Origin of the sequence: Pseudoalteromonas sp. T1lg88, assembly GCF_002964765.1 — a bacterium.
Classification (GTDB): domain Bacteria; phylum Pseudomonadota; class Gammaproteobacteria; order Enterobacterales; family Alteromonadaceae; genus Pseudoalteromonas.
On record NZ_PQCF01000006.1, the window covers coordinates 1 to 57,671 of the forward strand.

51 protein-coding genes, 1 tRNA gene and 1 pseudogene (1 of these 53 running past the window's edge) are annotated in these 57,671 nt (G+C 49.4%); 26 read left to right on the top strand and 27 right to left on the bottom strand.

The window, feature by feature from the left end; all coding sequences use genetic code 11:
• Nucleotides 1-108 precede the first annotated feature (108 nt).
• Both C2M34_RS01705 and C2M34_RS01710 read left to right on the top strand, forming a co-directional pair.
• Nucleotides 109-483 carry a hypothetical protein gene (locus C2M34_RS01705; protein WP_105257905.1) on the top strand — a complete coding sequence of 125 codons (375 nt, stop codon included), beginning with the start codon at nucleotides 109-111 and terminating at the stop codon, nucleotides 481-483.
• A 128-nt stretch (nucleotides 484-611) separates the two neighbouring features.
• Nucleotides 612-1,187, top strand: a complete 576-nt coding sequence (locus C2M34_RS01710; RefSeq protein ID WP_105257906.1) for a GNAT family N-acetyltransferase — start codon at nucleotides 612-614, stop codon at nucleotides 1,185-1,187.
• 214 nt (nucleotides 1,188-1,401) lie between these two features.
• Here C2M34_RS01710 and C2M34_RS01715 read toward each other — a convergent pair whose 3' ends face one another.
• Nucleotides 1,402-2,331: a DUF5655 domain-containing protein gene (locus C2M34_RS01715; protein WP_105257907.1), complete on the bottom strand. Its 930-nt coding sequence runs from the start codon at nucleotides 2,329-2,331 to the stop codon at nucleotides 1,402-1,404.
• Between the two features lie 368 nt (nucleotides 2,332-2,699).
• Here C2M34_RS01715 and C2M34_RS01720 point away from each other — a divergent pair, with 368 nt between their 5' ends.
• Genes C2M34_RS01720 through C2M34_RS01730 form a run of 3 tightly spaced genes read left to right on the top strand, consistent with a single transcriptional unit; the run spans nucleotide 2,700 to nucleotide 5,289 of the window.
• Nucleotides 2,700-2,972 carry a helix-turn-helix transcriptional regulator gene (locus C2M34_RS01720; RefSeq protein ID WP_105257908.1) on the top strand — a complete coding sequence of 91 codons (273 nt, stop codon included), beginning with the start codon at nucleotides 2,700-2,702 and terminating at the stop codon, nucleotides 2,970-2,972.
• Nucleotides 2,969-3,988 carry a hypothetical protein gene (locus tag C2M34_RS01725; RefSeq protein WP_105257909.1) on the top strand — a complete coding sequence of 340 codons (1,020 nt, stop codon included), beginning with the start codon at nucleotides 2,969-2,971 and terminating at the stop codon, nucleotides 3,986-3,988. The genes C2M34_RS01720 and C2M34_RS01725 overlap by 4 nt, the downstream gene beginning before the upstream one ends.
• Nucleotides 3,989-3,990: 2 nt before the next feature.
• On the top strand, nucleotides 3,991-5,289 hold the full coding sequence (locus tag C2M34_RS01730; RefSeq protein WP_199878763.1) for a VapE domain-containing protein: 1,299 nt from the start codon (nucleotides 3,991-3,993) through the stop codon (nucleotides 5,287-5,289).
• 451 nt (nucleotides 5,290-5,740) lie between these two features.
• On the opposite strand, the gene C2M34_RS01735 is transcribed toward C2M34_RS01730, so the two are convergent.
• The 3 genes from C2M34_RS01735 to C2M34_RS01745 form a co-directional block, all read right to left on the bottom strand.
• Nucleotides 5,741-6,088: a hypothetical protein gene (locus C2M34_RS01735; RefSeq protein WP_105257910.1), complete on the bottom strand. Its 348-nt coding sequence runs from the start codon at nucleotides 6,086-6,088 to the stop codon at nucleotides 5,741-5,743.
• Between the two features lie 155 nt (nucleotides 6,089-6,243).
• Nucleotides 6,244-7,446, bottom strand: coding sequence for an integrase domain-containing protein (locus C2M34_RS01740; RefSeq protein ID WP_105257911.1), 1,203 nt, complete (start codon nucleotides 7,444-7,446; stop codon nucleotides 6,244-6,246).
• A gap of 167 nt (nucleotides 7,447-7,613) precedes the next feature.
• Nucleotides 7,614-7,698, bottom strand: a tRNA-Leu gene (locus C2M34_RS01745).
• Between the two features lie 293 nt (nucleotides 7,699-7,991).
• Here C2M34_RS01745 and C2M34_RS01750 point away from each other — a divergent pair.
• Nucleotides 7,992-8,492: an RDD family protein gene (locus C2M34_RS01750; RefSeq protein ID WP_105199637.1), complete on the top strand. Its 501-nt coding sequence runs from the start codon at nucleotides 7,992-7,994 to the stop codon at nucleotides 8,490-8,492.
• A 725-nt stretch (nucleotides 8,493-9,217) separates the two neighbouring features.
• On the opposite strand, the gene lptG is transcribed toward C2M34_RS01750, so the two are convergent.
• Both lptG and lptF read right to left on the bottom strand, forming a co-directional pair.
• The gene (lptG, locus tag C2M34_RS01755; RefSeq protein ID WP_105257912.1) at nucleotides 9,218-10,282 is read right to left on the bottom strand and encodes an LPS export ABC transporter permease LptG; all 1,065 of its coding nucleotides are present in this window, start codon (nucleotides 10,280-10,282) and stop codon (nucleotides 9,218-9,220) included.
• The gene (lptF, locus tag C2M34_RS01760) at nucleotides 10,279-11,391 is read right to left on the bottom strand and encodes an LPS export ABC transporter permease LptF (RefSeq protein WP_105213256.1); all 1,113 of its coding nucleotides are present in this window, start codon (nucleotides 11,389-11,391) and stop codon (nucleotides 10,279-10,281) included. The genes lptG and lptF overlap by 4 nt, the downstream gene beginning before the upstream one ends.
• A 247-nt stretch (nucleotides 11,392-11,638) precedes the next feature.
• Here lptF and pepA point away from each other — a divergent pair, with 247 nt between their 5' ends.
• The 4 genes from pepA to C2M34_RS01780 all read left to right on the top strand — a co-directional run bounded on the left by pepA (nucleotide 11,639) and on the right by C2M34_RS01780 (nucleotide 18,108).
• The gene (pepA, locus tag C2M34_RS01765) at nucleotides 11,639-13,153 is read left to right on the top strand and encodes a leucyl aminopeptidase (RefSeq protein ID WP_105199635.1); all 1,515 of its coding nucleotides are present in this window, start codon (nucleotides 11,639-11,641) and stop codon (nucleotides 13,151-13,153) included.
• A gap of 116 nt (nucleotides 13,154-13,269) precedes the next feature.
• Nucleotides 13,270-13,704, top strand: coding sequence for a DNA polymerase III subunit chi (locus tag C2M34_RS01770; protein WP_105258119.1), 435 nt, complete (start codon nucleotides 13,270-13,272; stop codon nucleotides 13,702-13,704).
• Between the two features lie 23 nt (nucleotides 13,705-13,727).
• The gene (locus tag C2M34_RS01775) at nucleotides 13,728-16,574 is read left to right on the top strand and encodes a valine--tRNA ligase (protein ID WP_105257913.1); all 2,847 of its coding nucleotides are present in this window, start codon (nucleotides 13,728-13,730) and stop codon (nucleotides 16,572-16,574) included.
• Nucleotides 16,575-16,779: 205 nt separating this feature from the next.
• Nucleotides 16,780-18,108 (top strand): mechanosensitive ion channel family protein, encoded by a 1,329-nt coding sequence (locus C2M34_RS01780; RefSeq protein WP_105199767.1) that lies wholly within the window; start codon nucleotides 16,780-16,782, stop codon nucleotides 18,106-18,108.
• Nucleotides 18,109-18,180: 72 nt separating this feature from the next.
• Here the strand turns inward: C2M34_RS01780 and C2M34_RS01785 are convergent, their stop codons facing one another.
• The 6 genes from C2M34_RS01785 to C2M34_RS01810 all read right to left on the bottom strand — a co-directional run bounded on the left by C2M34_RS01785 (nucleotide 18,181) and on the right by C2M34_RS01810 (nucleotide 21,694).
• Complete coding sequence (locus C2M34_RS01785) at nucleotides 18,181-18,501, bottom strand: hypothetical protein (protein WP_105199632.1); 321 nt, start codon at nucleotides 18,499-18,501, stop codon at nucleotides 18,181-18,183.
• Between the two features lie 90 nt (nucleotides 18,502-18,591).
• A complete protein-coding gene (locus C2M34_RS01790; protein WP_105257914.1) occupies nucleotides 18,592-19,794 on the bottom strand; it encodes a sensor histidine kinase in 1,203 nt (400 codons plus the stop codon).
• Nucleotides 19,795-19,796: 2 nt separating this feature from the next.
• Nucleotides 19,797-20,165, bottom strand: a complete 369-nt coding sequence (locus tag C2M34_RS01795; RefSeq protein ID WP_158681377.1) for a winged helix-turn-helix domain-containing protein — start codon at nucleotides 20,163-20,165, stop codon at nucleotides 19,797-19,799.
• On the bottom strand, nucleotides 20,131-20,496 hold the full coding sequence (locus C2M34_RS01800) for a response regulator transcription factor (RefSeq protein WP_105257916.1): 366 nt from the start codon (nucleotides 20,494-20,496) through the stop codon (nucleotides 20,131-20,133). The genes C2M34_RS01795 and C2M34_RS01800 overlap by 35 nt, the downstream gene beginning before the upstream one ends.
• A complete protein-coding gene (locus C2M34_RS01805; RefSeq protein ID WP_105257917.1) occupies nucleotides 20,496-20,897 on the bottom strand; it encodes a DUF3019 domain-containing protein in 402 nt (133 codons plus the stop codon). Before C2M34_RS01805 ends, C2M34_RS01800 begins: the two co-directional genes overlap by 1 nt.
• Nucleotides 20,885-21,694, bottom strand: a complete 810-nt coding sequence (locus tag C2M34_RS01810; protein ID WP_105257918.1) for a MipA/OmpV family protein — start codon at nucleotides 21,692-21,694, stop codon at nucleotides 20,885-20,887. Before C2M34_RS01810 ends, C2M34_RS01805 begins: the two co-directional genes overlap by 13 nt.
• Nucleotides 21,695-22,006: 312 nt before the next feature.
• Between C2M34_RS01810 and C2M34_RS01815 the strand changes: the two genes are divergently transcribed.
• Nucleotides 22,007-27,172, top strand: coding sequence for a S8 family serine peptidase (locus C2M34_RS01815; protein ID WP_105257919.1), 5,166 nt, complete (start codon nucleotides 22,007-22,009; stop codon nucleotides 27,170-27,172).
• A gap of 147 nt (nucleotides 27,173-27,319) precedes the next feature.
• On the opposite strand, the gene C2M34_RS01820 is transcribed toward C2M34_RS01815, so the two are convergent.
• The 3 genes from C2M34_RS01820 to C2M34_RS01835 form a co-directional block, all read right to left on the bottom strand.
• Nucleotides 27,320-28,579, bottom strand: coding sequence for an outer membrane protein transport protein (locus tag C2M34_RS01820; RefSeq protein WP_105257920.1), 1,260 nt, complete (start codon nucleotides 28,577-28,579; stop codon nucleotides 27,320-27,322).
• Between the two features lie 822 nt (nucleotides 28,580-29,401).
• Nucleotides 29,402-29,737 carry a ribonuclease E inhibitor RraB gene (gene rraB, locus C2M34_RS01830; protein WP_105213260.1) on the bottom strand — a complete coding sequence of 112 codons (336 nt, stop codon included), beginning with the start codon at nucleotides 29,735-29,737 and terminating at the stop codon, nucleotides 29,402-29,404.
• A complete protein-coding gene (locus C2M34_RS01835) occupies nucleotides 29,738-30,442 on the bottom strand; it encodes a 1-acylglycerol-3-phosphate O-acyltransferase (RefSeq protein WP_105199766.1) in 705 nt (234 codons plus the stop codon).
• Nucleotides 30,443-30,747: 305 nt separating this feature from the next.
• Between C2M34_RS01835 and katG the strand changes: the two are divergent.
• A pseudogene (gene katG, locus C2M34_RS01840) lies at nucleotides 30,748-32,909 on the top strand (catalase/peroxidase HPI).
• Between the two features lie 82 nt (nucleotides 32,910-32,991).
• Here the strand turns inward: katG and C2M34_RS15835 are convergent.
• From C2M34_RS15835 to nudF, 9 genes are all read right to left on the bottom strand, one after another.
• On the bottom strand, nucleotides 32,992-33,357 hold the full coding sequence (locus C2M34_RS15835; RefSeq protein ID WP_234398752.1) for an OST-HTH/LOTUS domain-containing protein: 366 nt from the start codon (nucleotides 33,355-33,357) through the stop codon (nucleotides 32,992-32,994).
• 9 nt (nucleotides 33,358-33,366) lie between these two features.
• Nucleotides 33,367-33,714, bottom strand: coding sequence for an NYN domain-containing protein (locus C2M34_RS15840; RefSeq protein WP_234398753.1), 348 nt, complete (start codon nucleotides 33,712-33,714; stop codon nucleotides 33,367-33,369).
• Between the two features lie 198 nt (nucleotides 33,715-33,912).
• Nucleotides 33,913-36,210: a DNA topoisomerase IV subunit A gene (parC, locus tag C2M34_RS01850; protein ID WP_105257921.1), complete on the bottom strand. Its 2,298-nt coding sequence runs from the start codon at nucleotides 36,208-36,210 to the stop codon at nucleotides 33,913-33,915.
• 16 nt (nucleotides 36,211-36,226) lie between these two features.
• A complete protein-coding gene (locus tag C2M34_RS01855) occupies nucleotides 36,227-37,321 on the bottom strand; it encodes a PQQ-dependent sugar dehydrogenase (RefSeq protein ID WP_105257922.1) in 1,095 nt (364 codons plus the stop codon).
• Nucleotides 37,322-37,405: 84 nt separating this feature from the next.
• Nucleotides 37,406-39,301, bottom strand: coding sequence for a DNA topoisomerase IV subunit B (gene parE / locus C2M34_RS01860; protein WP_105199626.1), 1,896 nt, complete (start codon nucleotides 39,299-39,301; stop codon nucleotides 37,406-37,408).
• Between the two features lie 19 nt (nucleotides 39,302-39,320).
• Entirely contained in the window at nucleotides 39,321-39,890 is a 570-nt protein-coding gene (locus C2M34_RS01865) for a YqiA/YcfP family alpha/beta fold hydrolase (protein WP_105257923.1), read from the bottom strand.
• Nucleotides 39,875-40,651 (bottom strand): metallophosphoesterase, encoded by a 777-nt coding sequence (locus tag C2M34_RS01870; protein ID WP_105257924.1) that lies wholly within the window; start codon nucleotides 40,649-40,651, stop codon nucleotides 39,875-39,877. The genes C2M34_RS01865 and C2M34_RS01870 overlap by 16 nt, the downstream gene beginning before the upstream one ends.
• Entirely contained in the window at nucleotides 40,638-41,093 is a 456-nt protein-coding gene (locus C2M34_RS01875) for a DUF1249 domain-containing protein (RefSeq protein ID WP_105199623.1), read from the bottom strand. The genes C2M34_RS01870 and C2M34_RS01875 overlap by 14 nt, the downstream gene beginning before the upstream one ends.
• Entirely contained in the window at nucleotides 41,090-41,713 is a 624-nt protein-coding gene (gene nudF / locus C2M34_RS01880) for an ADP-ribose diphosphatase (RefSeq protein ID WP_105257925.1), read from the bottom strand. The genes C2M34_RS01875 and nudF overlap by 4 nt, the downstream gene beginning before the upstream one ends.
• 183 nt (nucleotides 41,714-41,896) lie before the next feature.
• On the opposite strand from nudF, the gene tolC reads away from it, so the two are divergent.
• A complete protein-coding gene (gene tolC / locus C2M34_RS01885; RefSeq protein WP_105199621.1) occupies nucleotides 41,897-43,258 on the top strand; it encodes an outer membrane channel protein TolC in 1,362 nt (453 codons plus the stop codon).
• Between the two features lie 90 nt (nucleotides 43,259-43,348).
• Nucleotides 43,349-44,275 (top strand): LpxL/LpxP family Kdo(2)-lipid IV(A) lauroyl/palmitoleoyl acyltransferase, encoded by a 927-nt coding sequence (gene lpxL, locus C2M34_RS01890; protein ID WP_105257926.1) that lies wholly within the window; start codon nucleotides 43,349-43,351, stop codon nucleotides 44,273-44,275.
• A gap of 128 nt (nucleotides 44,276-44,403) precedes the next feature.
• On the opposite strand, the gene glnE is transcribed toward lpxL, so the two are convergent.
• Nucleotides 44,404-47,247 carry a bifunctional [glutamate--ammonia ligase]-adenylyl-L-tyrosine phosphorylase/[glutamate--ammonia-ligase] adenylyltransferase gene (glnE, locus tag C2M34_RS01895; protein WP_105257927.1) on the bottom strand — a complete coding sequence of 948 codons (2,844 nt, stop codon included), beginning with the start codon at nucleotides 47,245-47,247 and terminating at the stop codon, nucleotides 44,404-44,406.
• A gap of 70 nt (nucleotides 47,248-47,317) precedes the next feature.
• On the opposite strand from glnE, the gene C2M34_RS01900 reads away from it, so the two are divergent.
• From C2M34_RS01900 to ruvX, 6 genes are read left to right on the top strand one after another with little or no spacing between them, the layout of a single operon-like run.
• Nucleotides 47,318-48,208 carry a DUF350 domain-containing protein gene (locus C2M34_RS01900; protein ID WP_105199618.1) on the top strand — a complete coding sequence of 297 codons (891 nt, stop codon included), beginning with the start codon at nucleotides 47,318-47,320 and terminating at the stop codon, nucleotides 48,206-48,208.
• 15 nt (nucleotides 48,209-48,223) lie between these two features.
• The gene (locus C2M34_RS01905; RefSeq protein WP_105257928.1) at nucleotides 48,224-48,646 is read left to right on the top strand and encodes a hypothetical protein; all 423 of its coding nucleotides are present in this window, start codon (nucleotides 48,224-48,226) and stop codon (nucleotides 48,644-48,646) included.
• A gap of 36 nt (nucleotides 48,647-48,682) precedes the next feature.
• Nucleotides 48,683-49,417, top strand: coding sequence for a 16S rRNA (uracil(1498)-N(3))-methyltransferase (rsmE, locus tag C2M34_RS01910; RefSeq protein WP_105257929.1), 735 nt, complete (start codon nucleotides 48,683-48,685; stop codon nucleotides 49,415-49,417).
• Between the two features lie 56 nt (nucleotides 49,418-49,473).
• Nucleotides 49,474-50,427, top strand: coding sequence for a glutathione synthase (gene gshB / locus C2M34_RS01915; protein ID WP_105199615.1), 954 nt, complete (start codon nucleotides 49,474-49,476; stop codon nucleotides 50,425-50,427).
• Nucleotides 50,428-50,440: 13 nt separating this feature from the next.
• Entirely contained in the window at nucleotides 50,441-50,998 is a 558-nt protein-coding gene (locus C2M34_RS01920; RefSeq protein ID WP_105199614.1) for a YqgE/AlgH family protein, read from the top strand.
• Complete coding sequence (gene ruvX / locus C2M34_RS01925; protein WP_105257930.1) at nucleotides 50,995-51,444, top strand: Holliday junction resolvase RuvX; 450 nt, start codon at nucleotides 50,995-50,997, stop codon at nucleotides 51,442-51,444. Before C2M34_RS01920 ends, ruvX begins: the two co-directional genes overlap by 4 nt.
• A 137-nt stretch (nucleotides 51,445-51,581) precedes the next feature.
• Here ruvX and C2M34_RS01930 read toward each other — a convergent pair whose 3' ends face one another.
• Nucleotides 51,582-52,718, bottom strand: a complete 1,137-nt coding sequence (locus C2M34_RS01930) for a PilT/PilU family type 4a pilus ATPase (RefSeq protein WP_105199612.1) — start codon at nucleotides 52,716-52,718, stop codon at nucleotides 51,582-51,584.
• Between the two features lie 14 nt (nucleotides 52,719-52,732).
• Nucleotides 52,733-53,785: a type IV pilus twitching motility protein PilT gene (locus C2M34_RS01935; protein ID WP_105257931.1), complete on the bottom strand. Its 1,053-nt coding sequence runs from the start codon at nucleotides 53,783-53,785 to the stop codon at nucleotides 52,733-52,735.
• Nucleotides 53,786-53,816: 31 nt separating this feature from the next.
• Here C2M34_RS01935 and C2M34_RS01940 point away from each other — a divergent pair, with 31 nt between their 5' ends.
• From C2M34_RS01940 to hemW, 6 genes are all read left to right on the top strand, one after another.
• Entirely contained in the window at nucleotides 53,817-54,506 is a 690-nt protein-coding gene (locus C2M34_RS01940; protein WP_105213273.1) for a YggS family pyridoxal phosphate-dependent enzyme, read from the top strand.
• 44 nt (nucleotides 54,507-54,550) lie between these two features.
• The gene (proC, locus tag C2M34_RS01945) at nucleotides 54,551-55,372 is read left to right on the top strand and encodes a pyrroline-5-carboxylate reductase (RefSeq protein WP_105257932.1); all 822 of its coding nucleotides are present in this window, start codon (nucleotides 54,551-54,553) and stop codon (nucleotides 55,370-55,372) included.
• A gap of 20 nt (nucleotides 55,373-55,392) precedes the next feature.
• Complete coding sequence (locus C2M34_RS01950; RefSeq protein WP_105199608.1) at nucleotides 55,393-55,926, top strand: YggT family protein; 534 nt, start codon at nucleotides 55,393-55,395, stop codon at nucleotides 55,924-55,926.
• A gap of 87 nt (nucleotides 55,927-56,013) precedes the next feature.
• Entirely contained in the window at nucleotides 56,014-56,451 is a 438-nt protein-coding gene (locus C2M34_RS01955) for a DUF4426 domain-containing protein (RefSeq protein WP_105257933.1), read from the top strand.
• A 10-nt stretch (nucleotides 56,452-56,461) separates the two neighbouring features.
• Nucleotides 56,462-57,046, top strand: coding sequence for an XTP/dITP diphosphatase (locus C2M34_RS01960; protein WP_105257934.1), 585 nt, complete (start codon nucleotides 56,462-56,464; stop codon nucleotides 57,044-57,046).
• Nucleotides 57,047-57,049: 3 nt separating this feature from the next.
• Nucleotides 57,050-57,671, top strand: partial view of a radical SAM family heme chaperone HemW gene (hemW, locus tag C2M34_RS01965; RefSeq protein ID WP_105257935.1) — the 5' portion only. The gene runs 515 nt beyond the window's last position; the window shows 622 of its 1,137 coding nt (coding positions 1-622); it begins with the start codon at nucleotides 57,050-57,052; its stop codon lies off the right edge, out of view.

Consider the following 57,671-nt stretch of genomic DNA (forward strand, 5'->3'; position numbering starts at 1 on the left):
CGACGTCACTCTGCGTTAGGCTATCTCAGCCCGCTGGAGTATGAGCAACGGTTTGCGTAATAACCTGTCTACTTTTGATGGGGAAGACCAGTGTATAGAAAGGTTTGGATGTTGAAGTCACTATTTTTATCATTAGCTTTTAGAGAAATTAATAAAGGCGGATCTCGCTTTTATTCTTCTATTTCGGCTTCAACGACATTGTCATTCTTTCTACTTCTTAACTTATGGTCAGTGCTATTGTTTAGTGAATATCTATTTGGCGGTATATTTACTAATTTGAATAACTTCTTGTTTAGTAAGCAACATTATATTGCTACTGTAATAATTACGTTTTTTGCTGTTATGGCAATTATCCATCAGCGGTTTCGAAAGCTGGACTTAGCTTTATTAGCCAAACAGTATCAAATTAGTATAGGTAAATTTGTTGCTTATAGTGTTATTAGCGGCATTGTATTTATATGTGCATTATTGGTGGGCGTGTAAATACACCTAACAAGAAAATAAAGCGGGACTGCTAACAGTTTGCTCGGTTCCGCTCCGCTTCACATTTTAGCAAACTATTAATCAGCCCCTTATTTGGGCGTTATATTCTTTCAAGAACGGAGCCATGAATGGAATACACTGCTGATTATTTTCTAAAGGAAATATATGACCTTGAGGCTTCGGGTATGCTTTCTGACTTGGCGCTAAGCCCAAGTCTTTTTACTCATTTCATTGCATTTGATGAAAGTGACAATAAAAGAGCAATAAAGTACATAATTTCGGTTCTTGATGAATGCTATAAGGCAGGGCATTTACGCATAGCAATTTCCCACAATGATCAAGAGCTATTCGGTTACGCTATGCTCTTTGTTCATCCGGACCCCAAGTTTCCAAAGTATCTTCATAAAATATATGTAAAAGAAGAACTTCGTGGTCATGGTATAGGCGGGCAAATACTTGGGTCACTATCAGAAAGTGAACCTAAGATTTGTCTCATTTGTCCGTCAGAAAAAGTGGAGTTTTACGAAAAATATGGATTTCACTATACACAGCCTTTTGAAGTTCCTAAAGACAATAACTTTCTTTTGTCTAAAGGCTTGTATTCTGGGCTGTGTGTCATGAACAACCATAATGACACACTGGGTGCGCCTATATTTTTCCTCAATGATAACGACATTAAAAATATTGTTGGCATACAAATATAACAAGGCGGTGTTGTCGCCTTCGGCTGGGACTGCCATTCCGCTGGCGCTCCATGTCAGCCCCAAACCGTGGCGTTACCGAATAAATACTCTAACGTGTTTTTGTCCAAAAACGCGCTAGAGTGGTCGTCCGTTCTTCGCTCTAAGCCGAACTTGATGTTCAATGAACAGCTAAGCATACGCTACCTAAAATGCTAATAAAGTCATTTTCTTATACTTAATTATTCTCAAAGCTCATTTGAATTAACGGCTTTGCTTTTTCAATGTCTTGCTCTGTGCGTATCAGCACTTCTAGGTCACCGGTACCCCAATGGCCCGTGTTGGTAACGTCTCGGGTAAAGCCTTCTTCCAGTTCAATACTAGCTGGCTGTACTTTCAGGTACATAACGATTCGCTCGTCTTTCTTCTGTGGCAGTACATGAAAGCTAACGAAGTTTTTAATGCGCTTAAATGCGGTGTAGAGCTTCAGCTCTTTACGCTGTGCATCATCACCTAAAGACTCGCAAAAATCACATAGTTCGTCGTAGAGCTTGAGCAGCTTATCGCTTGAAGTTTCAAGCATGGCCTTATGGCTTTTATCTTGGCTTGTTGCTTTTAAGCTTTTGGGCTGGTGGCTTACTTTAACGGTGCCGGTGGCCTTGGTCGTTTGGGTATTTACTAACTCCAGCATAAGCAGATCCGCGCCAAAATACTTGTAGCGCATTAGCTCTATGTTCTTATCTATCTGCTTGATGGCATGTTCGTCATACTTGGTAAAATCGCTGGCAATGCAGATAAGACGTGCACCTTCCCACTCTACCGCTTCGGCTACGTCATGGGTTAGCTCTTTCATTACCAGTAATTGAAACTCGGCTTTGTGATCCAACAGCCAATCATAATAAAACAGGCCTTGGTTTATCACATTTTCATTGGTATGGCGCTTGTATTCAATGATCACGGGGCAACCGTTTTCATCTAACCCCAGCGAGTCAATACGCCCACCGTTAGAGGTACTGAACTCCGTTGCCAGAAATCGGACTCCGAGAAAGGTGTCCATATGTTGCTCAACCAGTTGCTGAAGGTCTTTTTCGAGTTTTGCCGCTTGGCTTGGCAATTCCACTACCTGACTTTGGTTGCCACCAAGCTGAAATAATTTGATATCACTCAACGTTCTTCTTCCCTATGCCTTGGCGCTACTACCCACTTTATTTGACAAAAAGCTTTAGCCACCTTTGTCCACAAAGATGGTTGCCCACCAGCGAGTTTTTTTCTACTCAGCCAACTTGACCGCCTACTAATATTACGGGTTTGCAACCCATGCTACAAGCAACAGATTTCCGCCTAAAGGCCCTTACCTGATGCCCAGAGAGCTAGGCGAAAAAGCAAGCGGCTAATATATATTTGCAATACATATCAAACAGGTAGTGGCCGAAAAAAATTTGAAAAAAATTAAATTTTTGACGGAAGAACGCTTTTAGATGTAGATAATAGGTGTTGCCCAAATAAACCTAACTAACAATAAATCGGGGTAACGCCATGAAATTACACGCACCTGTAAAGGTAATCAGAAAACCAGAAGTGCTGGAAATATTTGGTTTCAGTAACTCAACAATCTATAACCGCATTAACGCCGGTATATTCCCTTCCCCAATATCACTAGGCGGCTCAGCCAAAGGCTGGTTGCAGCATGAAGTCAACACCGTGCTTGCTGCATACGCCGCCGGGAAATCCACTACAGAAGTACAAGAGCTAGTTAAGGAGCTAGTGGCGCAGCGCATTGAAATTTTGGATATGGGGGCTGCGAAATGAAATTTTTGTACGCCAAGAGCGTAAAAGTAACGGCCAATTTTTCATATATCGACTGGGATGACTTAGTGAAGTATGTTATATCGCCACCGAATATGGGAGCACTATCTCCTGATGATATAAAGAAGAAATCCCCCATCATTGTCGGTACAGATGCGCCGAACAAGAAACAAGCAACCATTTCCGCGCACAATAATCTTACCCTACTACGCCTAGATATTGACGATAGTGAGTTCGATATTGGCGGCGTAAAAGCCATATTGGCTCAGCTGGGAATCACTTCATATATCATTCACACCACGGTCAAGCACCAGTATGGCAACCATGGCAATCGCTACCGCGTCTATATACAAATAGCTGCTGGTATACCTTTAAGGTGGTGGGCGCCGATTCAAGCATACCTAGGTAATATATTCCGTGCCGATGACTGCTCTACTCGTCTTTATCAAGGGATGTATTTACCTGCAAGATACTCAGGTGACTGCTACGAATATGCTGTTGGTGAGGGTGCGCCGTTAACAATTGAAGGGTCAGAACTATTAAGGGATGCCTTGTTGTTCGAACAAGAGCAAAAAGAGCAGGAGCTCAATTTTAGCAGGAGTATCGCGCCTAAGCCTGCATATGTAGAAACCTTGGTAGGTAGCCAAGTCTCTATCATTGATCTTGTAAATAATTCCTACTCTTGGGATTACGTTCTAACCCAGCACGGCTACAAACGCCAAGGTAATGCCTACTTGCCACCTGAATCATCAAGCGGTAAAGCAGGCGCATATATTCTCACCAGCATGACCGATGGCAAAGAACGGCTGTACTCCCACCATTCAAGTGATCCGTGCGCTATAGGTCAATGCATTGACCAGTTTGATTTCCTCACTATCCGCGCGTTCGGTGGTGACCCCAAGCTAGCACTGAGAGAACTGGCAAAAAAATTCCCTGATGTGAATAAACATAACAAAAAAGAATGGGCTATTTCGCAACATAACAAGCGAGTTAGCTCTTCACTTAAGCTAGGAGAATGAGTATGAAACTGCTACCACCGGATAAACCGGTCGAAATCTCTTTACCTGAAAATACAAAAAAGCAATGCCCTGAATATGTGGATTTTAACCACAAAGGCAACCCGTTACCCACAAATACTAATTTTCAAGCAATGGTCAAGTTTGTGGGGTTGGAGCTTAGGTTCAATATGATGACCTTTGAACCCGAAATTTATGATACTGATACAGATGTTCAGAAACAGCTATCTCCAGACCAAATTGAAAGCGATTTACTTTCTCATGCTTCAAGACACAATTTGAACAAGAGCGTAGTAAAAGACCATTTCATAGCACTAGCGCAGTATAATAAGTATCACCCAGTAGCTGACTGGTTAGACTCTGGACAATGGGACGGGGAAGAAAGAGTAGAAAAGGTACTCGCATGTTTGAATGCTCTCAACGAAGAGTACGCAATGACAGTTATGAAGCGGTGGCTTGTTGGCGCCGTGGCTTCGCTTTATGAGCCAAACTTTTCTAGTAAGCTTGTGCCCGTGCTTCATGGTGATCAATGCTTTAGAAAGACGGCGTTCCTCTCCCGCCTGTGTAATATTTTTGCGAATGCGTTTCTAGAAGGCGCAGAATTAAACCCCGATAATAAAGACAGCGTGTTGTCATGTATGAGAGCCTGGTTAACTGAACTTGGTGAGCTTGAGAGGACGAATAAGAATAGCCAAGGCTCGTTAAAGGCGTTTATCACCAAAACCACTGATACGGTTCGTCCGCCCTACGCTAAGCGGGATATAAAAAAACCACGTCAATCCCACCTTATTGCCACGGTTAACGGCCTCGGCTTCCTAAAAGATGACACGGGCTCTAGCCGTTTCTGTGTTATTGAAATGGGAAGCCCAGCGGATATGGATACCTTAAACAAAATTCTTGGCTGGCAATACAATCCTAGTGGCGCTTTAAGACTGTTGGAACCTGAGCTTTTGAGACAGTTTTGGTTAGAAGTGAAGCACATGTATCAGTCAGGATATGGTTGGAATCTAACTGATCAAGAACGTGCGTTCGCTGCAAAGATTAATGACGAATACCAAGATAAAGGCAGTTGGTACGACTATATTCTGGGCGCATATTTATCGACCGACAATGACAAATACTTTGACGAATGGCGCAATGCGGCAAGCTTAGTGGATGCAGACCCTAAATTGCAGGCTGTGAATACTAAGGTTATAGGTAAAGCTCTAGCACAACTGCACAAAGAAGGTTTCTTAGAGGTTGAAACTCGCAGAGGGGGTGCCAAGTTCTACCGTAAACGTGTTACAAGCTTTGGGGCCAAGTAATGCTGGGTAATCGGTGAAAGAGATGTCAGGTTTTCTCTCTTTCATCGCTCTTTAACCACATGGTAGGTCTTTAATATCAAAGGGTTCAAGCAAAAATGGTTAAAGGGAGAATGAATTTTCTAAACTTTTTATTTATTAAATAGAAAACCAGCTAGGTTAGTAATACAAGCAGTTATTTTTTAAAGTCTCAAGCTCTTCTTTCATCATCCACCAGATCCAGCCGATTCACTGCACAACAAAGAATAGGCTATTTGGCTACCTACCCCTTGTTAGGTTCCTTTTCGGGTATCGGTGCCGTGCGGGGTTCGCAGAGTGCAGAGAGCGGCCACTCAGAATTGAGTATTTACTCTAACTACTTAAGGTCAATAAAACCAATACCAGCTTCGTTTAAAAAACAACCAAGGGCATGGTAACTAATTGAACACTATCAATACAATTTGTAAACAATAGGCTAAATAGTACTGTCAGCCACAGATTTGACTGCTTTTTTTATAGAAAATGGCCTTATCTCACCATTAGAAAAATGGACTTTAAAACAAGCAGTTGTTGACCAAGAACCATTATTCTGCCGTTTCTCATAAGCAACGATAAAGCCTTCAATCAATCGACCATTTAACTCATACCCCGGAGAGTTGTTACAGTAACGCTCATAGAGATCTTTTAACATATCAAATAACTCCCCTTCAGTAATTGGCCCGTCTGGCAACAATTCCTGCTTTTGACTGTTGAAAAACGCCACGACGTCACCTTGCGTTTCAAACCGTCTCCCTGCTAGCGTTACTGGTTTTGCTTTACCCATACTTCCGTTCTCCTAGTCAGAAATTTAATTTCACACGGCTTTAAAGCCTAAGCAAAGATCTTATTACTACGCCCCTTACAATATAAATATTTTCAATTAAAAACAAAAGCATAACAACCCTGAAAACGAAGCCAAACGATGCGTACTCAAGATGCTTAAATTGTCTTCGACGCCTGTACGATAAAACCAGACCACCACTCCATTATTGGGCGTCTGCGCTCGATATAATCGGTGCGGTTATATGCTCTACGCACCTCGTTTTTGTCTACATGCGCTAACGATGCTTCAATAAGGTCAGCGTCTAGTCCTCGCTCATTCATTGCCGTACTGGCAATGGAACGCATACCATGCGCCACCAGCCTGTTTTTAAAGCCCATCCTTTTTAATGCAGCATTGGCTGTTTGCGGGTTGCTGGGTTCGTTAGGATGGCGATCACTTGGAAACACATATTCACGGTGGCCACTGATAGGCTTCATCCTCTCAAGAATCTTAATAGCCGACAGGGTTAGTGGCACTATATGTTCGCGTTTCATTTTCATACGTTCAGCGGGAATGACCCAAACACGATTATCAAAATCTATCTCTTCCCACTTTACTCCAGCTGCCTCACTTGCCCGTGTGATTGTATGAAGTTGCCACTCAATTAGGCACCTTGTAGTTATCTTAATACTGGCATAAGCAAGCGTATTCATAAGCTCTGGCAGCTCACTCGGCTTGAGCGCTGGAAGGTTCTTCTGCTTTGGGGTTTCAAACGCCGCTTTAATCCCCGCTAGTGGGTTATGATGGATGACCCCCGTATTTACGGCAAAAACCATCACTTCATTTAGGTGGCGGATAACCTTATTTGTTGTTTCCAAGCTCCCTTTTGCAGCTAATGGCTTTAAAACTGCGATGGTTTCCGGGGCATTGATTTGGGAAATCGGGTGATTGGCTAGTTTAGGAAACACATGATTTTGAAAATTGCGCCATAGGCTGGTCGCCGTACTTTCTGCGATTCGCGTCTTTTTAACTTCAAACCATGTTTGCGCCACTGACATTAACGTAGTTTCAAGCTCAAGCTTGTCAGCTCGCTGTTGCTGCTCCTTCTCTAACTTAGGGTCTTTACCATCAGCCAGTAGTTCCCGCGCCGCTATTTTGCGTTTTCGCGCATCGGCTAATGATACTTCGGGGTAACTGCCCAAGCTTAAAGAGGATCTCGCTTTTGAAATTGGCTTATAGTAATCAAGTAACCACTGTTTAGAGCCGTTCGGCATGACACGTAACTGCAAACCTTCACCATCGGCCAGCTTGTAAAGCTTGTCCCGTGGCCTAGCCTGTTTTACTTGGGTATTCGTAAGCGGGGTGACGATTTTAGCCATAGTAAGTAGTACAACTTGTATAAAAACCAAACTGTACTACTAAATGTACTACTAAAATTACTGAATGTCCGTAGATGTGGTTGATTTATTTTGGACATAAAAAAAGCCCAATTTTCTAATATATATCAGAAAGTTTGGACTCATCTGGTTCATATCGAACCGAAAAGTGGTACCAGTGGGCGGACTTGAACCGCCACGCCCGAAGGCAACGGATTTTGAATCCGTCATGTCTACCAATTCCATCACACTGGCATCTTTTTTCTTTGACCTTCTCGGCGAGAAGATAAAGAAAAACCACTTCAGAGCAAAGGCTTTTTTTATTTGCCCTCATCTCTATGCCCTGCATTATACAAAGAATGATAAGCGCGGCAAGCGTTTTATGTTATTAATGTGTCAACTGCCGAATATTCAACCAAAGCGGGCTTTTTGCTTATCTTACATCTGAATACGGCGGTCAACGCCCTAGCCCACGAACCGGGAAAGCGTCGCCTTTGTAATCACCCTTTGTTACACTGTCGCCGATTTTGTTTGAGAGAAATAACATCATGTCATTGAATTCTGCGCCTGCGGGCATTGGTCGCCGTCTTGCTTCACTTATTTATGACGGCTTAGTGGTTATTGCCTTCGCCATGCTGACTACCGTGGTCTTTTTATTATTGGTACAAGGCGGTGTATCCCTGGGCTGGATTGCCATGGGCGAGGCCGAAGATGTGGCCGCGCTGATCCAAGAAAATACTGTGCTTTATGTTATTCGCGATATTCTCCTGGTGCTGGTGAGCATTAGCTTTTTTGGTTATTTCTGGAGCAAAAGCGGACAAACCATAGGCATGCGTGCCTGGCGCTTACAAGTACGTCGTTTAGATGGTTCTTTACCTACATTTTGGCAAGGTGCATGGCGCAGCTTAACCGCCCTGCTCGGCCTGGGTAACCTGCTGGTTTTAGTGGATTTTAAGAATAAACGCGCATTGCAGGATTACCTCTCAGGTTGTGAGGTTGTAACCCTATCGAAAGAAGATAATAAAAAGGTCTATCGCGCCCTAGATTAAGACCTGGATGTAGGTCGGGGTTCACCCCGACAAAGATACACCATGTGTTGATATGTCGGCGCAGAGTACCGACTTATTATTTCAGAGCGGCCATCAGCGCCGCGCTAATGTAGGTCGGCCTTCAGGCCGACAATAGAACACCAATCTTCCTTTGTCGGCGCAAAGCACCGACCTACAATAGGGCACCATTGGCACCTTGACGGCGCAAAGCACCGACCTACAAATAGGGCATCATTGGCACCTTGTCGGCGCAAAGCACCGACCTACAAATAGTGTATTATTGGCACCTTGTCGGCGCAACGCGCCGACCTGTAACGGCTCTTTCATTCAATCTAAACGCTTTCTGATCGCGGCGCTCGTTGTGTAGCATAGCAGCGCTATGTAATACCAATTCACTTAAATAGCTAATCATTCTAGCGGGCTAAATATCATGCTCACCGTGTTGGAATTTTTCTATGTAGAATAACTACATAAGAAAAATTCCGCCTTGTGATCATCTCATTTATCCAGCGCTATATCTGATCACATACTTAACAGAATTGGTATAAACAGCGAGCAACAAAGAGCAGGATGCGTTTAGGCAGAATCAGCCAAAATAATTAAGCGTGACGAGCGTGACGAGCGCGGCAAGTACAAGGCAAAAATGGTCAAAATGCCGCAGTTTACATAGAGTAAATGAGGACATTGAGACCATTTTTAACACCGTAATTGTGAGCGCAGTAGCTTTAATTGCGGCGTTTGAGTAGATAACTGGCAAAAATGATAAACAGCAGGCTCGGCAGTACCGCACCGATAAAGGCTGGGATCTGATAAACAGATACTATCGGCCCAAAAATGCGGTCGGTGAGGTGGAACACGATACCCGTGATCACCCCCATAACGATGCGCGCGCCCATGGTCACCGTACGCAGCGGCCCAAAGATAAACGACAGTGCCACCAGTAACATCACCCCAAGCGCCACCGGCTGCATAACCTTGCGCCACAGGGCGAGTTCATAGGTGCTGGTATCCTGATCATTTTGCTTGAGATACTGCAAATAAGACCAAAGGCCGGTAAAAGACAGGGTTTCCGGCTTCACCGAGACCACGCCCAGCTTCTCTGAAGTTAGCTGCGAGGCATAAAAGTATTCGTCCTGAGACTGCTCGCTAATTTGCTGCTCCGACATATGCAGGGTTCTTACATCACGCAGCATCCAACCGCCGTCACGGCTGAAACCATTGGCCGCAAAGGTTACCTGCTGCAATTGCAGTTCCTTATCAAAATGATACATGCGAATGCCGTTTAGCTGGCCTTGTTGATCAACGTCCTCAATATTTATAAAGACATCGCCATCTTTGGCCCAGACCCCTTGTTGGGCGCTGAAAACTTCCCCCCCGAATATGGCTTGTGAACGCAGCTGCTTAGCGGTTTGCTCCGCCTTGGGCACGCCCCACTCGGCCATGGCCATCATAAGTAGGGCCATCACTATGGCAGTTTTCATTACCGAACCAATTACTTGCAGACGCGACATACCGGCGGCCTGCATCACCACCAATTCGCTGTTAGATGCAAGTGCACCTAAACCCGTCAAGCCGCCGATCAGTGCCGCCATGGGGAAGAAAACCACCACATCACCGGGGATGCTGTACAGGGTGTAGAGCATGGCGTCTATGATGTCATAACTGCCCCGCCCCACCGACTTCAATTGTTCGATAAACTTGATCAGGGTGCTAATACCCACCAAGACCAGCAAGGCAAACCCTGTGGTTTGTAATATGCTGCGCCCTAGATACCAGTCTAATGTTTTCATGCTGTGGCACCTCTGCGCTTAAAGCTGGCGCGCAGCCAGGCACCCAGGGGGCGTCCTTTAATAATCAAAAATGCACCTATAAATAAAGCACTTAAATGCACCCACCATAATCCTGCGGAGACCGGGATCTTGCCGTCTTCAAGGGCAAACTTGGCGGCATTAAGCAAGATAAAGTAACCCAGATATAAGGCGATGGCGGGCACCAACTTGGCAAACTTACCCTGGCGTGGATTAACCACACTGAGCGGCACCGCAATTAAGGTCAGCAATGGAATAGATAAGGGAATGGCCAAGCGCCATTGGAATTGCGACACAGCCTCATTGCTATCTTGTTTTAATAATTCAGAGGTGGGCACGGCTTCCAGCTTACGTCGCTTATGCTCTATGGCCTGGTCGCGAATTTGCACCTGATAACTGTCAAATTCGGTGCGTTGTAAATCAAGCCCCTGATCTTTTAATTCCACCCGTTGGCCTTGGCTTAAGATAAGCTGCTGTTCGCCATTTTCATGCTCTTCTACCTGACCCATATCGGCGTAAACGATCAAGGATTTTTGCACATCTTCACCGCGCAGCAACTGGGCCACAAAAACGCGATTAAGCACCCGACCACCGTTGTCGATGTTATGGATAAAAACCACGGCTTTTTCGTTACCGGTTTCCTGGAAGCGCCCGGCACGTAAAGCAGACAAACCGGCTTCAGCCTCGGCTCGTTCTTTCAACTGATACTCTTTTTCACTGGCCCAAGGCGCCAGATAAAGGGTCATGGCCCCGGCTAAGATGGCCAGCACGGTACTGGAGATTAAGGTCACCCGCACCACATACCATTCGCTGACGCCACAGGCCTTTAAAACCGTCATTTCGCTGTCGGCATACACTCGGCTATAAGCGAGAATAATACCTAGGAATATACTTAGAGGGAGAATCAAGGAAGCCAGTTGCGGCAACTTTAAGGCAACCACAGAAAGCACCAGTTTTGCTGGAATACTACCCTCAGAGGCATCGCCTAAAATGACAACGAATTTTTGACTCACAAATATCGTCATGAGGGTAACAAAAACAGCCACCTGCGACTTCAAAACTTCTGCGGTTAAGTATCTAAAAATCAGCAATGTGCGCCCCTAAAAACGTCGTGTTTCACTGGCATAGTGGGAAAATTTGAGTAAACTAGTTATTTTAGTCACTTTATTATATGTCAAGCGGATCAAATATCCTACCTAAGGCATGTAATTGTCTACACTTTAGTTTAGTGGATTGAGTAAAACGTAAATAGTTCACTGGCATATTATAAGTACTTACTCGGCCTGTTGCTGAACAACACGCCAGAAGTACCGATTATTCCTCTAATTAGGAGTCACAATGGAATTTAGCGTAAAGAGTGGAAGTCCAGAGAAACAGCGCAGTGCCTGTATCGTGGTGGGTGTTTATGAACCACGCCGATTATCACCCATAGGTGAGCAGCTGGACCAGATCAGCGAAGGCTATATTTCGAATCTTTTGCGTCGCGGCGACCTTGAAGGCAAGCCAGGCCAAACCCTGCTACTGCACCATGTACCTAACGTTTTAAGTGAGCGCGTACTTCTGGTTGGCTGTGGTAAAGAACGCGAACTTGATGACAAACAATACAAACAAATCATCTCCAAAACCATCAACACCCTAAACGAAACCGGGGCGATGGAAGCCGTTTGTTTCTTAACCGAGCAGCATGTTAAGGGCCGCGATACCTATTGGAAAGTGCGCCAGGCAGTAGAAACTACCCAGGATTGCCTGTACACCTTCAACGAATTAAAAAGCAAAAAGAGCGACCCGCGTCGACCGCTACGTAAAATCGTCTTCAACGTGCCAACTCGTCGCGAGTTGACCATAGGCGAAAGCGCCATCGAACATGGTCTGGCCATCGCTTCCGGTGCCAAGCTATGTAAAGACGTGGCCAATATGCCGCCAAATATCTGTAATCCGCGCTATTTAGGTGAACAAGCCAAGTCGCTGGAAACCGAGTTCGACAAGGTTACGGTGAATCTGGTTGGCGAGAAAGAAATGGAAGAGCTGGGCATGCACTCATACCTGGCCGTAGGTCGCGGCAGCGCCAATGAATCTGTGATGTCGGTGATCCACTATAACGGTGGTGTTGAAGATGCAGCACCTATCGTGCTTGTGGGTAAGGGCCTGACCTTCGACTCGGGCGGTATTTCAATTAAACCAGGCGAAGGCATGGATGAAATGAAGTACGACATGGGCGGCGCCGCCGGTGTTATCGGCACCATGCGCTCTATCGCTGAGATGAACCTACCCATTAACGTGATTGGCGTATTAGCCGGCTGTGAAAACATGCCGGGCAGCAATGCCTATCGCCCGGGTGACATTCTTACTACCATGTCGGGGCAAACCGTTGAGGTACTTAACACGGACGCGGAAGGCCGTTTGGTACTGTGTGACGCGCTGACCTATGTTGAAGCCTTCGACCCAGACACTGTTATCGACGTTGCCACCCTAACAGGCGCTTGTATTATCGCCTTAGGTGCCCATGCTACCGGTATGCTGTCAAACCACAACCCGCTGGCCCATGACCTGCTTAAAGCCGGTGAGCAAAGTGGCGACCGCGCTTGGCAGTTGCCATTGTGGGATGATTACCACGAACAGCTGGACAGCCCATTTGCCGATTTCACCAACCTGGGTGGTCGTGCAGCCGGTACCATCACGGCGGCGTGTTTCTTGTCTAAATTCACCAAGAAATACAACTGGGCGCACCTGGATATCGCCGGTACGGCCTGGCGTAGTGGCGGCAAAAACAAGGGCGCAACCGGTCGTCCTGTGCCTATGCTGACCCAGTATTTGATTAATCGCGCTGGCGTTTCAGAAAACCCGCAAGATTAATCTTCCCGATTAATCAGCCTTAGTACTGTTAAGCCCCTTTTATAGGGGCTTATTCATTGATGCAAACTGCCGATTGTGGCAAAATTGGCGCATTAACGAGCCGCGTAGAGGACGCAATGCACGCGTTATTTTACCTGCTAGAAAATACCGATGAGCCGGGCCATGACGTGCCGGCTCATTTTGATCTTGGTGCCCGCCTCGCAGCGGAGCAATACCGCCAGGGCAAAAGGGTATTTATTTTTGTTGATAACCGTGACGATGCGCACCTTATCGACCAACATTTATGGGCGTTTGACGCCGATAGTTTTGTGCCCCACAACCTTCAAGGCGAAGGCTCTCGTGGCGGCGCCGCCGTAGAAATTGGACAAACACCGCCGGTTGCCAAGCGCACTGTGCTAATTAATTTAGCCTCCACGGTGCCCGATTTTATACGCCGCTTCGACACCATTTTAGATTTTGTGCCCGCCGACGAGCGACGCAAACAAATGGCACGAGCAAAATACAAGCAGCTTCGCGATATTGGCGCGCAGCTAAGCACACAAAAAGTTTAGATAGAATTTAAAGGTCCTGGGCAATGGATAAAACCTACAATCCGCAAGATATTGAACAATCCCTCTATCAAGAGTGGGAAGAAAACGGCTACTTCAAACCAAGTGGCGAAGGCGATGCATACTCAATCATGATCCCACCACCGAACGTCACAGGTAGCCTGCATATGGGCCACGCGTTCCAAGATACCATTATGGATACCCTTATTCGCTTTAAGCGCATGCAGGGCAACAACACCCTATGGCAGGTAGGTACCGACCATGCTGGTATCGCCACGCAAATGGTTGTAGAGCGCAAGCTGGCCGCGGAAGAAGGTAAAACTCGCCATGACTTGGGCCGTGACGCCTTTATCGACAAGATCTGGGAATGGAAAGAGCAATCAGGTGGCACCATCACCAAGCAACTGCGTCGCCTTGGCGCCTCTGTTGATTGGGACCGTGAGCGTTTCACCATGGACGACGGTCTGTCGGAAGCAGTTAAAGAAGTTTTCGTTCGCCTGTACAAGGATGACCTGATCTACCGTGGTAAGCGCCTGGTTAACTGGGACCCGAAACTACACACCGCCATCTCTGACCTAGAAGTAGAGAACAAAGACAAGCAAGGCCATATGTGGAACCTGCGCTACCCGCTGGCGGATGGCGTTAAAACCCAAGATGGTAAAGACTATATCGTTGTTGCAACAACCCGTCCTGAAACCATGCTGGGCGACACAGGTGTTGCGGTAAACCCGGATGACGAGCGCTACCAGGACCTTATCGGTAAAGAAATTCTGCTTCCTATCGTCAACCGTCGCATTCCTATCGTGGCCGACGAGCACGCCGATATGGAAAAAGGCACGGGCTGTGTAAAAATCACCCCGGCACACGACTTCAACGATAACGAAGTGGGCAAGCGTCATCAGTTGCCTATGATCAACGTATTCGACAAGGATGCGGCGATTCTTAGCGAAGGTGAAACCTTCACCTTCGACGGCAAGCCTCTTGAGCTGGACGCACCTCTTCCAGAGCGTTTCCACGGCCTTGACCGTTTCGATGCCCGTACCAAGGTTGTTGAAGAGTTTGAGCAAGCCGGTCTGCTTGAAAAAATCGACGACCACAGCCTGACCGTACCTTACGGTGACCGCTCGGGCGTGATCATCGAGCCACTGCTTACAGACCAATGGTATGTGCGCGTTGCGCCTCTTGCTGAGCCTGCGATCAAAGCGGTTGAAGACGGCGATATCCAATTCGTTCCTAAGCAATATGAGAACATGTACTTCGCCTGGATGCGCGATATTCAAGACTGGTGTATCTCACGTCAGCTTTGGTGGGGTCACCGTATCCCGGCATGGTATGACAGCGAAGGTAACGTCTATGTTGGCCGTGATGAAGCAGAAGTGCGCCGCGACAACAACTTGAGCAATGACGTAACACTGACTCAAGACGATGACGTACTTGATACCTGGTTCTCATCGGCGCTATGGACCTTCTCGACACTGGGCTGGCCGAATAACCTTGAAGATCTAAAAGTATTCCACCCGTCTAATGTCCTGGTTACCGGCTTCGACATCATCTTCTTCTGGGTTGCGCGTATGATCATGATGACCATGCACTTCATCAAAGACGAAAACGGTAAAGCGCAAGTGCCATTTAAAACAGTTTACGTGACCGGTCTTATCCGTGATGAGAACGGCGACAAGATGTCAAAATCAAAAGGTAACGTGCTTGACCCGTTAGACATGATCGACGGTATCGATCTTGAAAGCCTGGTTACCAAGCGTACCGGCAACATGATGCAGCCGCAGCTGGCACAGAAGATTGAGGAAAACACCCGTAAGACATTCGCCGATGGCATTGAGCCGCACGGTACGGATGCGCTGCGCTTCACTCTGGCGGCCATGGCTTCAACCGGCCGTGATATCAACTGGGACATGAACCGTCTTGAGGGTTACCGTAACTTCTGTAACAAGCTTTGGAACGCCAGCCGTTACGTGCTGATGAATACCGAAGAGCAGGATTGTGGCTTTAACGATGCTGAGCGCGAATACTCGCTGGCGGATCGTTGGATCCAGGGTCAGTTCCAGCAAACGGTGAAAACCTTCACCGAGCATCTGGATAACTATCGTTTTGACCTGGCTGCCAATACCATCTATGAGTTCACTTGGAACCAGTTCTGTGACTGGTACTTAGAACTTACCAAGCCGGTATTATTCAAGGGTAACGAAGTACAGCAACGTGGTACGCGTCATACGCTGATCACCGTACTTGAAGGCCTGCTGCGCCTGATGCACCCATTGATGCCTTACATCACAGAAACCATCTGGAAGCGTGTAGCGCCAATCGCGGGTATGGAAGCCAATACCATCATGCTGCAAGCCTTCCCGCAGTTTGATGAAAGCAAGGTAGATGCAACGGCCATGGCCGACCTGGAGTGGCTGAAGCAATTCATCGTTGCCATTCGTAACATCCGCGGTGAAATGGACATCAGCCCAAGCAAGCCACTGAATGTATTATTGGCCAATGCCGGTAGCGAAGACACCCGTCGTCTGGAAGAAAACCGTACCTTCCTGAGCTCGCTGGCGAAGCTTGAAGAAGTAACTGTGCTTGCAAGCGCCGATGAAGCTCCAGCCTGTGCCACGGCACTTGTTGGCCAACTTGAGATCATGATCCCTATGGCGGGTCTGATTGATGTTGACGCCGAGCTTGCCCGTATCGCCAAGCAACTTGAGAAGGCACAAAAAGGCCTGGAACAGGTTGAGAAGAAGCTAGCAAACGAGAAGTTCGTCAGCAACGCGCCTGAAGCGGTACTGGACAAAGAAAAGTCGAAACTGGCCGAGTACAGTGAAGCAAAAGCCAAACTGCTTGAGCAAAAAGCGAAAATCGAAAGCCTGTAATTGGCCTTTTGGTTAAGCCGAAAAACGCGAGCCCAGCTCGCGTTTTTTTATGGGCGAAGAAAAAGCTATTTCGCTTCTTGTTTTTTATTTTTACGGTTTGTCATTTTAGAGCTGAATTATTGGCTTATAGTTACTATCAAAGTGCATTGATTGATAAAGTAAAATAAATATGGCGGCAACAAAAGATACTGCGAACATCTTGAACATGACGACCGAGCCCCTGACTCAGACAATGAACGAGTATTTTGTTGTCGCACAGGACGCGCTCACCAGCACGGGTTTCCTGATCCAGTTATCTATAGTTCTAACCATCTATTTGTGCTCCTTTCTCATCGCCGCCAAGCTCCGTAGAAAGGTCACGCCCGTAAAAGAACCCTCGGCAAGCCCAAGCCATGCATTGGAATTTGTAGTTAATAAACTACTGGCGGTGGTCTTTCCCATGCTCGCCATTTCATTTCTAACGCTGTCCTTACTCCTAGGGGAGCAATATGAGATTGATACCTGGTTAATCAATGCGGTGTTAATTATCGCCGTGCTGCTGTTTTTAAACACTGTTATTCGCGCCGTGGTAGACGGCGAACATATTGCCGCCTTTATGCGCTGGGTGGTGCTCCCCTTGGTGTTCCTGCATCTAGTAGGGATACTCCCGCATATTATCGCCGTGCTGGAAACAATCGCCATCACAGTAGGTAATGTTGAGGTGTCTTTTTATGGCATAGGCCGGGTATTGGTGTTTGGCGTGATCCTGTTTTGGCTCGGCAAGGCCTTTAGAATGACGGGCAAGAAGCTGATACGTAATCAAAAAAAGTTGGATGTCACCACCAAGGAAGTCTTCACCAAGGTGTTTGAAGTCGCCCTCTTCTGTGTTGGTTTTCTGCTGCTGCTCAACATTATGGGTATCAACCTTACGGCACTTGCGGTATTCGGGGGCGCCTTGGGTGTGGGCCTGGGGTTAGGCCTGCAAACGATTGCCTCAAATTTCATTTCCGGCATTATTATCCTGGTGGATCGCTCATTAACCATAGGCGACTTTATAGAACTAGAAGACGGCAGCAAGGGGTTTGTACGCGAGTTTCGCATGCGTTATACGGTGTTAGAAACCTATGACGGCAAAGACATACTCGTCCCCAATGAAAAGTTTATCAATTCCCTGATGACCAACTGGACCCACAAGGACCCCAAGCAGCGCTATCGCATCGACTTTAGCGTCGCTTATAAAACCGATATCCGGGCCATGTGCGAGATAATCAAAGAAGCCGTGGCCGAGCACCCTCAAGTGATCAGCGGCGAGGATATCCCCTTTGAAGAGCGTCCCGATTGTGAAATCGACTCATTCGGAGATTTTGGTGTGAATATGTTCGTCGAGTTCTGGATGTTCGGCATAGATGACGGCAAAAACCGTGTCGGTGGCGATCTGCTGCTGATCGTTTTTGAAACACTGCGAGAGCACAATATCGAGATCCCATTCCCACAAAGAGAAGTGCGCATACTCGACGACAACGCGCCGTCGATAAGAAATACTACGCCGAAATAGCCAATTGAACTTATTTATCCCCACAAAAAAACGCGAGCCTAAGCTCGCGTTCTTGTTATCCCATCTAAAATCTTAGTGACCTAGGATTGACACAATTTCTCGGGTATTTTTAATTAAGCGAATAATGCGGTTATCCACTTCAATTGAAATAACACCATCATGGCCATGGGTATCGATCACTCGACCACGGCGATAAATATCATAATCAAGAATGTCACCCTGGCGATATTTTTTGTGCCAACCCGGAGGCAATGAGCCGCCGTTATCGACTTTCTTTTGCAGACCAGGTGGTAGAGAGCCTTTGCCTTTACCCTTGTCATGATGTTCTTTGGCGTTCGCCATTCCCGTCACTAGGCTAAGGCCGATTACGGCAACACATAAGTAGGTCTTCATACCAATATCCCTTTTATTTTTTTTGTTAGCCTAACAATGTTTAATGAACAGACCATGAAGCGTCATTTTTGATCCACAGTCATGCCAACCTCACTCCAGCCGACGCCGAAAACACATGACAAAACAACCTCCGCCTAAAGACGGGCTTTGACTGACCTCAATAGTCCCGTGCAGCAGTTCGGTGACTTTCTTAACGATGGCAAGACCATAGCCATAGCCTTTTTTAATCGAGTTTTCGGGGCGATTAAAGGGCATAAAAAAGCCCTCTATCTGAGACTGCTTCACACCCGGACCATCATCCTCAATGATAAACTGCCATTGCTCGCCCACTTCCAGCACCTGGATATGCACGCGACTTTGCGCATATTTAACGCCATTGTCTATAAGGTTGCGAAATGCCCAGCGCAATAAGCGTTCGTCGGAATAAATACTCAGGCTATCGGGGGCTTGCAGAGTTACCTGCTTGCTGCCAAAACGCTGATAGGGCTTTATAAGCTGAGCCAATAGGCTGGGCAATTCAATCTGAGATAACTGTAAACGCTGTTCGTGTTCATATTTAGACAGGCGCAAATACTCATCGCTTAATATTTCTAACTCCTTTAAATCCTCTTTAAATAACGCCCTGTCCCGCTCATGCAAACCGGCATTAGTCAGGGTCATCGAAATGCGAGAAATAATGGTTCTGGCCTCGTGGCTAAGGGTGTTGGAGAGCTCTCTTTGCAACGCCAGTAAATGGCTGAGCCTGTGCGCCATATAGGCCATTGCATCTATCACGGATTGAAAGAGGAAGGATCGCCGGTTGTACCAAAGGCTATAATCGCGAGTTTTCGCGAACTCTGTAGCGGCCCGTTTTATATGGTAGAAGGCAATCACAAAAGGCAGGGTCAGTGCCAACAGCGCACCGGCTAAGACGATATAAAAGAGCCAAGTGTATATAAGGCCATTGCGCTTTTCCGCACTGGTGTCCACACGAAAAACCCGCTGGTTATCTTGGCTGATAATATACAGCCAGGCACGCTCTCCCTGCGTAGTGTGAATATATTGGTAGGCGTTTTTTGGCGCATTCTCTGGAATTGCAAAGCCGATACTGGCCAAAGGCATCACACTGACTCGCTGGCTGATTTGCTGCTCACGCGTGCAATCCTGCACCTGGCAAAATGCCTCGCCCATTTCCACCAGCAGGCTATTGGCGCTCGTTTGGCTGGCCTGTTGATACCAGCTATCCGCCAGCGCCACGGAAGTTAAAATCAGCACCAGAGTGGCCAGATAATAAGCAATAAAACGTTTTAACATGGCTATCTCGACACCAACATATAGCCCTTACCCCACACAGTGCGTATTTTAATGCCGCACTTCTTGGACGCTTCCAGGCGTTTTCTTAGGCGGCTAATTCTAACGTCAACGGTACGATCAAGACCATCAAACTCACGCCCTACCAGGGCACTGAACAACTGCTCTCGATTCAAAGTTTGGTTTTTATGCTGAGCAAACACCCAGAGCAACTCAAATTCCTTCTCGGGGATCTCCAGCTCGCCATTATCCACATGCACCGACTTGTGCTGATTGTCGATCACCGCCTTGCCAAGGGTGATCTGTTGCTGGCTCTGCTGTTGTGCCAGGGTGTCAGAGTCATACCGTAAGATGGCTTTTAATTTGGCCAACAATAAATCCGGCTCCAACCGGCTTGGTAATATAGTCGGCGGCCCCCAACTCATAGCCCTGCAACTGATGCTCGGTATCGGTTAATGCCGACAAAAAGATGATCTTGGCGCTATGCAGATGGCGCAGCCGCGCCATCAGTTGAAAGCCATCGATGCCTGGCAACATCACATCACAGATAATGGCATCGAAGGCCTGTGTTCTCAGTTGCTTCTCTACCCCGCCCGCTTCGCAAAAGTGCTCGACAAAATACCCCTGGTCGCTGAGTAAACGCTTAATGCCCTCACCAAGACGAAGGTCGTCCTCTATTAACAGTAATTTATGCATAGCTGCCATTAAAATACACTCCAGAGTTTGCGCTTGAGCTTGCGCACATCTTTACCGAGTTCCTGCACCGACACCTGCTTTTCTCTGGCGGTGGTCTTGCTGTCATCGCGCACCTTGAAGGTGGTAGTGGCCCGCAAGTTCAGCTCGGTATCATAGGCTTGCGACAAGGAAGCCTGGTTGGTGCACATCAACACCTTGGCATCGGTACTGTTTTCCAAGCAAGATGACGCCGCTTGGTTTAAAGACCACTGAAATGCAAAGTTGCGCTGACAAGGGTGCCCTTGCTCAACGATACAGATACTCGGGAGGATCTCGAAAGACTGAAATTCCAGCTCGGGCTTTTGCTGCGCCCAGCAACACATGGGCGCTAAGGCAATCGCGCTGAGCACTCGTGAATTTAGAAAACCCATTTGACCCCCAAAAAATATGTGTCTAACGGTGAGTCCTTGGTAAAAGGGCTACTTAGAGCGGCGGCCGACATCCACTGTAAAGAATAGGCGCCCACCAGCCAAATGTTGTCCTCAATTTGCCTTGCAGCCTGAAGCTGAGCGCGGGCGCTGAAACGATGACCCTCAAGCGATACAGGCACCTCCTTTACGCCTTCACTGCCATAATAATAATCTAATAAATCGCCACTTTTATACGTGGCTCTCAGCAAGGACTGAAAATGCCAGTCCCACCATTGCCAATCCTGCTTATAGCCCAGCCTGAACTCATAGCCATGGTGGACGTTAGAGATATCCTTGGTGACATCGGCCTCTATACTGCCGCTGGCTAAAAAGTAGGTATAAGACACTCCGCCCATATAGGACATGGATCTCGACCGGGTGGGCACAGCCGACGTAGGCTCAAAGCCAATAATTAACCCCGAGGAAGCCAGCACACCACGGTGACTACCGCGAAAGCTGAGACCATCAAAATTTTGGCGGCCAAGCATTTCAATTTGGTATTCGGGAGTTTGTTTCAGAGCATAGCTGATAGAGGTATTTTCCAGAGTGACTTGCTCGCCGTAGTAACGTATATCCGGAACCAGATAGAGGGGAATATCCTTTCTGTCACCTTGACTGACCCCCACCCTGCCGAAGCCCACACTGGCAGAGACAACCCACCGATCAGACTCAATATAATCGTCTAGCTCCTCGGCTTGGCTGACATTCATCAGGGTCATATGAAGACACAGACCCAAGGTTATTAAACGACTTAACATGGATTATTCCCACTTTTAGGCCTTACCAATTTTTTGGTAAATGCAGACAATCTCACATTGCAATTTATCTCATAATCCAGGTTACAAAAGTGTATCACTTTGTTACGTCAAACCACTTCTCTCAAGCCCTCGCGGCACATATAGCGCCCCTTATTTAGAAACTTAAAAAGCACGCTTTTTCTGCATTTTTGTAAATTGACCGTTAAAAGAAGCAAAGGCTATAAGTACCCCGCTCAGACATCTGAGACATAACATTTTAATAACGAGTCACCCGCAAAGGTGACCCACTAGAAAAGTAAATCAGGGGGTAGCGTGAAGCTAAAATCCATTACTCTGGCAACCTTAACGGCCCTATATGCGGCCGGTGTCGGTGCCACCCTTACCACCTTGAATGCCACCGGCAATCAGGATGACATGCAATTAAAACAATTTATTCCGCAGCAAAGCGAACGACCGCCGCGCCTCGGTGAGACAAGCGCAAAAAACATCAAGGTTAAGCAAAATGGCGGCGTGAATGTCCAGCTCAACTATGCGCAAAGCGCCAGTAAATTTACCCCCGAGGAGGGAGTGTCCGGCCCACAGGTCTACATCGTCGAACTCCACGGCAATACAGTGCAAAGCGAATACCAGCAGCAACTGGCCGCCCACGCTTTTGACGATTTACAGCCGACTGCGCTAAAAGGACATGCCCTGAAATCGCCGCAACTGGCTGCCATTGAGTTACAAATCAATCAACGCCAAGAGCAGATATTGCTTGAGGCTGCATCCACACTAGGTCGGGAATTAACCCCGGCAAGGCGCTTTAGTAAGGCGATAAACGGTTTCGTCACCGAGATGACCCCACAAGAAGCACAGCGTCTTGCGCACCTTGATAATGTTAAGAAAATCACTCGTCGACAGATGTTACAGCTGCAAACCGACATAGGTCCGGACATCATTGATGCGCCTAACGTCTGGCAAGGCGGCACGGTTAGCGCCTCTCCTTACAAGGGCGAAGGCATCATTATGGGCATCATAGACACGGGGATTAATACCGATCACCCCAGCTTCGCCAGCACCGGCGATGACGGTTATCAGGTCAGCAATCCGTTTGGCAGCGGCAACTATGTGGGTGATTGTGCCCTGAGCGATTATGCCGAACGTTGTAACGACAAGCTAATAGGCGTGTTCAGCTATGATGTCATTACCGACCAATACTCAGCTGCCGAATACCAAGACCCGAATCACAGTCCTTTCGAGACACCGGTCGAGATTCGCCCCCGCTTTGGTGAGGATTATAACGGCCACGGCTCGCACACGGCGGCCACCGCCGCGGGTAATGTCATGTACGACGTGCCTTATGTGCAGCCCCATGGTGCCCAAAGTGATGGTTTAGAAACGGGGTTTACGTTTGAGCGCGTTTCCGGGGTCGCCCCACACGCCAATGTCGTTGCCTTTCAGGTCTGTTATTCAGGCGTTGGCAAATGGGTGGGTTGCCCCAGTGATGCCCTGGTGGCGGCCATTGAGGACGCTATCGACGTAGGTGTCGATGTGATCAACTTCTCCATTGGTAGCGCCTTGGGCAGCAACCCTTGGACCTCTCCTACCCAACAAGCATTTTTAAATGCCCATGAAGCCGGTATCGCCATTGCCGCAGCGGCGGGCAATTCGGGCAGCGATGGTGTCCGCGAGATCCGTGGTTACATTGATAACACCTCGCCCTGGCTGTTAACGGTGGCGGCTTCAACAACGGGTCGTACCATGACGGTAAGCGATAAGTACCTCACCTCCTTTAGCGGCGGAGATACCACCGCGCCCACAGATATTTTAGGAGCCAGTATTTCAGGTGAAATTACCGGTAACCTGGTGCTTGCCGCCGATTATGGCGATGAATTATGTGCCGAACCCTTTGCTCCCGGCACCTTTAATGCGGATGATATCGTGGTCTGTCAGCGCGGTGAGATTGCCCGAGTTGCCAAAGCGGATAATGTCCAGTCAGGTGGTGGCGGGGGCATGGTCCTCTATAACACCTCCTACAGTTCAAGTGCGCCTGAAGGCCAGTTGTTTAATGACAGCTATTCAATCCCCGGCATTCATATCTCCGCCAACGACTGGTTTAACAAGCTACAACCCTGGCTCGCCAGTGGCAGCAATCATATGGCCACGATCACGGCGTCAGAGGTTATTCGCAATGTTGATGAAAGCCAGCAGGATATGTTGGCCGACTTTTCATCACGCGGACCGTCGACCCATAACCCGGAACACCTGGTGCCCTCGGTCACCGCGCCCGGGGTGGCTATTTACGCCGCCAACGCCGATGACCAGCCGTTTACGCCCTTCCCTCAAGCGAGCGACTGGATGATAATGAGTGGCACCTCAATGGCATCGCCTCATACCGCCGGGGCACTGGCCTTGGTAAAACAGGCTCACCCAGATTGGACGGTGGCGCAAATTCACTCCGCCTTGCAGATGACCGCTGAGCGCACCGTAAAAGGACGCACTAGCTCTTGGGCACCGTATGAGGAAGTCGGCACCTACCGTGCTGGCTCGGGACGCATAAACGTGAGCAATGCCATCAATAGCGGTTTGATCATGAACGAAACGGTAGCCAACTTCGCTGCCTCCAACCCGGACAATGGCGGTATGCCAACGCGTTTAAACCTGCCAGAGCTGGTCAATCTAAACTGCAGCAGCCCCTGTACCTGGGTTCGTGAGGTCACCGCGATCCAAGATGGAACCTGGAATGTCGGTACCAGCACCTCGGAGTACAGTGTAAAACTGACCGCCACTCCGTCGTCTTTTACCCTCAAAAAGGGCGAAACACGCGCCATCGCCATTACCGCCGAAATCCTTGATGCGCAGGCCGGCAGTGGCAATGCCGAGCAAGAGGTCATGGGCGAGGTTACCCTGACCGCAACCAACCCAGCCATACCGCAAATATACTGGCCAGCGGTCTTTAAATATGACGGCGGTCACTTGCCCGACAACATCAATGTCAGCATGCACAGAGACAGCGGCAATTACCTGATTAAAAACATGAACCTTCCGCAACTCGAGGACGGTAGCTATGTAGCAACCAAAGCGGTTAAGGCAAATAAGCAAGTCGTCACCCTGGCGCAAAACGAAACCAACGCCTCTAACTTTGGCCGTCTACGCCAGGTACAAGAAGACGATTTATTGTTTACTCTGGATGTTCCTGAAAATGCGGCCCGCCTCATCGTAGAGACCCTGGCCCGCACCGATTCAAGCGTAGACACCCTGATCACTCCTTTATTGGCCGGCGATCTGGATGTGTATGTAGGTATCGACCTTAACAACAATGGCCAACCGGACTGGGATAGTGAAGCCATCTGCGCCTCCACGAGTGACGTTAAGATGGACTACTGTAATATCGACAATCCGCAAGCAGGCACTTATTGGGTAGTACTAGACAACTACCGCAATAACTTCCACGCCGGAGATCATTGGGACACCTTTGAATATGCCAGTGCGGTGGTAATGAAAGAGGCCAGTGCCAATGTCACCGTCAGTGGTCCGAGCCAACATACGGGCCTAGAGCCCGCTGATGTGAATATTCACTATGACTTCCCGGATGCGGTCAGTGGCGATATTTACTATGGAGCCATTTTATTTGGTACCGATCAGGAAAATATTGGCAACATAGACACGGTGGCAACCAAGTATGTGCGCGGTGACAATGAATTTAGCATCCGTGCCAGCCAGACCTCGGCCCTTGCCGGCGAACAGGTGACTATCAATACACATGTGATGCAAAACAACCTGGGTTATGATCGCGCTTACAGCATAGACGTTGCTATTCCGGATCACCTGCAATTGGTGCCGGGATCAATCACCCTCTCTCGCAGTGATGTCGGAGAAATTGTCGAAACCGAACATGGCTTTACCCTCACCGGCGCCCAACAAGACTCCCGTGACTGGGCCCCGGACTACCAGGTCACTACCAGTGATAACGATCCCTTGTGCTCGGTTCCCAACTATGGTCAAGGAGAAGGTAACTATGTAAATTTACGCGATTTCGGCTTCGCCCCCTCTTTCGGTGGCGGCTATAGGGACGTGCAAGAAATCGATTTACGCCAAGTTTTTGGTAGCGATGCCACGGTTTCAACCTACAATAACTTTGCCTACGAGCAGACTCCAATTGTCCGCGTCAATCCGGTAGGCTATCTGCAATTTGACGATCTACCTGACTTCTTTGGCTTCACCCAGCCCTACCCTTATTTCGGTTTTCCACACATCCAAATCGGTGCTCTGCACCGAGGTGCGGCCATGACCGATGCGGGCATAGACTGGAGTCGTCAATATGTACCCTATAATCCGGATATGAATGCCGACACCGAAAATGCCGGTATCACGGTTGCCTTTGCCGGCACCTCACTGCTAGTGGAATGGGACAATGCCCGTCGTTCGGAGGAGGTATGGGACTCTGAGTTGGGACAAAGGGTTCGTATAGATGGGGATGACAGGGTTGACTTCGAAATCCTTTATGACCTCGAATATGGTTTTGATCAGGGGGATTATGAAATCATCATGGCCTATAACAATATCGACCTTAACGGCAATGAGCACGGCGCCATAGGCATTCAAGGCTTCATTGGTCCACGTGACCCGTATGGCCCTGTGTATGGCTATCTAGGGAAAACCTACGCCTATCACGATCTGGCCAGCAAGGTGAAGGATAACTTTGCCGTATGTTGGGACTATGTCGGCCCGGAGTCGACTCAGTTTGATATCAGTTATGAGGTCTTAACCAAGCTCGATGCCGCAGGCCATGAGCAAAATATTGTCACCACAATAACCACAGACGACGATGCGCCTCAGGTGCTGGAATTAAGCCTGAACGTCCCGAGTAACCTTAAGATTGGGCACATTGGCGATCAAACCATTGCCGAGGATAGCGAACTTAGCGGCCTACTGGTTGCGGTGGCCGATACCAATAAGGTGCCTAATGTCATTACCGTGTCCGGCGAGCACATCAGTGCCAGCGTCAATCATACCGCTTCTGGTGGTGAGATTAACCTGGTGCCCGATGCCAACTTCTCCGGCAGTACAGAAGTCACGGTCACAGTGACCGACAGTCGTAACCCGGGTGATCAGGTCAGTACCAGCTTTATGCTTCATGTGACCCCCGAGCAGGATGCCCCTATAGCTTCTGCCGTCGCAGTCACTGTCAGTGAAGGCCAAAGCGCCACCCTTGACGCCAGCGCTTCCTTCGACCCAGACGGGGATGAGCTGAGCTATGTGTGGAGCGGGCCGGGCCAGATTGACTCACCCACAAAAATGACCACCTCGGTGTCTGGCTTAGAGGTCGGTACCCATCAATTCACTGTGGTTGTCAGTGATGCCACGGCCTCGGCAACGGCCGAGATGATGGTCACGGTCACGGCAAAAGATGACAGCAAGTCTGGCTCTGGCTCCTTGTCCTGGATGCTGATTGCGCTGCTATCCCTGGGCTTGGTGCGCCGTCGCCAAAGCATCTAAATTCCCAGCCAACCATGTAAAGCCCGGTCTACTTCCGGGCTTTTTTATGCTCAGCGCCGACGGGCGCACACAAGCCCTGAAGGCATAAAAAGGGCACAAAAAAGCCAAGCAAATGCTTGGCTTTTCGTATCAGAGTTTCAACAAGGCTTAGAAGCTGTAGTTGTACTGAGCACCGAATAGGTAGGCATTACCTTCGGATTCAAAGCCCCATTGCTGACCAAGCGAATCGCTCTCAACAAAGTCCTGTTTCTTACCACGGATAATGCTGGCGCCCAAATCCACACTTGAGGCTTCATCCAGCTGCCACTCGGCGCCGAATGAGAACCAGAAGCGATCGGTATCCGGGATAGAAATTGACAGATGCTGTTGTGATACAGGTGACTCGTCAAAGGCTAAACCGGCACGCAATTTCCACTGCTCATTTAGCTGGTAATCGCCACCTACAGAAACACGAATTGAATCGGAGAAGTCTTCCTGCTTAGCAAACACAGGCTGATCAATACCTGGTACAAAGGCTTCCAGCTTGTCGAAGCTGCTCCAGCCGGTCCATACCAGGCTGTAGTGCAGGCCGTATTCCTTGTTCAACTGATGTGAGCCAGAGAACTCGGCGATCGCAGGCAGAGTTAGCTCAAGAGAACCTGGCAGCTCGCGGCCCTCAAGACCACCAAAGGCGGCAGGAAGCGAGTTGCGGTATTCACCGTCAAAGGTCAGGTCGGTTTCGCTACGGTAGTGGAAACCTAAACGATTATTTTCATCCAGGCTGTAAGCCACGCCCAGGTTCCAACCAAAGCCGGTGTCGTCACCCTCAAGGTGCGCCGCTTCAAGGCTGGCAGGGGCACCAAGTGGGTTAGCACCCAAGGTACGCTTAACCTTAGCATCGGCATAAATATGGTTGACGCCCAGGGCCAGGGTCCAGGCCTCATCAAGCTGATAAGCAACTGATACATTGGTGTTAATGGTCACGATTTCGGTTTCACCGGCAATTTGACCGGCGGCATAATCTTCAGCAAACTCGGTAGACAGGCCGAAGTTTGAGAATACGCCAAAGCCTAGGCTAACCTTCTCGTTCAGCGGCATAGTAAAGTAGCCCGCCGGGATCACTGCGCTTGGAGCGATACTGCTGTCATCAAGTACATCGGCGTCAAGGCCATTGTTGGTGCTTTCACCTTCAAGGCTTACGTCCGGCTTTACATACATGGCGGCAATGCTTAGCTGCGCCTTATCGAACTGCGACATAAGCGCTGGGTTGCGAGCAACCACAGAAGCGTCATCTGCAACCGCCGCTTCACCGGCGTAGGCACGGCCCAGGCCTGATACATTCTGCTCTGCCAACTGGAAGGCAGCGGCAAAAGATTCAGTTGATAATAGCGCCAATGATGCCGCTAAAAGGGTCTTTTTAAATTGCATACTTCATTCTCATTGTTATTTATTTAACCGGCACACAGTACATTATTCAATGATAAAAATCTGTTAATTATGGTTAACAACGCGTAATTTAGGTGCGTAATTGAGCATTTTTGCAACCAAATTAACACTGGTATGTCCTCAAAAGCACCACTTGATAACAATTCTCATTTGTATTGACTAAATAAACCAAGGGGTTACACTGATGCCATGATCAATTTCCCGAGCTGACTATGCCTTACGTTATTGCCCTTATCGGCGCGGCCTTTTTATTATGCACCATCGGCGTCTATGCCTTTTTATGCGCCAGTTATTGTGCTTGCACGCTCCACGGACAAAGCGATAACCCCATAGGCAGGTATTGGCTGCTAGCCATGCTGAGTCAGCTAGCTAGTTTAGGGTGTTGTGTCCTGGCTCTACATAGCCACTTAGGATCTCTGTTGTGGTTTTCTCTGGTCGCCTGTTGCTTAGCTGGCGCCTGGCTTAGGGTTAAGCTGAAAACTCGACTGAGTGCGCGGATAAAAGCCCAAGTTAAGGCTATTTATACGCCAAGGACTTCTGAAGTTTATAGAAAAGAATTGGCACAAGGACATCGGCTGATGTTATAGGAGAGGCTATAGCCTTGTAGGTCGATGCTTTGCGTCGACAATGTGGCGCGGGTTTATCTTTTGTCGGCGTGTAGGTGAGGCTCTACGCCGACAAGGAGAGATGATGTGCCCTTTTGTCGGCTGTAGGTCGATGCTCTGCGTCGACAAATTTAACCAATTTTATTCCTTTGTCGGCCTAAAGGCCGACCTACAATAGAGAAAAGTGGCTAAACCACCTTTACTCTTGGAAGTAGGTGCCCCAGCCATCGTATTCGACCTGGTTTTGCTCGGCGATGGCCGCCAGCTTATCCACGTCTTCCATGATAGCATCTGTGTTAAGTTCACACTCAACCACTACATCAAAGCCCCAAATGGTACCGCCTTCTTCAAGTTCCAGCTCAGCCGGCTCTTCTACATCATAACCCAGTTTAAAGGCGGCCAAGGCGGCATTCTCCAGCGCGGCAAAGTCTTCACACACAAAGTGGTGCTCAACTTCATACAGGAGTTCAGGGTTGGAGCCGTCTTCAAGTAGAGACTCAACAATTTCTTCGCTTATTTCGCGCCAGTTTTCCATTTAGTTTCTCTCATTTAATTGTGTCAGCGTTTCGTTCATCACCTCATGGAAGTGATCGGCATATTGGCGAACACTCATGGATGCGTCTAACAGCTGTGGTGCTAACATTTTGATGTAGATAGTACCATTATCCCAGCGGTTTAACTTAATACATTTATGGGTATCACTCATCACCACGGGGATCACAGGAATATTGGCATTGGCGGCGGTATGAAAAGCGCCAGTTTTAAAGGGCAGCAGGCCACGACCATAGCTGCGTGTGCCTTCGGGAAACATCCACAGAGACAAACCGCCCTTTTTAAGCTTTTCCGTAGTCTTAGTAATGGTCGCCATGGCTTTTTTACGATTACCACGGTCGATAAGGATATTGCCCGAGAGCCAGTACAGCTGACCAAAGAAGGGGATCCACTTGAGGCTCTTTTTACCCAAGCTTACCGTATTGCGCTGCAAAGCCCCCGGCAAGAAGAAAATATCATAGTTATTTTGATGGTTGGCGATATACACAGCCGGCTCGCCACTGATGATTGACTCGTCTTTTTCGATCACTAGTTTAACGCCAAATATACGTGACATCGACGCATACCAACTACCTATTACCCGCACGTTATCACCATGAAACGGACGCACCAGGCACAACAAAAAACCTGCAATAAAACTACAAGGAATAAATACAGCAATCACCAACAAGCGTAACAATGCCAGCACAATTAACTCCAACTTTCGAGATTGGCCGGCATTATACATAGGCTGATTTATTTTAGCGAACACTTGTACGCCGCTTTTTATTATCTCGCTGCAGCCAAAATACCTAGGGCCATTACCTTCGTAAACATAGCACAGGCCGGCCCTGGTCGCTGCCTATACATGACTGCTTAGGTTGCAGTTTTTATTGGTTAATATCCCACCTTTAGCACCTCAATTGGCTACACTTGAGTAATTACACTTTCTTGCTTCATCTATGACCGCTGTTGGATGTTGTCCAGATTTTGATTACTAAAAAGGAACCCAAAATGACTAAGTGTCCCGTAATGCACGGCGGTCTGACCCATAACGCCGAGGCCAACACAGCTTGGTGGCCAAAGACCCTCAATCTCGACATACTTCATCAGCACGATGGTAAATCCAATCCCTATGGCAAGGACTTCGACTACGGCGCGGAGTTTTTAAAGCTGGATCTCGAAGCGGTGAAGCAAGACCTTAAAGCCCTTATGGTCCATAGCCAGCCTTGGTGGCCGGCGGATTGGGGGCATTATGGCGGCTTGATGATCCGCATGGCCTGGCATGCGGCTGGCACTTACCGCATTGCCGATGGTCGTGGCGGTGCCGGCACAGGCAATCAACGCTTTGCCCCACTTAATTCCTGGCCGGATAACGCCAACCTCGACAAGGCCCGGCGTCTGCTCTGGCCTATTAAGAAAAAATACGGCAACCGTTTATCCTGGGCCGACTTGATCATTCTTGCCGGCAATATGGCCTATGAGTCCATGGGCTTAAAAACCTTTGGTTTTGCCGGCGGTCGCGAAGATATCTGGCACCCGGAAAAAGACGTCTATTGGGGCGCAGAAAAGGAATGGCTGGCGCCAAGTGATGCACGCTACCAAGATGTTGCTCAGCCCGAGACCATGGAAAACCCCTTAGCGGCGGTACAAATGGGGCTTATCTATGTCAATCCCGAAGGGGTCAACGGCCAGCCGGATCCGCTGAAAACCGCGGCACAAGTGCGTGAAACCTTCGCCCGCATGGCGATGAATGATGAAGAAACCGCGGCGCTTACCGTAGGTGGCCACACCGTAGGTAAGGCGCATGGTAACGGCGATGCCAACCAATTAGGGCCCGAGCCCGAAGCCGCCGATATCAGCGAACAAGGACTAGGTTGGAATAACCATACTCAGCGCGGTATCGGTGCCGATACGGTCACCTCGGGCTTGGAAGGCGCCTGGACCAGCCACCCTACCCGTTGGGACAACGGCTATTGTTATTTGCTGTTGAACTATGAGTGGGAGTCGAAAAAAAGCCCGGCCGGCGCCTGGCAGTGGGAACCCATCAATATTAAAGAAGAAGACAAACCCGTCGATGCCGAAGACCCCAGCATTCGCCACAACCCGATTATGACAGACGCAGATATGGCGATGAAGATGGACCCCAGTTATCGTCAGATCATTGAGCGCTTCGCCAAGGACTTTGACTACTTCAGCCAGGTTTTCGCCCGCGCCTGGTTTAAGCTAACACACAGGGATCTCGGCCCCAAAGCCCGTTATTTAGGCGCCGATGTGCCCCATGAGGATCTGATCTGGCAAGATCCCATCCCCGCGGTGAATTACATTCTTAGCAATCATGAAATAGACGAGCTTAAGGTCAAGCTGCTCGATTGTGGTATCAGTCACAGCGACTTGATCACCACCGCCTGGGACAGCGCCCGCACCTATCGCGGCTCAGACCATCGCGGCGGCGCCAACGGTGCCCGCATTCGCTTAGCACCACAAAAGCATTGGCCGGGCAACGAGCCGGCACGCCTTGAGCGTGTTCTTGAAGCGCTGGAAAAATTACAAAAAGAGCTGAGTAAACCCATCAGTCTGGCTGATTTAATCGTGCTTGGCGGCTGTGCAGCGGTGGAGCAAGCAGCCCATGCCGCTGGCGTTGCCACCAGCGTGCCCTTCTCGCCGGGTCGCGGCGATGCAAGTATTGAAATGACGGACGTGGAGTCCTTTGCGCCCTTAGAGCCCATAGCCGATGGCTTTCGCAACTGGTTAAAACAGGACTATGCGGTGTCCGCCGAGGAGCTGCTGCTCGACCGTGCCCAACTTATGGGCCTGACGGCACCCCAAATGACGGCGCTGGTCGGCGGTATGCGCGTACTCGGCGCCAACTACGGCGGCAGCGAACATGGCGTCTTCACCAGCAGCGTGGGCGTTTTAAGCAATGACTTCTTTGTTCACCTCACCGATATGGCCTATCGTTGGCAACCGCGCAGCGACGGCCTTTACGACCTTGTTGACCGCGAAACCGAGGTAGCCAAATGGACGCGACCCGGGTCGATTTGATCTTTGGCTCCAACTCGGTGCTGCGCGCCTACGCGGAGTTTTACGCTCAGGACGATAATAAACACCGCTTTGTGCACGATTTTATCAAGGCCTGGTGCCAGGTAATGGATGCAGACCGCTTTGATTTGTAAGGTGTTTGCTTAGGCTTTTGTATAGGCATAAAAAGAGGGTCTAGAGAGTGAGGCCCTCTTCTTACCTAAGTGGCTAGCAAGATTATCTGCTTAAACTAGCTTTGGTTATTAGCTTGAACTCTAGACCTGCAGACTTTCTACTTCTTGTTTCATAACGATTTGGAAAATAATCAAAAAAATCAGAAAGTTTTCCTAAAGAGTAGTTTCTGGGGTCAAAGTCTGGTTTTAGCCGTTTTATATAACTACCAACTTCGCCAAGTTTTGCCCAACCTGACTCGTCCCGATAATTTTGCCAAGCGTGGTGCATTAATTGCCAAAGCTCTTTATCAACTTCGTTATTTATAGGTTTTTTCTGAGACTTAAGAACGGTATCAGGCTCTAAGTTTTCTATGCTGACAAAATCATCACAAGCATTTTTAAATGAGATTGGTGTGGTTGACTTTCCCACTCCAATAACTTAGATTTCAGCCTCTCTCAAACGCGTTGCTAAACTTGTAAAATAACTATCACTGGAGACTAAAGCAAAAGCGTCAAAGCGATCGCTATACAACAAGTCCATCGCATCGATAATCATTAACGCATCCGTAGAATTCTTACCTGTTGTATATGAAAACTGCTGTCTGGGCTGAATCGCCAATTCATTTAGAGGTTTCTTCCAGTTTTTAAGCTGGTCGCTAGAAAAGTCTCCAAAGGCTCTTTTCACGACAATTTGCCCATAGCTTGATAGCTCATTGATCACCAAGTTAAGTTTGCAATGTTGAGTATTTTCAGAGTCTATTAAAACGGCAATTCTCTTATTTTCCATAACGATAAATGAAATCCTTTCTACTACTAGATAACAAAAACTCGTTCCAATATATGCCTCAATAATAAAGAACTCAAGCCATGTTAATTATATTAGTGAGGACAAAACAAACCATTTACCGGTTCATATCATGAAACACCTTAAAGAATTCAGGATAATAAATATCGCCAATAAAAAAGAGGGCTACTGCCCTCTTTTTTATTCTTCCGTGGCTTCCACCGCTTCCGGCTCCGCTGTATTGCCTGTGAGCTCTATTTCACAGCCATCCACTCTTTGTAAACCGCGGGGCAGTTTATTACCTCGGCGGCCTCGCTCTCCATGGTAGTGCTCTAAATCGCTTGGTTTTAGCGTCAGCTTGCGCTTACCGGCGAGCAGGGTCACGCTGGCACCCTCGGGCACCACGGCCAGCAATTTCACAAATTCCTCACGGGCCTGCACCTTGGCGCTTGGGATGGAAATAATCTTATTGCCCTTACCCTTAGCCAGCTTAGGAAGATCCCTTAGTGGGAACAACAGCATGCGACCCTCGCTAGATATCGCCATACAATAGTCGCTGGCGATATTACCGACGGCTATAGGCTGCAGCAGTAAACCACCTTTAGGAATGCTTACCAGGGCCTTACCGTTTTTGTTTTTACTGACCAGATCGTTAAATTCGGCGACAAAACCATAACCGGCATCGCTGGCCATCAGCAGCATCTGCTCGTTATCGGCCATGACCGCATGCTCAAGAGTTGCCCCTGCGGCAATATTAAAGCGCCCGGTCATGGGCTCACCCTGACTGCGCGCGGACGGCAGACTGTGGGCGTCGGTGGCAAAGGCGCGACCACTGGAGTCAAGGAACACCGCGGGCTGGTTACTCCTGCCCTTGGCGCTGGCCTTAAATTTATCGCCGGAGCGATAACTCAAGCCTTCGGCATCCACATCATGGCCCTTGGCCACACGGGCCCAGCCTTTTTCAGAAAGCACCACGGTTACCGACTCGGAAGGAATAAGATCCTTCTCACTCAGCGCCTTGGCTTCTTCACGCTCAACCACGGGCGAGCGACGTTCGTCACCGTACAGCTCTGCCGCTTCCTGAATTTCTTTTTTCATCAGCGTCGACATGCGGCGTTCCGAGCCCAAGGTCAGCTCTAATTTGTCACGCTCTTTGGCCAGCTCATCCTGCTCACCACGGATTTTCATTTCTTCTAGCTTGGCTAAATGACGAAGTTTTAGGTCTAAAATGGCTTCGGCTTGCGTTTCCGTTAAAGCAAAACGCTCCATTAATACCGGCTTAGGCTCATCCTCGCTACGGATAATGGCGATCACTTCATCAATATTGAGGAAGGCAATCATCAAACCTTCAAGTATATGCAGGCGCGCCAAGACCTTATCGAGGCGATACTGAAGACGGCGACGCACGGTATCACGGCGGAACTCTAGCCACTCAGCCAAGATGCTGCGTAAGTCTTTAACCTGAGGACGACCATCCAGGCCTATCATATTGAGGTTAACGCGATAGTTTTTCTCAAGATCCGTGGTCGCAAACAGATGCGCCATCAGCGGCTCGACCTTGATGCGATTCGAACGCGGCACCACGACTATGCGGGTCGGGTTTTCATGATCCGACTCATCGCGTAAATCCGCCACCATGGGCAGCTTTTTCGCCGTCATCTGATTGGCGATTTGCTCCAACACCTTGGCACCCGAACACTGATGCGGCAGCGCGGTGATCACTACCTCGCCTTGCTCTACATGGTACTTGGCACGCATTTTTAGCGAACCACGACCTGTGGTGTACATCTTCTCGATGTCCGCTTGCGGGGTAATAATTTCCGCTTCGGTGGGATAATCCGGCGCCTTCACCAGCTGTAACAGCTCGGCTAATTCGGCTTTTGGTTTATCAAGCAATAAACAACAGGCCTCGGCCAACTCACGCACATTATGAGGGGGAATATCCGTGGCCATACCAACGGCGATACCTGTCACCCCGTTAAGTAGAATATGCGGTAAACGGGCTGGCAGCACCTGTGGCTCTTTCATGGTACCGTCGAAGTTTGGCGTCCAGTCTACCGTGCCCTGGCCTAGCTCTTTAAGCAGCACCTCGGAGAATTTAGACAAACGTGCTTCGGTATAACGCATGGCCGCGAAGGACTTGGGATCGTCCGCTGCACCCCAGTTACCCTGACCATCTACCAGTGGGTAGCGGTAAGAAAACGGCTGTGCCATCAATACCATGGCTTCATAACAGGCGCTATCACCATGAGGGTGATACTTACCTAAAACGTCACCCACGGTACGGGCAGATTTCTTATATTTTGCCGCCGCAGACAAGCCCAGTTCGCTCATCGCATAAACGATACGGCGCTGTACCGGCTTCAGGCCATCGCCAATATGGGGCAAGGCGCGGTCCATGATCACGTACATGGAATAGTTAAGATAGGCGTCTTCGGTAAAACGCCCCATAGTAAGCTGCTCTATGCCTTGTTGTGACAAGGTCGTTGTTTGTGTCATTGCTCGTTATCCAAACTTACTTTTTATTATATTGCACACGGTAGATGGCATTGGCGTAATCGTCGGAGACCAGCAGGCTGCCATCGGGCATTTGCACCATGGCCACCGGGCGACCATAGGTTTGCTCATTTTCCATAAAGCCGGTGATAAACGGCGTATATCCCGTCACCTTATCACCCTCAATAGTGGCGACCATCACTCGGTAACCCGCTTTTTTACTGCGGTTCCACGAGCCGTGCTCGGCCACAAATAGCTGATTTTTAAATTTGGCCGGGAACTGCTCACCGGTGTAGAAATGAATGCCCAACGGCGCCACGTGGGCACCCAAGTTAAGGGCCGGCTGCACATAATCGCTCATGTTTTTGCCCTTGCCGAATTCAGGATCGGCAATGGTGCCACCGTGAAAATACGGGAAGCCAAAATGTTGTCCGGGCTCGGTGATCACATTGATCTCACAGGGCGGGATATCATCGCCCATCATGTCGCGGCCATTGTCACTAAACCAGAGGTTACCGGTTGTCGGGTGGTAATCAAAACCCACCGAATTACGTACGCCCTTGGCGATGGTGGTCACTTCTTTGCTCTTTAAGTCTAGCGAATAAAGCAAACCAAATTCCGGGTCTTCGGCGCAGACATTACAAGGCACACCAACAGGAATGATTAAATCACCCTGGGGGGAAAAGCGAATAAATTTCCAGCCATGATGGCGCTTATCGGGAAGCTGGTCGAATACCACTTCCATTTCGGCCTTATCCAGCTTGGTGTCTATGTCTTTAAAGCGCACGATGCGCTCCACTTCGGCGACATATAAATCACCGTCTTTAAAAGCAATCCCTGAAGGTAAATTCAAGCCCTTGGCTATCAATACCTGGCGCTCTGCCCGACCATCTTTATCCGCATCGATTAACGCGTGTACCTTGCCAGCTTTGCGCGAGCCCGCATAGACGATGCCGCTATCTGATAACGCCAGCTGACGGGCATTATCTACGTTTAAGGCATATGGCTTGATACTAAAGCCTTCGGGGACCGATAGGCGCTCGGTAATATCCGTGGCCTGGGCACTGCTCACAAAGGCCAAACCCATTAGCGTGCTTAAAATTTTCTTACCCATGGAAACCTCTCTCTGTTTATTGGCGCCGCAGCACGGCGCCCAGATTGCTGTTATCTACAGTTCAACTTCTTACTGTTCGACTTTTTACAGTTCTACTTCGGCCTTGTCGCCATGGTTTTCCAACCACTGGCGGCGATCGCCTGAGCGCTTTTTCGCCAGCAGCATGTCCATTACTTCTTCGGTCTGCTCCGGCTCGTCCAAGGTTAACTGCACCAAGCGACGGGTATTGGGATCCATGGTTGTTTCACGCAGTTGCAACGGGTTCATTTCACCCAAACCTTTAAAGCGCTGCACGTTCACCTTGCCGCGCTTTTTCTCTGCTTCGATACGATCCAGGATCCCGGTTTTTTCATCTTCATCAAGGGCATAGAAGACCTCTTTACCCACATCGATACGATACAGCGGTGGCATGGCCACATACACATGGCCCTGGCGCACCAGAGATGGGAAATGCTTTACAAACAGCGCACACAGCAAGGTGGCGATATGCAGTCCGTCGGAGTCCGCATCGGCCAAAATACAGACCTTGCCATAGCGCAGCGAGCTTAAGTCTTCGCTGTCTGGATCTATACCCAGAGCTACGGAAATATCGTGCACCTCTTGGGATGCCAGTATCTGTCCCGACTCCACTTCCCAGGTGTTCAGTATCTTACCGCGCAGCGGCATGATCGCCTGAAAGTCTCTATCACGAGCCTGTTTAGCGGAGCCGCCCGCCGAGTCACCTTCCACTAGGAAGATCTCGGTGCGCTCTATCTCGCTGCTGCTACAGTCGGTGAGCTTACCCGGTAATGCCGGTCCCTGGGTGACCTTTTTACGCACCACTTTTTTCGCCGCGCGCATACGGCGCTGGGCATTACTGATGCATAGCTCGGCCAAGAGCTCGGCCACGTCTGTATGTTCGTTCAACCACAGGCTAAAGGAGTCTTTTACCACGCCGGAAACAAAGGCCGCACATTGGCGCGACGATAGTTTTTCTTTGGTTTGCCCAGCAAATTGTGGGTCCTGCATCTTCACCGACAACACGTAGGAACACTTATCCCAGATATCTTCCGGAGTTAGGCGTACGCCTCGTGGTAAAAGGTTACGAAACTCACAAAACTCGCGCATGGCCTCAAGCAGACCCTGGCGCAAACCATTAACATGAGTACCGCCCTGAGCGGTGGGGATCAGGTTTACATAACTTTCGGTAATAGACTCACCGCCTTCCGGCAGCCATAACAAGGCCCAGTCTACCCCTTCTGTATTACCGCTGAATTCACCGGTAAAGGGCTGTTGTGGCAGGGTTTCATAGCCCTTGGTGGCGTCCTTGATATAGTCCTGAAGGCCAGCCTCGTAGAACCATTCCTGGGTTTCTTTGGTTTGCTTATTAATAAAGCGAATGCGCAGACCCGGGCACAGTACCGCCTTGGCCTTAAGCACATGGTTTAATTTGGTCAGTGAGAAGTTGGCCGAGTCGAAATAAGAGGCGTCGGGCCAAAAGCGCACCGAAGTGCCGGTATTGCGCTTACCCACTGTGCCCGTCACTTGCAGATCTTGTACCTTATCACCATTGGCAAAGGCAATATCATACACCTGGCCATCGCGGCGCACCGTGACTTCAACTCGGGTCGATAAGGCGTTCACCACGGAAATACCCACACCGTGCAAACCACCGGAGAACTGGTAGTTTTTATTGGAGAATTTACCACCGGCGTGCAACTTGGTGAGGATCAGCTCAACCCCGGGGATCCCTTCTTCTGGGTGAATATCAACCGGCATACCCCGGCCATCATCGATAACCTCAAGAGAATTATCTTCATGGAGGATCACATCCACCTTACTGGCATGGCCAGCCAGGGCTTCATCGACACTGTTGTCGATCACTTCTTGGCCCAGGTGATTAGGACGGGTGGTATCTGTATACATGCCCGGACGGCGTTTTACCGGATCCAGACCATTTAATACTTCAATTGCTTCGGCGTTATAGTTCTGCTGGCTCATATTTTTATTCGTTAACAGCCTATGTGGTTAGGGTGATATTTAAGAATCGCGTAATGGCGCCAAAATAGCGCTCAAATCCTACAAAGCGGTGCTCGCCGCCGGGTTCAACAACCTGTTGGCAGGCTTGGTAGTAGTCTACAGCCTGCCTATAGGGTAACACTTCATCACCTTGTTGTTGTAACAAAAACAATAGCTCGGGGGAAGTTAATTGCTCTAAATAAAGTTCGTCCAGCGCTTGTAAGTGTGTTTTATCCAACTGGTAGTGATAATCCTGATAAGGATTGTATTGCGGCCCTAAATACTCACTAAACCGACGCGCCGGGTGCACCGCAGGATTGACCACCACCGCAGGCAAGCCATGAGTTTGCGATAAGTAGGTGGCAAAAAAGCCGCCCAAGGAGCTGCCAATTAAGGCGGTGTCTTGATCAAGATGCTGTTCAAGCTGAGCGATGGCAGTTTTTGGGTCGTGACTTAAACGTGGCACCAGATATTGTCCGGACCAGGTCGCCAGATATTCGCCTAATTGCACCGCCTTTTGCGACAGCTCCGAGCTATTGAAGCCATGGATATAGATTAATTTGCTAGCCATACTACCTGAGTCTTAAGTAATCCATCCTGCGCCACCCGCAGACGGCGATAGGCCGGCCCCATGCTTTGTTGCTGCCAGTCCTGGGTGTGCTTGGTAAATTGAATCGAGGTGGCCGGTGTGCCGTATATGGTCACCCCTTCATAAACGCGCTCATACTCGTTATGGGCATGGCCGTGCAACAGGGCCTGAACCTGAGGATACTCGCTGAGTAACTCCAACAGCTGAGCACCATTTTCCAGGATATGTTTGTCGATATAACCGCGCACCGGCAAGGGATGATGGTGGCCGATTAAAATATGCGGGGCGTCGCTCTCGGCCAGCGTTTCTTTAATCTCTTGCAGGTGCGACTTGCTCACCCACCCCGCTGGTGTGGTGCCCTTGGTATTGATCAAAAGCAGTTGGGCGTAAGGGTGATTTATACGCTTACAGGCCTGGATTTGCCCTTGGCTTATGGTGTGCAAATGGGTTAATTCATCGTGATTGCCGGGCACCCAGAATACCGGGCAGGTCAGTGGGCTCTGTGCCACCAGCTCGGCAAACAATTGATACGACTCAGTTGTATGGTCTTGGGTTAAGTCGCCACCGAAGACCACAAAATCAAATTCCTCTTCAGCCATGGCCGCCAGGGTTTTCGTCAGATGCTCGGCGCAATTGACATTAAAGTATTCGCCGTTTTTATCGGCAAACACATGGCTGTCGGTAAAGTGACCGAAATGCAGCGGCTTGGCCGCGCTGATAAGATGTTCTTTAAACCAGATCACTGCCACAATCCCAATCCAATACCGCTTCGCCGTGCGAAATACAAAATGTCAGCCAGTCGTGTAAAAACGCATTGACCTGATACTTTTCATCTTTTTGATGCATGTTTGCATTGGGGTAGCCATAGGTCGGCTTAATGCGGCTGTGGTAATCCGGGTGCACCACTTCGGCCACCCGGGCATCGTGATAGATGCGCACATTCATCGGTGGCGTAAACATACCGGCGATAGCGCCACGCACCTGAGTAATACAAATATCCGTGGTGTACTTAGCCGTCTGCTCTATGTCCACTTGGTAGCGCTCATGACGAATATCCAACAAGCGCGACGCACCCCGGCTTTGCTGCTCGGGGAGTATACGCAGCACATTGGCATAATTGCGCTCACATAGAGTGAGATACTTGGGTAATGATTGTATATACCCGGCTTTTCTTTGTACCGTCACGGTTTATTCCACTGCTCTAATATACGTTGCTCATTCAGTGCCAGCCATTGCAGGCTGATCACGGTCGCGGCGTTATCTATTTCACCACTGCTTAAGCGGGCCAGGGCGTCATCCAGGTCCAACACATGCACCTTGATATCTTCGCCCTCATGATCCAAACCGAAAATTCCGCCGGCTGCACTGAGATCTGTTTGCGCCAAATATAAATACAGGCGCTCGCTGGTGCCTCCTGGGCTGGATAAATACGAGAGCATAAATTCCAGTTCGCCAAGCTCCAGTCCGGCTTCTTCCTGTGCTTCTTTGCGCACCACGGCTTGATAATCTTCGCTGCCATCGGCCATGCCGGCAATACATTCGAGTAACCAGGGGCTGTCTTTACTGTTCATGGCGGCGATACGGATCTGCTCAACCAATAGCACCTGACGACTGCGGGGATCATAGGGTAAGACCGCCACCGCATGACCCCGTTCAAATATTTCCCGCTCTATGGTATCGCTGCGACCGCCGGCAAAGAGGGCATGGTTAAATCGGTACTTATCCACTTTAAAGAAGCCATCGAAGACTCTTTCGGTGCTTTCAATCTGCACGTCCTGGTTTTTAAAACTACTGATTTTATTCATATAAAACAGACCGATTACGTTAAGTCACAAAAACAAGAATAAACGATACCGTTTACCCTTCCTCAAAATATAAATTCTGTTACACTTAAGCATATATTATTTACGCTTTTGCTTTTCAATATCGTGCCCAAACACGATAACATGCAGATAATTCGCAATATATTCCTAAGGACTGTACTGATAATGAAAAAGACACTGTTAACGACATTGCTAGCGCTTAGCTTTAGCTCTTACAGTCATGCTGAAGACCTGCTCCAGGTTTATCAAATTGCTCTTGAAAATGATCCCGTGGTTCTTAAAGCCAAGGCCAATGCCGAAGCGCAACAGCATAACACAGACCGTGCCTTAAGCGCCTTGTTGCCGCAAGTCGACTTCTCTATGGGCTACAGCAAGACCGACAGTGACGGTTACGATATCGACACAGATTCGGGCCAGTTAATGTCTCTTGATACCGAGCGCGATACTTTTTCTCGTCAGATCAGCCTTAACCAAGCCATTTTCAATTTGAATGCATGGCGTTCATTGGATATCGCCGACAAGCAAGCGCTGCAACAGCAAACCGTTTACGACCTGGCACAACAAGCCCTGATCGTGCGTGTATCGCAAGGCTACTTTAATGTGCTTAGCGCCATCGACACCTTGGAATTTGTGCAAGCGGAAAAACGCGCCATTGAGCGTCAGTTAGAGCAAACCAAGCAACGTTTTGCCGTGGGTCTTACGGCTATTACCGATGTCCACGAAGCACAGGCACAGTTTGATAACTCGGTAGCCCGTGAAATCGTCGCCACCAATGATGTGGAAACAGCCCGTGAGCAACTGCGTGAAATCACAGGTAAATACCATGCCAAACTGGATACTTTAGACACAGAGACCTTCTCGACCGTAAAGCCAACCAAGCAAAACATCGATTTTGTTGAGCTGGCCAAGCAAAACAACTTAGAGTTACAAGTGTCTAAGGCCACAGTTGATATCGCCAAGCAGCAGATCGACCTGGCGCAAGCCGGTCACTATCCAACACTGTTTTTGAATGCTTCTTACGGCGATTCATTAACAGATACCGAGATCAACACCATGGGCACCACCTTTAACCGTGATCATGTGCCGCGTGAAGATCAAACTACCGTTGGCTTAAGCTTTAACTTACCGCTTTACTCGGGTGGCGCTACAGTTGCATCAACCAAGCAAGCGCGTTCTCTGTACGTGGCCGCCAGCGAAGACTTAGAGGCGACACTACGTGCGGTAACCCGCTCGACCATCACTTCATACAACCAGGTAGTATCGGATATCGCCACCTACAAGGCCCTTGAGCAAGCGGTGATCTCGGCGGAAAGTGCATTGCAGGCAACCGAAGCTGGTTTTGAAGTAGGTACTCGTACCATAGTTGACGTATTGGTCAGCACGCAGAACCTGTACAACGCTAAGCGTAACCTAGCTAACGTGCGTTATCGCTATGTGGTATCAACCCTGGCGCTGAAACAAGCGGCAGGCACCTTGACGGCGCAAGACTTAGAAGCCATCAATCAGGGCTTAAAAGCACAAAACTAAGCCAATAAACAAAGCCAGCCTCAGCGCTGGCTTTGTTTTGTCAATTTAACGTATACTGGGCGCCATTCGTCATGATAAATATCAACGCTTGTGGTTAACAAAACATCCTTCCAACTGGCTTTTTTTGCCCCAAAATACTGGCCTAGCTGGCTATCCATTTTCTTGCTTTATACCCTCAGTTGGTTACCCCAATCCTGGCAACTGGCGCTAGGAAGGGCACTTGGCCGCCTGGTTTACCGCTTAATGAAAAAGCGCCGTAAAATCGCCGAAGTGAATATCGCCCTGTGCTATCCAGAGCTTAGCAGCCAAGAGCAAGCCGCTATGGTGCTTAAAAACATGGAAAACACTGGCATGGCCATTTTTGAAAGCGCCATGGCCTGGTGGTGGCCCGATTGGCGTATTAAGCGTATTGTTGGCTCAATCACGGGTTTGGAACACATTGATAAGGCCAATGCAGAAGGCTGTGGTGTACTACTAATGGCACCGCATTATTTACACCTTGAAATGTCATCTCGGATCATGGGCACACAGCGCCAAGCCGTTGGCTTTTACCGACCCCATAACAACGCCTTGATGGATTATTTCACCACCAAAGGTCGACTACGCTCAAACAAATATCTAGTTGGTAAGCGTGATATCAAAGGCCTTTTGAAAGCGCTAAAAGACAAAAATTTCTGTTATTACCTGCCGGACCAAGACTATGGCAGAAAACGCAGCGTTTTTGCCCCATTCTTCGCTGTTGAACAGGCCGCGAGTACAACAGGGACGCTTATCTTTGCATCTGCGAAATACTGTAAAACACTAAGTATCCACAGCCGTCGTGATGAAAAGGGTAAATATCATTTAGGGGTGCAACCTGCGCTTGAGAATTTCCCAAGCGGCGATGAGGTGGCCGATGTCACAGCAGTCAATCAACGTATGGAAGAGGCTATTAATAAAGCGCCTGAGCAGTATATGTGGCTGCATAGACGCTTTAAGACGCGACCTGATGAGAATTCCCCCTCATATTACCGCTAACGATTAACATAAGCTTCGCGTCGATGACACCCTTAAGCCAACTTGAATCGGGTGGGCAGAGTCATCGACAACGACTTTGGCGGCTATAGACGGGCAAGTGCTTTAAAACAATTGCCCGCTAAGCCAGGCTATTCAACTAAGGACGATGCAAACAAGGCCGCCCACACATCACTGACGCTGGTTATTTCCTGTTGCACGTCCGCCTTGGCCACCAGCTTATCCTGGTTACGCAAACTCAATACATGATAAAGACCGCGGTAATGGCAATAGGCATGGATCAGCTGCTGCGCCTCAGCTTCGCTAATGCAATCATAGGCCGCGGCGATTTCTAAAATGCGGATATTATCCGAGTAGGTCACCAGCTGCGGATGCTCGGCGGCATAAGCCAGCACCAGATACTGGGTAATAAACTCTATGTCCGTCATGCCGCCATGACCTTGCTTGAGGTCGAACAAGAGCTCGTTATCCCGACTCAGATGCTGGCGCATTTTCTCGCGCATCTGCTGTACATCTTGTTGTAATTGCACCCGCTCTCGGCTCTGCGTCAGTATGCTGTGGCGTATTTCATCAAAGCGCGTCGCCAAATCCTGACTGCCATAAATCACCCGCGCGCGCACCAGGGCCTGATGCTCCCAGGTCCAGGCCTGAGTCTGCTGATAATGCAAAAAGCTTTCGATATTAATGGCCAGCAGGCCTGATGAACCCTCGGGGCGTAAACGGGTATCCAGCTCATACAAGATACCGGAGCTGGTGCGGGTATTAAACAAATGCATTAGTCGCTGCGCCAGCTTTAAATAAAACTGGCGGGAGGAGATCTGCTTATCGCCATCGGTATTGGAGTCGCCATCATGGTTATGGACAAACACCAGATCGAGATCCGAGTCATAACCCAGCTCTAAGCCGCCAGCCTTGCCATAGGCGATGACCGCAAAATCCTTGTGCTCATCGTCCGTGCCCTCGGGACGACCAAAACGCGCCACCATTTGCTGCCAGGCCAGATTTACCGCCTGCTCAACTATGGCCTGCGCTAAGGCGGTCAGGTGATCGCTCACCTTCATTAACGGCAATACCCCTGTGGCATCGGCGGCGGCAATGCGCAGCTGCTGGGTTTGTTTAAACTGGCGCAGGGCTTCCATTTGCAGCTCAAGGTCCTGCTCATCAATCCGCAGAAAATATTGGCGGATCTCATTGGCATAGGCATCCAAGGGCAAAGGCTTGTAGAGCTCTGCCGGGTCGATCAGTTCATCGAGCAAAATAGGATGATGAGCAATTTGCTCCCCTATCCAACGACTGTGGGCACATAAACGCACCAATTGCTGCAGGGCACCTGGGTTTTCCAATAAGAGTTCTAAATAGGTGGTACGCGACATGATCTTATCGAGCACATTAGCGACCAAGGCGAATACCTCGCCGCTGGCGCTGATTTTTTGTAGCTGCGCCAAAACCTGAGGCATCAGCTTGTCTAAGGTATCCCGGCCGCGCTTGCCGATAGGCTGCTTGCTGACCCGCTCACGAAAATGCTGCAAAGGCACCTGCCAGCTCGCCCTTTGCTCCGAGTCTAGAATAACATCGCTGAGCGCCTCAATATCGCCGTGCTCCCAGGCCAATACATACCCACTGTCCACTGTGGCACTGGGTTCCTGCTCAAACCCTATGACCTGCTCAAATTCAGTGCGAATGCGAACCATGGCGGCGTCAATCAGTGCCCGAGCCCCCTGCTCATCGGGCTGCTCTAGCAAATAGCTTAAGCGCAGCCAATCTTGATCGTTATCCGGCAACTGCTGGGTTTGCTGATCGGCAAAGGCTTGTAAATATTGCTCCACTCGGCGCAATAAGGCGTAGTCGTACCAAAGCTGCTGATATTGGTCGTCGTTGAATACCGTCAATGCGGTGAGCGCCTTAAGCGCCTGATGCAGCCCCGGAGTTTGCAATTGTCGCTCGCGGCCACCGCGAATCAGCTGCAGCGCCTGCACCACGAACTCCACCTCGCGAATACCACCGGCGCCGAGCTTAATATTGTCGACCAGACCCTTACGCCTTACCTCCTGTGCAATCAGCGATTTCATCTTACGCAGCGACTCAATCACAGAAAAATCGATATAACGACGATAAACAAAGGGTCGTAGCAAGGTATAAAATTCCTGATGGTAGGCGTTTGCGCTGCCGATCAGACGGCCCTTAAGCATGGCGTAGCGCTCCCACTCACGGCCCTGCTCCTGATAATAATCTTCCATGGCAACAAAGCTCATCACCAAGGGGCCACTGTCACCAAAGGGGCGCAGGCGCATATCGACACGAAACACGCGGCCATCGGCGGTGTGCTGATCCAGCGCCGCAATCACCTTTTGCGCCACCTTGGTGTAAAACACCTGAGCTTCTACGCTGCGACGTCCGCCCTGGGTTGGGACCGAGCGCGGATAGGTGAAGATCAAATCTATATCTGAAGAATAATTAAGCTCAAAGCCCCCTAGCTTGCCCATGCCTAAAATCATCATAGGCAGGCGTTCGCCCTGCTCATCCAACGGCTCACCATTGAGCCTAGCCACCTGCGCATAGGCCCAGCAATTAGCGGCATCGATTAACTTATCACTCAACTCGGATACATAACGCATGGAGTCGGCAATATCGTTTTTACACACCAAATCGAGGTAGGCTACATGCAACCAATATTGCTGTCGGTACAAACGCAAGCGGCGCTGCGCTTGGGCATCATCAAGCTCTTCCAAGGGCTCACTAAAAACCTCGGGGGCCGAATAGGACGCTTGTTGCTCGGGAGCGAGCAGCCACTGACCCCAGTGCGGATGGGCGCTGAGTACCTTAAAGGCAAAGTCGCTGAGCGCCAGTAATTGCACCAAGGGCGACCGCAGGGGCGCCTGCTGAGGCGTCTCGGTTTCCTGCTGGTTATATATCTCTTGATAGCGACTTTCACCAAGTTGTTGTAATAGTGAGGGAATAGTTATGGCTGCTGGCATGAAATAGCTCTCTTTTAAGTTACGGCCAAGCGTACTAGAATGAAGTCAAAGTTACTCTAATGTTGTCAGTATGACGTATTTTACCTTGTCAAACGAGTCCCTCTACACTTTTGCAATTTGCTTTGTGGCCATTGCCTTAGTGCTGTTTCTGCTGCGTATCTACACCCAGGTCAAGGCGCGACAAACCCTCAGTGAAGAGCTTGCCCAGCGCGATAACTTCGCCCTCGGCATCAGTTACGCCAGTTATTTGCTTTCTCTGGTGCTGGTCATAGGTTATCTACTCGACGACTTCTCCCTCGCCGTAATGAAGCAATCACCCTGGAAGGTGCCTTTTTTATTGCTGTTGATGATGCTGTTTATCAAGGTAGGTCAGGCCATACATCGCAAATGGATATTGAATCGTTTTAACGAAGAAAAGGCGATTTTAAAGCAAAACGTCTGTGCCGCCATGGTCGACTCCGGCATGTTGCTAGGCAACAGCATAGTAGTTATTGGATTAGTTAACTGGTCGCAAACCAATAGCCTATACTCTTTGCTAGTGGTGTCAGTCAGCTTTTTAATGTTGCAGTGCATGTTTGCCTTAGACAGCAAAATACGCGAGGCGCGCTTTGCTAAATTTAACCAGGGCGCATCACTGCAGAATAACTTTAACCTGGAAAACACCTCTATCGGCATCCGCTATGCGGGCAAGTCACTGGGTATGGCTCTGGCCATCTATGCCGGGCTTGCCAGTGCGACTTACCACAGCGGCAAGATGGTAGAAAACGTTTTTACATTGGCGGTACACTGTGGTCTGATGTGGATACTGGTTATGGCAATGTCACGGGTAGTACTTTTAATCGTGCTCTATCGCGTCAATACCGGTGTAGAAGTTGATCATCAGGATAATGTCGGCATAGCCGCGGTTGAGTTTTCGGTGCATTGCGCCATGGGCTATTTACTGATTCAATTTTTTGCATAGGGCATAAGGGCTCCCATGAACTTAAGCAATTTTCTCCTACTCGACGGTGATCCCCTGCTTAGTAATGCTTTTTGCACTCGAGTTGACAGTTCACAAGTGATTGTCGCCGGCGCCAATACCCGCCACATGGTTAAGCTTATGTTTGACCAACAGGCCAAGGATTATTGCTACTGTGATTTTACCAATGAAATCAGCGTTGCCGAGTTATCCAGTTACCTGTCGCGACACCATAAGATTGCCGGTGTGCTTATTTTTGCCGAGGTCTATAAGAGCGCCAACGCCACCTTTAAATGGATAATTGATTCCCTGCATCCCAAGCGCTATCTGATCGAACAACACGACCAACATTACCACCTTGAACCTCTAGACACTCCCTTTCGCCACAACCACTTAAGCTGCAATCAGGACCCAGATTCACTTGCGCATTTAGGCGACTAGTTTAGACTGTCGCAAAACCCCCTTTAGAGCATTCATATGAGAGTTCCGCATATTTATGAACCGGCATCCCTAGAACAAGGCATAGAGCTCGACCTAGGTGATGACGCCGCCGGACATATTGGCCGCGTGCTGCGCATGCAAAGCGGCAACCAGATCAGCCTGTTTAACGGTGAGGGAGGCGAGTATTTATGTGAAATTCTGATCGCCAGTAAAAAACAGCTTCGTGTCAAGGTGCTTGAATTCAATGACTTCGAGTGCGAATCCCCCTTGGCGATTCACCTTGGTCAGGTGATCTCCCGTGGCGATAAGATGGATTTCACCATTCAGAAATCCGTAGAGCTGGGAGTCAGCGAAATTACCCCCTTATTTAGCGAGCGCTGCGGAGTAAAATTGGCAGCGGACAGACTGGCTAAAAAGCATCAGCAATGGCAGAAAATAGCCATCGCCGCGGCGGAGCAATGTGGTCGCAACCGCATTACCACAATCCACGAGCCCATGACTTTAGAGCAATGGCTGCAACAAAGCACCAAAGCCACTAAACTTACCTTACACCCCCGCGCCGAGCACAGCATTAAAACCTTGGCCGCACCCAGCTCAGGCGTGCGCTTTTTAGTTGGTCCGGAAGGTGGTTTCAGCGATGAAGAAATCGCCTCAAGCCACAATAATGGTTTTATGGATATCCGCCTTGGCCCTCGGGTACTGCGTACGGAAACGGCGGCATTAACCGTACTCAGCGCGTTGCAGTTGGAATTTGGCGACCTCGGCAATTGATTTTGTCCGCCGCCAACCCCATTACATAATTAGAATTTTTTTAAGCGAGCATAGCAATGGCAATAAAACTGGGCATTATCAGCGACCCAATTTCTGGATTTAACATTAAAAAAGACACCGGCTTTGCGATGATGATGGAAGCACATAAGCGAGGTTATGAGCTGTATTATATTGAAATGGACGACCTGTTTTTACGCCAGGGCCGTGCCTATGCTCATGCCGCTAAAGCTGCAGTGTTCGATAATCCTGAAAAGTGGTACGAATTGCAGCCCCAGGCCGATATTGCCCTAGGCGAGCTGGATATCATCTTGATGCGCAAGGATCCGCCGTTTGATACCGAGTACGTATATGCCACCTATATTTTAGAGCGTGCCGAGCTAGAAGGTGCTTTGGTGGTGAATAAGCCACAAAGCCTGCGTGATGCCAACGAAAAGCTCTACACCGCCTGGTTTAGCGAGTTTACCCCGGATACCCTGGTAACCCGCTCGGCCAAGCAAATTCGCCACTTCCTTGGCGAGCATGGCGATATCATTCTTAAGCCTTTAGATGGCATGGGCGGCGCTTCTATTTTCCGCGTAAAACATGATGATGCCAATATCGGGGTGATCATCGAGACCTTGACCGAGCACGGCAGTCGCTATGCCATGGCACAAAATTATATCCCAGCGATCAAAGACGGCGATAAGCGCGTATTGGTAGTTGATGGTGAGGTGATCCCTTATTGTTTGGCCCGTATTCCGCAAAAAGGCGAAACGCGAGGCAACCTGGCCGCCGGTGGTCGTGGTGAAGTACGCCCGCTTAGCGATGATGAGCGTCGAATTGCCGAGGCCCTGGCACCAACTCTAAAAGCCAAGGGGTTGCTGTTTGTTGGTTTGGACATTATCGGCGATAAACTTACCGAGGTGAATGTCACCGCTCCGACTTGTGTGAAAGAAATCGAGGGCGAAACAGGTATATCTATTACAGGGCAGTTTTTTGATGCGTTGGAGCGTAAGCTCACGCCAGCTTAATTAAGGTACGCCTATGCAATCATTAACGAACCACTTTTTGATAGCCATGCCGTCGATGCAAGATCCCTTCTTCAAGCACGCGGTAGCCTACATTTGCGAGCACAATGATGATGGTGCCATGGGTTTGGTGATCAACCAGCCCATAGATGTGACCGTGGGCGAGTTGCTCGACAAGGTCGAGATAGATAACGACAAAAGCAGCCAGGCAGCAGGCCATCAAGTTTTCGCTGGCGGGCCGGTAAAAACTGACCGTGGTTTTGTACTGCACACCCCAAAACCCGGTTATGCTTCGTCGCAGGAGTTAAGCTCAGAAATCATGATCACCACCTCCAAGGATGTGCTTGCCAGCCTGACCACCAGCGATGCACCACAGGACTTTATAATCACCCTGGGCTATGCCGGTTGGGATGAAGGTCAGCTGGAAAAAGAGCTGCTGGAGAATACCTGGTTGATCATAGAGGCCGACCCACAGATCATCTTTAATACTCCCATTAATGAGCGCTGGCACAAGGCCCTGGCTTTGGTGGGCATAGATGCAGACAAACTAAGCCTTGAGGCCGGACACGCATGACTAACAGCAGTAAAGCGCCACAGGGACAACGCAGCGTGATGGGTTTTGACTTTGGCACCAAAAGCATAGGCGTGGCCATTGGCCAGGAGCTTACCGGTACCGCCAATGCCCTGCGCGCTATCAAGGCCCGTGACGGCATTCCCAACTGGGATGATATTCGCGCCCTGGTCAACGAATGGCAACCGGATTTACTGGTGGTGGGTCTGCCATTGAATATGGATGGCACAGAGCAAGACCTGACCCACCGCGCCCGCAAGTTTGCCAATCGCCTGCATAACCAAACTGGTTTACAGGTCGAAACCCAGGACGAGCGCCTGACCACGGCAGCGGCCAAGGAGCATTTATTTGCCTCTGGCGGCTATCGCAACCTACGTAAGGATAATATCGACAACGCCTCGGCGGTGTTGATCCTCGAAAGTTATTTTTCCGCCGCCTACGGCGAATAAAGCCTTGTAGGTCGGGCTTGTAGCCCGACAATGGATTTACGACACATTTTGTCGGCCTGCAGGCCGACCTACAACGGATACAATAAGGGCGACCATGCGGTCGCCCTTAATTATTTATGCAGGTTTTTATGCCTGATTTAAAACTTATCGTCGTCGCTGCTTAAGCCGTCAACGGTCACACCTTGCAAGAAGCCGGCGCCCTGTTGGTCATTACTACGCAACTTGATCATCAAACGCAGATCGTTTGGCGAGTCCGCATGGTGTAGCGCATCGGCATAATTGATGCGTTTTTCCTGATAGTGGTTGAATAACGCCTGGTCGAAGGTCTGCATACCGATTTGCGTCGACTTGGCCATCACCTCTTTAATCGAGCCGATTTCACCTTTTTTGATAAGCTCGGCCACCATGGGTGAGTTCAGCAACACCTCGATTGCCGCCACACGGCCATTGCCGTCTGTGGTGGGGATCAACTGCTGGGCGATAATGGCGCGCAAGTTCAATGCCAGGTCATATTTCAGCTTCTCGTGCTTTTCTTTTGGCACCAGATGCATAATACGGTCGATGGCTTGGTTAGCATTGTTGGCGTGCAGGGTTGCCACACACAAGTGACCGGTTTCGGCAAAGGCAAGAGCATATTCCATGGTCTCTTGCGAGCGAATTTCACCGATAAGGATCACATCCGGGGCCTGACGCAGGGAGCTTTTCAGCGCCGCTTCAAAGCTTTCCGTATCCAGACCCACCTCACGCTGAGTAATGATACTCTTATTATGTTCATGGACGAATTCAATCGGGTCCTCTATGGTCAGAATGTGACCCTTTTGATTGCGGTTACGATAACCTAGCAGTGCCGCCATTGACGTCGACTTACCCGTACCCGTACCACCAACAAACAACACCAGACCCCGTTTTTTCATGATCACATCGGTTAATACCGATGGTAGGCCGAGGTCTTCCGCATTAGGAATAACCGTGTTAATACGACGAATAACCATACCCGCCTGATCGCGCTGCCAAAATGCCGATACCCGGAAGCGGCCTTCTTCGGTGGCGATGGCGAAGTTACATTCTTTGGTGCTATGGAATTCATTGATCTGCTTGTCGGTCATGGCCGACTCAACCAGAGTCAGGGCCTCTTCATCGTTCAATACATGCTCGTCTAGCGGCGTAAGCTCACCATTGACCTTGGCGCTCACTGGTAAACCACTAGAAACAAATACGTCCGACGCCTCCAGGGCGACCATCTTATGCAGATGATGTGATAATGACTGTAACATTGTTGATTTCTATCCTACATACGGCCCGATAAACCGAACTGGGTTTTATCATGGGCTTTAGCTTTAGCTGCTTGAGTACTGATCAGGCCACGGTTCAATAATTCGTGTAAACACTGATCCATGGTTTGCATGCCGTGGGCGGCACCGGTTTGTATGGATGAATACATCTGCGCAATCTTATCTTCACGAATAAGGTTACGAATCGCCGGAATGCCTATCATGATCTCATGGGCGGCAATACGGCCACCGGAAACTTTTTTCAGCAGGGTTTGCGAGATAACCGCACGCAATGATTCCGAAAGCATAGAACGCACCATGTCTTTCTCTTCACCGGGGAATACGTCGATAATACGGTCTATGGTTTTTGGCGCCGAGGTGGTGTGCAGGGTGCCGAATACCAGGTGACCGTTTTCCGCCGCCGTCATTGCCAGACGAATGGTTTCCAAATCCCGTAGCTCACCCACCAGAATTACGTCGGGGTCTTCACGCAATGCACTACGCAGTGCGGCGTTAAAGCTATGGGTATCGCGGTGTACTTCCCGTTGGTTGATCAAACATTGTTTATTTTGGTGTACAAATTCGATCGGGTCTTCAATGGTCAGAATATGATCGTGACGGTTGCTGTTGATGTAATCGATCATCGCCGCCAAGGTAGTTGATTTACCCGAACCTGTCGGCCCTGTCACCAGTACCAAACCACGCGGGTTGTCCGAGATAGTTTTGAAAATCTCAGGTGCACCTAAGTCTTCCAGGGTGAGAACTTCGTTCGGGATGGTACGAAACACAGCCGCAGGACCACGGTTGGTATTAAAGGCATTAACACGAAAACGCGCAAGATTTGGCACTTCAAACGAAAAATCCACTTCCAGCTTTTCTTCGTATTCTTTGCGCTGTTTATCGTTCATAATGTCATAGACGAGCCCACTAACTTCTTTTGCTTCCAGCACGGGAATATTAATGCGGCGCACGTCACCGTCGACACGGATCATAGGTGACACACCAGCAGAAAGGTGTAAATCCGAGGCCTTGTGTTGCACACTAAAGGCCAGTAATTCGGTAATATCCATAAATAGGACTCCACAACCAACTGATAACTTTATGGTTACAATAGCAGAACGACTCGATGCCGCCTATGACAGAATAGCTCATGCGGCAAAAAAAAGCGGCCGTGATTATAATGACATCACTTTAATCGCCGTTTCTAAGAAAAAACCCTTAGAAGATATTCTAGCGGCTTTTGAGCATGGTCACAGAGAATTTGCAGAATCTTATGTGCAAGAAGGGGTTGAGAAGGTTCGCCAGCTTAGTGAATATAAGAATATAGTATGGCACTTTATCGGCCCGATTCAGAGCAACAAAAGTAAGGCCATCGCCGAACACTTTAGCTGGGTGCAAAGTATCGACCGAGAAAAGATAGCAAGGCGTCTTAACGAGCAACGTCCTAGTAACATGAAACCTCTGCAGGTGTTAATTCAAGTTAACATAGACGAAGACCCCAATAAATCCGGTTGCTTGCTTGATGAAGTACCGGCTCTGGCTGCCTTAATCGAGAACTGCAAACAGTTAAATTTGCGCGGTTTGATGGCCATTCCGGCACAAACACCAGACTTTGACGCACAATTACAATCTTTTAAGCAATTAAGTGCTTGCTTTGATAGACTAAAGGACCAATATCCACAGCTCGACACCCTGTCTATGGGCATGAGTGGCGACATGGATGCGGCAATCGCCGCCGGCTCCACCATGGTGCGCATTGGCACCGCCATTTTTGGCGAACGTGAGCAATAGCACTTAGGCGCCGAACATCGAATAACACAAGATTTGAGGTCTATATGTCACAGCAAACCATCGCGTTTATCGGTACTGGAAACATGAGTTACGCCATCATTGGCGGCATGGTGAAAAATGGCTTTGCCAAAGAGCAGATCATTGCCACCAATCGTAATCAGGAAAAACTCGCGAAGGTGGCCGCGGACTTTGGTGTACGCACCACCGCCGATAATATTGAAGCCCTGCAACAGGCCGACATCATAGTTTTGTCGGTTAAACCCCAGATGATGGCCGAGTTGGCACAAAGCTTTATTGCCGCTGGGGTCGACTTCAGCGACAAGGTCTTTATTTCCGTTGCCGCCGGTATCACGGTGAAACGTCTGCAGGAAATGCTGAGCCACCCGGTAAAAATGGTGCGCTGCATGCCAAACACGCCTTCGCTGCTTGGTCGTGGCGTCAGCGGTCTGTATGCCGAAGGCACCAGCGACGATGAGAACCAGTTTATTGAAGCCGTGTTTAAAAGCACAGGCCTGGTGGTCTGGGTCGATAAAGAAGATCAAATCAATGACATCATAGCCGTCACCGGCTCGTCACCGGCCTATTTCTTCTTGTTTATGGAAGCCATTGAACAAAAAGCGATTGAGCTGGGCTTTAATGCCGAGCAAGCACGCGCTCTGGTACAGCAAACCGCTCTGGGTGCGGCGGAGATGGCTCTGTCGCAAACGGATATCAGCATCGCCCAGTTACGCGCCAATGTAACGTCCAAAGGCGGCACCACCCACGCTGCGGTGGAGCACCTTAAGGCGCATGGCTTAATTGAAAACGTCTCCGGCGCCATGGATGCATGCATTGCCCGCGCCCAGGAGATGGAACAAGAAATTTAATTTTTATTAAGGCTGAACGCATGAACTCAGTGCATTTTTTAGTTGGCATCCTGTTTGATTTATTCCTTATGGTGGTGCTTCTGCGCTTTTGGCTGCAGGCGGCACGCGCGGACTTTTACAACCCGCTCAGCCAGTTTGTGGTGAAAGCCACCAGCTTTGCCGTTAATCCGCTGCGCAAGGTGATCCCCGGCTTTGCCGGTTTAGACATTGCTTCCCTGGTACTGGCCTTTATCGTCGCCTTTGCCAAGGTAGCCACCCTCTTGCTGATGTTTGGCGAAGGCTGGAATACCAGCTTAGTGCTGATGGGCGGTGTTTTCACCCTTATTCGCGAGGCCCTGCAGCTGCTGTTCTGGGTGTTGATCATTCGCGCCATCCTAAGCTGGGTAAGCCAGGGCTATAATCCTATCGAAGCCATCTTCCATCAGTTGACCGAGCCCATGCTACGGCCGATAAGAAAGGTGATCCCTCCCATCGGCGGCTTAGACCTGTCGATCCTGGTTCTGATCATCGGCTTACAATTTTTGCAGTTCTTATTAATGGATTTAACCCGTTAATCATGTCTCGGGCGGCACTAGTTCGCCCGATTTCTGATACACTTACTGAGTAGACCTTATAGTACTCACAACACAGGAGTGGCAGCTATGAAAGCCCTGCTATACAGCCTAATTTTAAGCCTTCTGTGCATGGCACCAAGCTATGCGGCGCAAAACGAAGTTCAAGGCGGTCAGTTTAAAAACCTTGGCCATTGGCAAGTTCACTATATTGCCTTTCCCTCAACCACTATTACGCCTCAGGTAGCCCGCAGCTATAACTTAGAGCGTGCCGGCGACCGAGCCCTGATTAATATTTCCGTTCTCAAGAACGACAAGCCGCAAACCGTGGCCATTTCCGGTGTGGCGAAAAACCTGCTGGGACAAAGCGAGAAGCTGGAATTCCAGGAAATCAAAGAAGGCGACAGCGTTTACTATATCGCCCAGATGCGTTTTGAAGATGAAGAAACCTACCGCTTTGAAATTACCCTGACTCAGGGTACGACAGTGGAAGTGCTGCGCTTTCATCAAAAGCTATACAAAGATTAAGAGAGAACAGATGACAACTTGGGTGCTTGCCACCGGCAACAAGGGTAAGGTTGCCGAGCTCAGCGCGCTATTAAGCGACTTAAATATCACCATAAAGCCACAAAGCGACTTTGACGTTAGTGATGTAGCCGAGACAGGCACCACCTTTGTGGAAAACGCCATTATCAAAGCCCGTCACGCCAGTGCGCAAACGGGCTTGCCGGCCATTGCCGACGACTCGGGCCTAATTGTCGATGCCCTCGATGGCGCCCCCGGCGTCTACAGTGCCCGCTATGGTGGCCCAGGCGCCAGCGACGGTGATAATATCGATAAACTGTTGCTGGATATGCAGGGGCAAACAAAGCGCAGTGCGCGCTTTTGCTGCGTGCTGGTGTTAATGCGCCATAAAGACGACCCATTACCGCTTATCTGTCAGGCTACCTGGGAAGGCGAGATCACCGAACAGCGCAGTGGTTTTGAAGGCTTTGGTTATGATCCCGTGTTTAAGGTCGAAGGCCTGAATAAAACCAGTGCCGAGCTGACCAAGGCCGAGAAAAACGCCATTAGCCATCGCGGCCAGGCATTACAGCTGCTACTTGCTCAATTGCAGGGTTAACGCGTGACCCTGCCTCCATTAAGTCTATACATACATATTCCCTGGTGCGTACAAAAATGCCCTTACTGCGACTTTAATAGTCACGGTCAAAAAGGACAGCAGATCCCCGAACAGGAATATGTGCAGCACCTGCTTGCCGACTTGCGCGCCGATGCCCCCCTTGCGGCCGGACGTCCTATTCACAGTATTTTTATCGGTGGCGGTACTCCGAGTTTGTTATCGGGTGAGGCGCTGCAAACCCTGCTCGATGGCGTGCGTAAACTTACGCCGCTGGCCGACAACGCAGAAATCACCCTGGAAGCCAACCCGGGCACCGTGGAGTTCGGGCGCTTTGCCGACTATGTTAAGGCCGGTGTGAATCGTATTTCCATCGGCGTGCAGTCCATGCAGCAGGATAAGCTCAAGGCCCTGGGGCGCATCCACAGTGCCGATGAAGCCAAGCGTGCGGCCGAACAGGCCCATCAGGTGGGGCTGCGCAGCTTCAACCTTGATTTAATGCATGGCCTGCCTGGGCAGAGCATAGACGATGCCCTCGGCGACTTACGTCAGGTTATCGCCTTAAATCCGCCGCATATATCCTGGTATCAGTTGACCATAGAGCCCAATACCCAGTTTTATTCCAAGC

Excerpts from the sequence above, each read along its gene's own strand:
- C2M34_RS01705 (WP_105257905.1), top strand. The coding sequence starts at position 109 with ATGTTGAAGTCACTATTTTTATCATTAGCTTTTAGAGAAATTAATAAA.
- C2M34_RS01710 (WP_105257906.1), top strand. The coding sequence starts at position 612 with ATGGAATACACTGCTGATTATTTTCTAAAGGAAATATATGACCTTGAG.
- C2M34_RS01720 (WP_105257908.1), top strand. The coding sequence starts at position 2,700 with ATGAAATTACACGCACCTGTAAAGGTAATCAGAAAACCAGAAGTGCTG.
- C2M34_RS01725 (WP_105257909.1), top strand. The coding sequence starts at position 2,969 with ATGAAATTTTTGTACGCCAAGAGCGTAAAAGTAACGGCCAATTTTTCA.
- C2M34_RS01730 (WP_199878763.1), top strand. The coding sequence starts at position 3,991 with ATGAAACTGCTACCACCGGATAAACCGGTCGAAATCTCTTTACCTGAA.
- C2M34_RS01735 (WP_105257910.1), bottom strand. The coding sequence starts at position 6,088 with ATGGGTAAAGCAAAACCAGTAACGCTAGCAGGGAGACGGTTTGAAACG.
- C2M34_RS01740 (WP_105257911.1), bottom strand. The coding sequence starts at position 7,446 with ATGGCTAAAATCGTCACCCCGCTTACGAATACCCAAGTAAAACAGGCT.
- C2M34_RS01750 (WP_105199637.1), top strand. The coding sequence starts at position 7,992 with ATGTCATTGAATTCTGCGCCTGCGGGCATTGGTCGCCGTCTTGCTTCA.
- lptG (WP_105257912.1), bottom strand. The coding sequence starts at position 10,282 with ATGAAAACATTAGACTGGTATCTAGGGCGCAGCATATTACAAACCACA.
- pepA (WP_105199635.1), top strand. The coding sequence starts at position 11,639 with ATGGAATTTAGCGTAAAGAGTGGAAGTCCAGAGAAACAGCGCAGTGCC.
- C2M34_RS01770 (WP_105258119.1), top strand. The coding sequence starts at position 13,270 with ATGCACGCGTTATTTTACCTGCTAGAAAATACCGATGAGCCGGGCCAT.
- C2M34_RS01775 (WP_105257913.1), top strand. The coding sequence starts at position 13,728 with ATGGATAAAACCTACAATCCGCAAGATATTGAACAATCCCTCTATCAA.
- C2M34_RS01780 (WP_105199767.1), top strand. The coding sequence starts at position 16,780 with ATGACGACCGAGCCCCTGACTCAGACAATGAACGAGTATTTTGTTGTC.
- C2M34_RS01785 (WP_105199632.1), bottom strand. The coding sequence starts at position 18,501 with ATGAAGACCTACTTATGTGTTGCCGTAATCGGCCTTAGCCTAGTGACG.
- C2M34_RS01790 (WP_105257914.1), bottom strand. The coding sequence starts at position 19,794 with ATGTTAAAACGTTTTATTGCTTATTATCTGGCCACTCTGGTGCTGATT.
- C2M34_RS01800 (WP_105257916.1), bottom strand. The coding sequence starts at position 20,496 with ATGGCAGCTATGCATAAATTACTGTTAATAGAGGACGACCTTCGTCTT.
- C2M34_RS01805 (WP_105257917.1), bottom strand. The coding sequence starts at position 20,897 with ATGGGTTTTCTAAATTCACGAGTGCTCAGCGCGATTGCCTTAGCGCCC.
- C2M34_RS01810 (WP_105257918.1), bottom strand. The coding sequence starts at position 21,694 with ATGTTAAGTCGTTTAATAACCTTGGGTCTGTGTCTTCATATGACCCTG.
- C2M34_RS01820 (WP_105257920.1), bottom strand. The coding sequence starts at position 28,579 with ATGCAATTTAAAAAGACCCTTTTAGCGGCATCATTGGCGCTATTATCA.
- rraB (WP_105213260.1), bottom strand. The coding sequence starts at position 29,737 with ATGGAAAACTGGCGCGAAATAAGCGAAGAAATTGTTGAGTCTCTACTT.
- C2M34_RS15840 (WP_234398753.1), bottom strand. The coding sequence starts at position 33,714 with ATGGAAAATAAGAGAATTGCCGTTTTAATAGACTCTGAAAATACTCAA.
- parC (WP_105257921.1), bottom strand. The coding sequence starts at position 36,210 with ATGACACAAACAACGACCTTGTCACAACAAGGCATAGAGCAGCTTACT.
- C2M34_RS01855 (WP_105257922.1), bottom strand. The coding sequence starts at position 37,321 with ATGGGTAAGAAAATTTTAAGCACGCTAATGGGTTTGGCCTTTGTGAGC.
- parE (WP_105199626.1), bottom strand. The coding sequence starts at position 39,301 with ATGAGCCAGCAGAACTATAACGCCGAAGCAATTGAAGTATTAAATGGT.
- C2M34_RS01865 (WP_105257923.1), bottom strand. The coding sequence starts at position 39,890 with ATGGCTAGCAAATTAATCTATATCCATGGCTTCAATAGCTCGGAGCTG.
- nudF (WP_105257925.1), bottom strand. The coding sequence starts at position 41,713 with ATGAATAAAATCAGTAGTTTTAAAAACCAGGACGTGCAGATTGAAAGC.
- tolC (WP_105199621.1), top strand. The coding sequence starts at position 41,897 with ATGAAAAAGACACTGTTAACGACATTGCTAGCGCTTAGCTTTAGCTCT.
- glnE (WP_105257927.1), bottom strand. The coding sequence starts at position 47,247 with ATGCCAGCAGCCATAACTATTCCCTCACTATTACAACAACTTGGTGAA.
- C2M34_RS01900 (WP_105199618.1), top strand. The coding sequence starts at position 47,318 with ATGACGTATTTTACCTTGTCAAACGAGTCCCTCTACACTTTTGCAATT.
- C2M34_RS01905 (WP_105257928.1), top strand. The coding sequence starts at position 48,224 with ATGAACTTAAGCAATTTTCTCCTACTCGACGGTGATCCCCTGCTTAGT.
- rsmE (WP_105257929.1), top strand. The coding sequence starts at position 48,683 with ATGAGAGTTCCGCATATTTATGAACCGGCATCCCTAGAACAAGGCATA.
- gshB (WP_105199615.1), top strand. The coding sequence starts at position 49,474 with ATGGCAATAAAACTGGGCATTATCAGCGACCCAATTTCTGGATTTAAC.
- C2M34_RS01920 (WP_105199614.1), top strand. The coding sequence starts at position 50,441 with ATGCAATCATTAACGAACCACTTTTTGATAGCCATGCCGTCGATGCAA.
- ruvX (WP_105257930.1), top strand. The coding sequence starts at position 50,995 with ATGACTAACAGCAGTAAAGCGCCACAGGGACAACGCAGCGTGATGGGT.
- C2M34_RS01930 (WP_105199612.1), bottom strand. The coding sequence starts at position 52,718 with ATGTTACAGTCATTATCACATCATCTGCATAAGATGGTCGCCCTGGAG.
- C2M34_RS01935 (WP_105257931.1), bottom strand. The coding sequence starts at position 53,785 with ATGGATATTACCGAATTACTGGCCTTTAGTGTGCAACACAAGGCCTCG.
- C2M34_RS01940 (WP_105213273.1), top strand. The coding sequence starts at position 53,817 with ATGGTTACAATAGCAGAACGACTCGATGCCGCCTATGACAGAATAGCT.
- proC (WP_105257932.1), top strand. The coding sequence starts at position 54,551 with ATGTCACAGCAAACCATCGCGTTTATCGGTACTGGAAACATGAGTTAC.
- C2M34_RS01950 (WP_105199608.1), top strand. The coding sequence starts at position 55,393 with ATGAACTCAGTGCATTTTTTAGTTGGCATCCTGTTTGATTTATTCCTT.
- C2M34_RS01955 (WP_105257933.1), top strand. The coding sequence starts at position 56,014 with ATGAAAGCCCTGCTATACAGCCTAATTTTAAGCCTTCTGTGCATGGCA.
- C2M34_RS01960 (WP_105257934.1), top strand. The coding sequence starts at position 56,462 with ATGACAACTTGGGTGCTTGCCACCGGCAACAAGGGTAAGGTTGCCGAG.